We start from the raw sequence: 46,664 nt of genomic DNA on the forward strand, positions 1-46,664 counted from the left end.
CGCGAGGGCCGCGCGCCGGACGACCGCCTTCGCCGCCTCGTCCTCCGGCGCCTCGCGCAGCACGACGCTCGCCTGCTCGATCGCCTCGCCGTGCCGGCCGGCGTCGGCGAGCAGCTCGGCGTAGCGGACCCGGAGGGTCCGGTCGTCGGGGAGCGCCTGGACGGCGGCCTCGAGTGCGGACAGCGGATCGGTCATGCGTTCCCCCTGGTCGTCCCGGTGCTGCGCCCATCGTACGTGCGTCGACGGGCCCGCCCGCGAGGCGGGGCCGCACCGTGCCTCCAGGCCGCTAAGCTGGACGGGACTTTCCGCAAGACGCAAGGAGCACCGTGTCCGGGCATTCCAAGTGGGCAACGACCAAGCACAAGAAGGCCGTCATCGACCAGCGACGCGCCAAGTCGTTCGCGAAGCTCATCAAGAACATCGAGGTCGCGGCCAAGATGGGCGGCGCCGACCTCTCCGGCAACCCGACCCTCGTCGACGCCGTGCAGAAGGCCAAGAAGACCTCGGTCCCCAACGACAACATCGACCGCGCCATCAAGCGCGGTGCCGGCCTGACCGGTGAGACGATCGAGTACACGACCATCATGTACGAGGGCTACGGCCCGAACGGCGTCGCGATGCTCATCGAGTGCCTCACGGACAACAAGAACCGTGCCGCTGCCGAGGTCCGCACCGCGATGTCGCGGAACGGCGGGACCATGGCCGACCCGGGCAGCGTCGCCTACAACTTCTCCCGCAAGGGCGTCATCTCCGTCACCAAGACCGACGGCCTCGACGAGGACACCGTCATGACGGCGGTGCTGGACGCCGGCGTCGAGGACGTCATCGACCAGGGCGGCGGCTTCGAGGTCATCACCGAGGCGACCGACCTCGTCGCGGCCCGCACCGCGCTGCAGGACGCCGGGATCGACTACGACTCCGCCGACGCCGAGTTCGTCCCCGGCCTCAAGGTGCCGGTCGACGCCGACACGGCGCGCAAGGTGTTCCGCCTGATCGACGCGCTCGAGGACAGCGACGACGTGCAGAACGTCTACTCGAACTTCGACATCCCCGCGGACGTCCAGGCCGAGCTCGACGAGGACGAGGACTAGCCCGATGCTGCGCGTGCTCGGGGTCGACCCCGGGCTCACGCGGTGCGGCGTCGGCATCGTCGAGGTCGCATCGAACCGGCGCGCCCGGCTCGTCCACGTGACGGTCGTGCGCACCCCGGCGGACATGGCACTCGAGCAGCGGCTGCTCCGCATCGCCGACGGCATCGCCGCCGAGATCGACGAGCACCGTCCCGACGCCGTCGCGGTCGAGCGGGTGTTCGCGCAGGCGAACGTCCGGACGGTCATGGGCACGGCGCAGGCCGCCGGCCTCGCCCTGCACGCCGCGGCGGCACGGGGGCTGCCGGTCGGGCTGCACACCCCGTCCGAGGTGAAGGCCGCCGTGACCGGGTACGGCAACGCGGACAAGCGCCAGGTGCAGACGATGATCGCGCGCGTGCTCGGCCTCGACGAGGCCCCCAAGCCCGCCGACGCCGCGGACGCGCTCGCCCTGGCGGTGTGCCACGCCTGGAGGCTCGGGTCACCCGACACGGTCGGCACGCGTGCCACGAACCTCACCCCGGCACAGCGTGCGTGGCGGGACGCACAGGGCGGCACGGTGGACTCGCCGCTGGCACGCGCCGCGGCCGCGGCCGCGGCCGCCGGTCGCTCGCAGCGTGGCTCGTCGGCATCGTCGGCGGCCGGCCGTAGGCTCGGGGCATGATCGCGAGTCTCCGGGGCACCTGCATCGACATCGCCGGCTCCGGCGTGGTGATCGAGGTCGGGGGAGTGGGCTACGCCGTCACGGTGACCCCGGCGCACGCGCTGACGATGCGCCACGGGTCCGAGGTCTTCGTCCGGACCGCGATGATCGTGCGCGAGGACGAGCACCTCCTCTTCGGCTTCGAGTCCACCGACGCGCTCCAGGTGTTCGACCTCCTCCGCAGCGTGTCCGGCGTCGGCCCGAAGTCGGCGATGGGCGTCCTCGCCCACATGGACCCGGCCCAGGTCGCGAACGCCGTCGCACACGACGACGACGGCGCCTTCCGCAAGGTCTCCGGCATCGGCCCGAAGACCGCCAAGCTCATCATCGTCGCCCTCTCCGGCAAGCTCGCCGCGTTCGAGCAGGCCCCCGTCGTGGCGGCCCGCGGCGGCACCGCGCACCCGGCCGCGACCGACGTCGTCGCCGCCCTCGTCAGCCTCGGCTGGCGCGAGGACGCCGCGCAGCGTGCGGTCGACGAGACCATCGCGTCCGAGCCGGGCGTCGCCTCGATGGGCACCCAGGCACTGCTCCGCGCCGCCCTCGGGGCGCTCCGCCCCGCCGGTGCCGGCCGGTGAGCGGGATCACCGCCGCGGGCGCCGAGTCACAAGAGGAACTCGCGTTCGAGGGGGCCCTCCGCCCGAAGTCCCTCGACGAGTTCGTCGGGCAGCGGAAGGTCCGGGGGCAGCTCGACCTGCTCCTCAAGGCGGCGGCACTGCAGGACCGGACGCCCGACCACATCCTGATGGCCGGCCCTCCCGGACTCGGCAAGACGACCCTCGCGATGATCGTCGCGCACGAGTCCGGTCGGCCCCTGCGGATGTCGAGTGGCCCGGCGATCCAGCACGCCGGTGACCTCGCCGCGGTGCTGTCGTCCCTCGTCCCCGGCGAGGTCCTGTTCATCGACGAGATCCACCGGATGGCCCGCTCGGCAGAGGAGATGCTCTACCTCGCGATGGAGGACTTCCGCATCGACGTGATGGTCGGCAAGGGGGCCGGCGCCACGAGCATCCCGCTCGACCTCGCGCCGTTCACCCTCGTCGGCGCCACCACCCGTGCCGGCCTCCTGCCGAACCCGCTGCGCGACCGCTTCGGGTTCACCGCCCACCTCGAGTTCTACGAGAAGGACGAGCTCGAGCAGGTCCTCATCCGGGCGGCGCACCTGCTCGAACTCGACATCGACCGGTCCGCCCTGCGCGAGATCGCCGGGCGCTCCCGGGGCACACCGCGCATCGCGAACCGCCTGCTCCGACGTGTCCGCGACTACGCCCTCGTGCACCGCACCACCGACGGCATGGCCGCCGTGCAGGGCGCCCTCGACCTCTACGACGTCGACGAACTCGGACTCGACCGTCTCGACCGTGCCGTGGTCGAAACGATGCTGACGCGCTTCGACGGCGGTCCCGTCGGCCTGAACACCCTCGCGGTGTCCGTCGGGGAAGAGTCCGAGACCATCGAGTCGGTCGTCGAACCGTTCCTCGTCCGGGTCGGCCTCGTCACCCGCAGCCCCCGCGGCCGGATCGCCACCCCGCAGGCCTGGCGGCACTTCGACATGACACCCGGGCAGACCGGCCTCGCACAGCCCGGACTGTTCGACGACGACGCCGACTGACGTCCCCGTCCGCGGTCTCGGTGACATGCCACGCACAGACGTGTGCCCTAGACTGCTACGGCCCGAAACCGAGCAACCAGAGAAGGCAACGCATCATGGGTCAAGAAGTCATCCTCATCGTCATCGTCGTGGCGTTCGCGGCCTTCATGTTCTACAACAGCCGGAAGCGCAAGAAGCAGCAGGGCGAGCTCGCCACCAAGATGGTGCCGGGCGCGAAGGTCATGCTGTCCTTCGGTCTGTACGGCACGCTCCTGTCGGTCGACGACGAGAAGGTCACGGCCGACGTCGAGATCGCTCCCGGAACGGTCGTCACCGTCCACCGCCAGACCCTCTCGCGTGTCGTCGACGACACCGCGTCGGACATCACCACCACGGCCACGCCCGAGGACGAGCCGGCAGCGCCGAAGCCCGTCGCCGAGCTCAACGGGGAGCCGATCTACGGCGAGCGTGTCGAGTCCACGGACGCCGACACCGACGCTGCGAAGCGCAAGACCGAAGACTGACTCCTCGGCCGCCGGGTCCACCGACCCGGCGGCGACACCTGCCGCCGGTCAACCGCCGTCGGTCCTGACAGAAAGACGAGACGACCGGTGGCACGATCGACACCCGTCAAGAAGGCGATCCGCTCGCTGACCTGGTTGGTGATCCTCATGGCGGTCCTCGCGGGGTTGAACACCGCCGCGTCGGTCCTCGCCGGGAACACCAAGGACGACAGCGGCAAGTGGTTCGAAGGGGCCAGCTGGGTCCCGGAACTCGCCCTCGACCTCCAGGGCGGCACGCAGCTGACGCTCGCGGCGCAGAACACCGAGGGCGGCTCGGTGACGAGCCAGCAGCTCAACCAGGCCGTGAACATCATCCGGCAGCGCATCAACGCGACCGGTGTCTCGGAGTCGCAGATCAACACCCAGGGGACGAACAACATCGTCGTCTCCATCCCGGGCAAGCCGGACAAGGCGACGATCGACCGCATCGAGGCGGCGGCGAAGCTCACGTTCCGCCCGGTCCTCTACACCGAGGCGGCGACGAACACCGCGGTGGGCGGCAGTGGATCCTCGTCGGCCTCCGCGACGCCGTACTCCCCGCCGGCATCGCTCGCCGCGACGCCGAGCGCCAAGCCGACCAACGGCAGCGACCTGAACTGGGTCACGCCGGCGCTGCAGGACCTGTACACGAACTACAACTGCAACGCTCCGGACGACGTCACGACGGCGCCGGACGACGAGCCCCTCGTCACGTGTGACCAGGACGGTGCCGCGAAGTACATCCTCGGCCCGGTCGAGGTGTCCGGCTCGGGCATCAGCAACGCCACCTCCGGCCTCGCGACCGACTCGCAGGGCACGTCGACCGGCCAGTGGGCCGTCAACCTGACGTTCAAGGGCAAGAGCTCGGACGACTTCCGTGACGTCACCAGCCGGCTCGTGAAGCTGCAGCCGCCGCAGAACCAGTTCGCGATCGTCCTCGACGGCTCCGTCATCACGGCGCCGGCGTCGAACGCGGCCATCACGAACGGCAAGGCGCAGATCACCGGCTCGTTCACGGCCGACTCCGCGAAGACCCTCGCCGACCAGTTGAAGTACGGCGCGCTGCCGATCAACTTCCAGGTCCAGTCGAACGAGAACATCTCCGCGACGCTCGGTACCGCGCAGCTCGTCGGTGGCCTCGTGGCGGGTCTTATCGGTCTGATCCTGGTCATCATCTACTCGGTCATCCAGTACCGCGCGCTCGCGTTCGTCACGGTCCTCTCGCTCGGTGTGGCCGCGGCGCTGACGTACCTCGTGATCGCGATCATGTCCTGGCGCGTCGACTACCGCCTGTCGTTGGCGGGTGTGGCGGGTCTGATCGTCGCGATCGGCATCACGGCCGACTCGTTCATCGTGTACTTCGAACGCATCAGGGACGAACTCCGTGACGGCCGGGGCCTCGAGAGTGCCGTCGAGTCCGGGTGGAAGCGTGCCCTGCGCACGATCCTGGCGTCCGACTCGATCAACTTCCTCGCCGCCGTGGTGCTCTACATCCTCGCGGTGAGCGACGTGAAGGGCTTCGCGTTCACGCTGCTCCTCACCACCCTGATCGACGTCGTCGTGGTCGTGATGTTCACGCACCCGATGATGCAGCTCATCGCCCGCAGCCGCTTCTTCGGCGAGGGACACCGGTTCAGCGGGCTCGATCCCGCGGCCCTCGGCGCCGTCTACCGCGGTCGCGCGCAGTTCCGCGCGCCGGTCGTCGACGGCAGGCGTCAGCGCAGCGCCGGTGAGGCGCAGCGTCGACAGACGATCGCAGAGCGGAAGGCCGCGCAGGCCTCCGGCGAGAACGGCACGACGCCGGACGGGAAGGACGACTGATGGCCAGCTTCAGCCAGTTCGGCAGCGACCTCTACACGGGGAAGCGCTCGTACGACATCGTCGGCCGACGCAAGACCTGGTACGTCATCGCGATCGTCGCGATCGTGGTCTCGCTGGCGGTCCCGTGGCTGCGTGGCGGGTACCAGCTCGGCATCGAGTTCACCGGCGGGTCCGAGTTCACGCTCTCCGACGTCAAGACGCTCGACCAGAACCTCGCCACCGAGACCGTCGAGTCGATCGTCCCCGACGGCGTCCCGCGTGTCTCGCAGCTCGGTACGCACGGCATCCGCGTACAGACCGGCCAGCTCACCGACCGTGAGACCTCCGAGGTCCAGGACGCCCTGGCGAAGGCCTACGACGTCCCGGACAGCCAGGTCGCCGCGACCTTCATCGGTGCGACCTGGGGCGCGGACGTGCTCAACCAGGCGATCCGCGGCCTCGTGATCTTCCTCGCCCTCGCGGCGGTGTTCATGGCGCTGTACTTCCGCACCTGGAAGATGTCGGTGTCCGCGATGGTGGCGCTCCTCCACGACCTCCTCATCACGGCGGGTGTGTACGGCATCGTCGGGCTCGAGGTCACGCCCGCGGCGGTGATCGGCTTCCTGACCATCCTCGGCTACTCGCTGTACGACACCGTGGTGGTGTTCGACAAGGTCCGCGAGAACACGAGCCAGGAGTCCCACCGCACCTTCGTGCAGTCGGTGAACCTCGCGGTCAACCAGACGCTCGTGCGGTCGATCAACACCTCGGTCGTCGCTCTGCTGCCGGTCGGCGCGATCCTCTTCATCGGGTCGTACATCCTGGGCGCCGGAACGCTCCGCGACATCTCGCTCGCGCTGTTCATCGGCATCATCGTCGGCACCTACTCGACGATCTTCATCGCGTCGCCGATGTACGCGCACCTGCGTGAGAACGAGCCGAAGATCAAGCAGGCCGACGCCAAGAAGCAGGCCGCTGCCGCCAAGCGTCAGCGCGAGGTCGACGCGACGGCGGGCGTCTGATGCCGGCGGAGATCGTCGACATCGACGTCGCCGAGGCCCGTCGGCGGATCGACGCCGGTGCGCGCCTCTTCGACGTGCGCGAACAGGGGGAGTGGGACGAGGTCCACGCTCCCGAGGCGACCCTCGTGCCGATGTCCGAGTTGGTCGACCGGTGGAAGGAGATCGACGGCGGGGACGAGCCCGCGATCATCGTCTGCCACTCCGGCGGACGCTCCGCACGGGTCGTGGCGGCACTCGAGCAGTCCGGGGTCCCCGCGGTGAACCTCGTCGGCGGCATGGTCGCGTGGGAGCAGTCGGGCGCCCCCGTGGTGCGCGACGCCCAGGGCGAACCGCGTCACGAGCACTGACCGGACACGCGTAGTCTTGTCGGATCGAGCTCGGACGGGCATCCCGGGAGGCGCAGCATGACGGACACGCGTGAGTCCACGCCGCAGGACGCCTCTGCGCCCCGGGCAGGGCAGGACACCGGCTCCGCGAGCCGCCCCGGCTCCGCACCCCGGCCGACGAGTCCGCTCGGGCCGAACACGACCGGCAACCTCGGTTCGCTCCGGTCGCTGCTGCCGCGGCTGTTCTCGCGCGCCCAGCCCGCCGGTGCCGTCGACACCCTGATCCGCACCGTCCGGTCGCACCACCCCAAGGCCGACGTGACGCTCATCGAGCGCGCTTACTCGGTCGCGGAACGCGCGCACGACGGGCAGAAGCGCAAGTCGGGCGAGCCCTACATCACGCACCCGGTCGCGGTGGCGCAGATCCTCGCCGACCTCGGGATCGGGCCGATCACCATCGCCGCGGCGCTCCTGCACGACACCGTCGAGGACACCGACTACCAGCTCGACCAGCTGCGCGAGGACTTCGGCGACGAGATCGCGATGCTCGTCGACGGCGTCACGAAGCTCGACAAGGTCAAGTACGGTGACAGCGCCCAGGCCGAGACCGTCCGCAAGATGGTCATCGCGATGTCGAAGGACATCCGCGTCCTGGTCATCAAGCTCGCCGACCGGCTGCACAACGCCCGCACGTGGGGCTTCGTCGAGTCGACCTCCGCCACGCGCAAGGCGAAGGAGACCCTCGAGATCTACGCGCCGCTCGCGCACCGGCTCGGTATCCAGATGATCAAGCTGGAGCTCGAGGACCTCTCGTTCGCGGTGCTCCACCCCAAGCTGTACGTCGAGATCGACAGCCTGGTGAAGGAACGTCAGCCGAAGCGCGAGCAGTTCGTCCAGAACGTCATCGGCACGCTCAAGAAGGACCTCAAGGCCGCCAAGGTCCGCGGCGAGGTCATGGGCCGCCCGAAGCAGTACTACTCGATCTACCAGAAGATGATCGTCCGCGGGCGCGAGTTCGACGAGATCTACGACCTGGTCGGCATCCGCGTCCTCGTCCCGACCGTGCGCGACTGCTACGCGATGCTCGGTTCCGTGCACGCGCGGTGGACGCCGCTGCCCGGTCGGTTCAAGGACTACATCGCGACGCCGAAGTTCAACCTGTACCAGTCGCTGCACACCACCGTCCTGGGTCCGCAGGGCCGTGCGGTCGAGATCCAGATCCGCACGCACGAGATGCACCAGCGGGCCGAGTTCGGTGTCGCCGCCCACTGGAAGTACAAGCAGCGCGCGGCCGGCCGTGACGTCGACACCTCGTCGGCGACCGACCAGGACATGGCGTGGCTGGCGCACATCACCGACTGGCAGGCCGAGACGAGCGACCCGGGTGAGTTCCTCGACTCGCTCCGGTACGAGATCGGTGCGAAGGAGACCTACGTCTTCACGCCCCAGGGCAAGGTCATCGGGCTGCCGTCCGGTGCGACCCCCGTCGACTTCGCGTACGCCGTGCACACCGAGATCGGCCACCGCACGATGGGCGCCAAGGTCAACGGGCGTCTCGTGCCCCTCGAGAGCGCCCTGTCGAGCGGCGACGTCGTCGAGATCTTCACGTCGAAGAACCCCGACTCCGGTCCCAGCCAGGACTGGCTCACCTTCGTCCGGAGCCCCCGTGCCCGGAACAAGATCAAGCAGTGGTTCACCAAGGAACGCCGCGAAGAGGCGATCGAGCAGGGCCGTGACGCGATCGCGCGGGCGATGCGGAAGCAGAACCTCCCGCTCCAGCGCATCATGAGCCAGGACTCGATCTCCGAGGTCGCGTCGTCGATGCGCTACGACGACATCTCCGCGCTGTACGCGGCCGTCGGCGAGGGGCACGTCTCCACGCAGTCGGTGATCGAGAAGGTCCTCGGGAACGTCCAGACCGAGACCGAGACGGAAGAGCCGGAGCTCAGCTTCCCGCGCCAGGTCACGAGCCGGCAGCTGCGCAACAGCGACAGCGGCGTCCTCGTGCGCGGCGCGCCGGACATCCTCGTCAAGCTCGCGAAGTGCTGCACGCCGGTCCCGGGCGACCAGATCGTCGGGTTCATCACCCGCGGCCAGGGCGTCTCGGTGCACCAGGCCTCGTGCACGAACGTCAAGTCGCTCATGAACGAGCCCGACCGGATGATCGAGGTCGAGTGGGCGCCGTCCTCGAAGTCGGTGTTCCTCGTGCAGATCCAGATCGAGGCGCTCGATCGGTCGGGGCTCCTCAGCGACGTGACCCGGGTGCTGACGGACCACCACGTGAACATCCTGTCCGCGACGGTCTCGACGTCCTCCGACCGGCTCGCGCTGAGCCGCTTCGTGTTCGAGATGGGCGACACGACCCACCTGGACCGTGTGCTCAACGCGGTGCGACGGATCGACGCGGTCTACGACGTCTACCGGGTCAGCGCGGGCTGACCGGACCCCGGTCGACCAGGCCGGGTCAGGGCGGGCTGACCGGACCCCCGGTCGGCCAGACCGGGTCAGCGCGGGCTGACCGGACCCCCGGTCGGCCAGACCGGGTCAGCGCGGGCTGACCGGACCCCCGGCAGCGTCGAGCACGGCCCGCAACCGCCGCTCCGCCTGCCGGGCCATCGGGATCGTCCCGAGCGTCGCGAGGGACCCGGCGACCGCGTCGACCGACACCGCACCGATCGCCAGGAGCCCGGCCACGGCCGCGGCGTCCGACGGGTCGAACCCACCGGGCCGGTCCCCGGGGCTGCGCAGCAGGTCGACGACCGTGCGCAGCGGTGTGGTGACGCGGAGGCCACCGAGCACGACGACGTCCTCGTCCGTGATCACGACCTCGCGGACGCGCAGCGCGCCGTCGACGTGCACGCGGACCCGGAGCGGGACACAGGCCTCGAGCGGGGCCGGTGCACGCGAGACGGCACCCCAGACCCACGCGGCCGTCCGGGTGCTCGCGATGAGGCGCGCGTCACGGAGCGACCACGCCGCGGCTGCCGCCCGGAGCGCCGGGGTCTGCGGTTCGGCGGGGGAGGCCCAGCACGCCCCGACGGCCACGAGCTCGCCGGCGAGGACCGCTGCGCGCAGCTCGGCCGCGGGCCAGTCGTCACTCGTCAGCAGCCGGGTTCGGGACACCCGGACATCCTGCCCGACGCGCACGGCGCGTCGACGCGCCCTGTGGAGAGCGACGGACGTGCGGCCGCGAGGTGACCACCTGTGGGCCAGGAGGCGCGGGTCGGCCCCGCACCGCGCCTCCCGTCCGTCAGCACGTGCCGTCGAGAGCCGACGTCGTCAGCGCAGCACGTCGGCCCGGTGCACCAGCGCTGCGGCGCCGATGAGGGGACCGTCCTGCGACAGCCCCGTCGGGACGATCCGCACCTTGGTCACGAAGCCGAACTCGACGCGCTCCGCCACCGCCTCGCGCGCGTACTCGAAGAGGTCGGGCGTGACGTGCGAGAACCCGCCGCCGATGGCCACGACCTCGAGGTCGACGAGGCTCGTGGCCGCCGCGATGGCCTGTCCGAGGGCGCGACCGCTGCGCTTGACGGCCGCGACGGCGATCTCGTCGCCCGCCGCGTAGGCTGCCGAGAGCTCCTCGCCGGTGCTGCCCGTGAACCCCTGCCGCTGCGCCCACGCGACGGTCTTCGGGCCGCTGGCGATCGCCTCGAGGCAGCCGGTGCCGCCACACGCGCAGTGGTCGTCGAAGCCGCCGCACTCGACGTGGCCGATGTGTCCGGCGTTGCCCGTCGGGCCGCTGACGGTCCGGCCGTGCAGGATCAGGCCGCCGCCGACGCCGGTGGACACGATCATGCCCATCACGTGGTCGGAGCCCTGCGCCGCGCCGACCCAGTGCTCGGCGAGCGTGATCGCCAGGCCGTCCATGCGGAGCGTGACCGGCACGCCGGCGGGGACGTGCGCGGCGACGCGGTCCCGGAGCGGGTACCCGCGCCAGACCGGCATGTTGAGCGGGGAGACGAGTCCGTGCTCCTCGTCGACCGGACCGGCCGAGCCGATGCCGACACCGACGAGCGTGGCGTCCGTCGGCAGCGCGGCGAGGGCGGCCGTCACGACCTCGTCGACCGCGGCCTGCAGCTCGTCGGACGTCCGGCCGGGCCCGGTCGGGCTGCGGAACCGCGTGGCGGGGAGGACGACGCCGGCGTCGGTGACGAGGGCCGCCTCGACCTTCGTGCCGCCGAGGTCGACGGCGAGGGCGAGGGGGGTGGACTGGGTCGTGGACATGCGCGCTCCGATGTGGCGGTCTGGAGGCGCGGTGCCGGTCCCGCACGCGTCGTCGCGTCCGGTGGGCGCCGGCCCCTGGTGGTGGGTCGGGTGGTGCTGGAGGTCGCGGGGGCTCGCGCCCCGGACCGTCAGTAGGACGTGGTGTCGTCGCCGACGGCCGACGCGGTGCCGGTCTCGGCGCGGTGCGCGACCTCGTCGAGGATGCGTGCCGAGGCGCTCGTGCCGATGCGGTCCGCGCCGGCCTCTACCATCTCGAGCAGCGTGTCGAGCCCGCGGACGCCGCCGGAGGCCTTCACGCCGGTGTCAGGGCCGACCGTGGCGCGCATGAGGGCGATGTGCTCCGCGGTGGCGCCGCCGCCGGCGAACCCGGTGGAGGTCTTCACGAAGGCGGCACCGGCGGACCGTGCGGCACGCGATGCGGCGACGATCTCGTCGTCGGTGAGGAAGGCGGTCTCGAGGATGACCTTGACGACGGTGCTGCCCGCGGCGTCGACCACGGCGCGGACGTCGGCCTCGACGCGCTCCCAGTCGCCGGACTTCGCGGCGCCGATGTTCTGCACCATGTCGAGCTCGAACGCACCGTCGGCGAGGGCCTGCAGCGACTCGGCGACCTTGGCCGCGGTGGACGTGGTGCCGTGCGGGAACCCGATGACCGTGCCGACGCCGACCCCGGTGCCGGTCAGGCGCTCGACGGCGTGCGCGACGTCGCTCGGGCGGACGCACACGCTGAACACGCGGTACGCGGCGGCCTCGTCGAGCTGGGCGTCGACGTCCGAACGCGTGAGTTCGGGCTTGAGGATCGCGTGGTCGATGAGACCACGGACGGCATCGGCGGTGACGGAGAACGCTGCTTTGTCCACCCGGCAAGCCTACCCGGAGCCGAGCCGCGTACCGTGCCCCGCATGCGCGTCCTCGTCACCGGGGCCACCGGCTACATCGGCGGTCGTCTCGTCCCACGTCTCCTCGAAGCCGGTCACACGGTCCGCGTCTTCGTCCGCACGCCCCGGAAGCTGCAGGACGTCCCCTGGCACGACGACGTCGAGATCACCGCCGGCGACCTGCAGGACGCCGACGCCGTGCGCCGGGCCGTCGCCGACATCGAGGCCGTCTACTACCTCGCCCACGCGATGGGGGCGGACGGCGACTTCGAGCGGGCCGAGCGGGACGCTGCCGAGACCATGGCGCGCGAGGCCTCGGCCGCCGGCGTGCGGCGGTTCGTGTACCTCGGCGGCCTGCACCCCGACGGCGAGCTCTCGAAGCACCTCCGCAGCCGCAAGGAGGTCGGGGACGTCCTGCTCCACTCCGGCGTCCCGACGATCGCGTACCAGGCCGGCGTGGTGATCGGGTCCGGCAGCACCTCGTTCGAGATGATCCGCCACGTCACCGACGTCCTGCCGTGGATGCCGGCGCCGCGGTGGGTCCGGAACCGCATCCAGCCGATCGCCGTCCGTGACGTCCTCTACTACCTCGTCAAGGCGCTCGACATCCCCGCCGACGTGAACCGCACGTTCGACATCGGCGGCCCGGACGTCCTCCGCTACGGGCAGATGCTCAACGGGTACGCGGTGGAGGCGAAGCTCCCGCAGCGCCCGATCTCGCCGCTGCCCGTCCTCACCCCGGGGCTCGCGGCGCACTGGTTCAACATCGTGACGCCGATCCCGCGGAAGCTCGCCAAGCCGATCATCGAGTCGCTCCAGTTCGAGTGCGTCCAGCGCGAGCACGACATCGACGACGTGGTGCCGCGGCCGGAGGGCGGGCTGACCGGGTACCGCCGCGCGGTCCGTCTCGCCCTGAGCCGCATGCGCACCGGCGAGGTCGAGACCAGCTGGCGGAACGCGACACTCGCGGCCACCCCCGCGGACCCGCTGCCGAGTGACCCGGACTGGGCCGGCCACACCGTCTACGTCGACGACCGCAAGCGCCACTCGGCCGCATCGGCGGACGACGTCTGGCGGGTCGTCGAGTCGATCGGCGGCGAGAACGGGTGGTACTCGTTCCCGCTCGCCTGGGTGGCCCGCGGGTGGATGGACAAGCTCGCCGGGGGAGTCGGCCTGAACCGCGGTCGCCGCGACCAGAAGCGCCTCGAGCAGGGCGACGCCCTCGACTGGTGGCGCGTGGAGCGGCTCGAACGCGGGCGCTACCTGCGACTGCGCGCCGAGTTCAAGTCCCCGGGCCGCGCCTGGCTCGAGATGACCGTGACCCCCGCGGACGACGGCGGCAGTGACTACCGGCAGCGGGCGATCTACTTCCCCCAGGGGCTCGCTGGCCGCCTGTACTGGTACTCGATCCTGCCGTTCCACGGCGTGATCTTCCCCGGGATGGTCGAGCGCATCACGGCGGCCGCCGAGCGGGAGTCCGAGCACACCGAGTCGACGGGGCGGAACTGGACCCAGCAGAATGGGAACCCGGAACCCGCACACGAGGAGGCAGCATGACCGAGGAACGCACGAGCGTCCTGTTCCTGGGCGACAGCATCACCGAGCAGGGGTCGTGGGACGCCTGGCTGCCCGACGAGCGGACCGTCAACCAGGGCATCGGCGGTGACACGACCGACGGGGTCCTCGCACGCCTGGACGCCGTCGTGGCCGAGCAGCCCGAGGTCATCGTCCTGCTCATCGGCACGAACGACTTCGGCAACCACCGCAAGAGCGTCGAGCACGTCGTCCGCGGGGTCGAGTCCGTGCTCGTGACCCTCCGCCGCGAGCTCCCGGGCGTCCGCCTGCTCCTCGTCTCCATCCTGCCGCGGCAGGCGGAGTACACGGCGAAGATCGAGGAGGCGAACCGGCACCTCCGCCAGTTCGTCGCCACCTGCCACGCCCAGTACCTCGACGCGTGGCCGGCCCTCGCCGACGGCGACCACCTCGACGACCGGTTCACCGACGACGGCCTGCACCTCACCGAGGACGGCTACCGGGCCTACGTCGCCGAGCTCGTGCCCGCGCTCGAACGGGTGCGCGAGCTCCCGCCGATGTCCCGGTCCATCCAGGCGATCGACCTCGACGGGGCCACCGCCTGATGGCAGGACGGAAGGGCCGGCCACCGGCCGGATCGTCGCTGCACGGCGTGCCGGTGGGCGGGGCGGAGCCGACGCGGTCGGGCTCGGCGTCCGGCGGGAGAGCAGGACGCGAGCTGCCGCCGTTCACCCGGCCCGCCCTCGCCCCGTCGCTGATCGCGGCGATCGTGCTCCTCGCCTGCGTCGCGATCGTCGACTCGTCCGGCTTCGTGTTCGCCCGCTGGGGCGTCACCGTGCTCAGCCTCATCGTCCTCGTCTTCGCCGTGCGGGGGCGGACGTGGTGGGCGGCGCTCCTGATGGCCGCGATCGCCGTCTGCTGGAACCCGCTCGCGGTCGTGCCGATCCCCGGCGAGGTGTGGGCGGCGCTGCAGCTCGTCGCGGCCGCACTGTTCATCGTCGTCGGCATCGTCGTGAAGGTGCCGCGCGAGGCGGAGGCGAGCAGCGCCTCCAGGCCCTAGCCCGGGCGACCGACGAGCGGACCGAGCGTCCGCGCGGACGGTAGGATGAGTCGCCGGGCAAACGGGTCCGGCGCACTGATCCGAAGGGTGTGGATGAGCAACGAGACCGAGCCGGTGACCGAGAGTCCTCTGCTGAACCCTCGACCGTCCTCCGGCGGTCTCGAACGTCCCGACGTCGTCGTGCGGAAGGGACGCCTGACGCTCGTCAACGGGCACCTGACGCCGCAGCAGTCGATGATCGAGGACCTCCTGTTCCTCGACGACGCCCTCACCGCCGGTGACGTCGACCACCTGCTCATCCGCGGCAACGACCAGCGGCCGGTGATCGCCCTCGACGAGCGCGACCGGCAGCGGGCGGAGAGCGCCGTGATGGCCGCCGCCGCGAACGAGCCCTTCTACGCGAAGCCCCCGGGGAAGCCCGCGGTGCTCGTCATCGACGACGGCCTCGGGTCCGTCGACGAGCCCGTCCTGCGCGTGTTCCGGCCGCGTCTCGAGCCGCTCGGACGCCTGCGCTACGGCGCCGAGACGAGCGTGCAGCTCGAGTTCTGGCGAGTCACCGACACCGAGGTCCTCGCGCCCGTCGAGAACGCCCTGATGCGCCGCAGCCTGCCCGTCGACGAGTTCGTGCTCGTCGACATCGAGCGGTACGGCCGCACCTGGCGCACGGTCGAGCACATGTTCGACGACCACGTGTCCGACATCCGGTTCCCGATCGACATCGTGTTCTCGTGGGTCGACGGCAACGCCATCGAGTACCAGCGGGCACGACAGGCAGCGCAGTCCGGTGCGGTCCTGGGCGAGGGCGACGACGCCCCCGCCCGCTTCCGCCAGATCGACGAGCTGAAGTACGCGCTCCGGTCGGTGCACACGTTCGCGCCGTGGATCCGGCAGATCTACATCGCCACGGACTCCCCGGCGCCCGCCTGGCTCGCCGACCACCCCAAGGTGCGCATCGTCCGCTCCGAGGAGTTCTTCGCCGACCCCTCCGTCCTGCCGACGCACAACTCGCAGGCCGTCGAGTCGCAGCTGCACCACATCCCGGGCATCAGCGAGCACTTCATCTACTCGAACGACGACATGTTCTTCGGCCGCCTGGTCGACCCCTCGGTGTTCTTCAGCCCGGGCTCGGTGACGAAGTTCATCCTCGCGACGACGCGGATCGGGCTCGGGTCGAACAACCCGGCACGCAGCGGGTTCGAGAACTCCGCCCGGGTCAACCGCCGACTCCTGCAGCAGCGGTTCGGTGCGGTGACGACCCGGCACCTCGAGCACGCGCCGACCCCGCTGCGCGCCTCGATCATGACCGAGATGGAGCACGAGTTCGCCGACGAGTTCGCGGCCACCGCGGCCTCACGGTTCCGTGCTGCCGAGAACATCTCGGTGACGAACTCGCTGTACCACTACTACTCGCTGCTCACCGGCCGGGCGATCGTGCAGGAGAACGCCGAGGTGCGGTACATCGACACGACGATGCAATCCGGTCTGCGGGCGCTCGGCGACCTGCTCAAGAAGCGGAACGCGGACTTCTTCTGCCTGAACGACGGGAGCTTCCCCGAGGTCAGCGACGAGGAGCGGACGCAGCGGGTGACGGACTTCCTCGAGAAGTACTTCCCGTTCCCGGCGCCGTGGGAGCGCCCCGCGGGCTGAGGCCGGGCGCGCGGGCGAGGGCCCCGCGCCGGCGCATGGTGAGCAGGAATGGTCGGGTCCACAGCGCGGACCCGACCATTCCTGCTCACGAAGTGCGGCGGCCTACCGGTGGACGGGGGAGACCGGCACGGAGTCGAGCGTGAACACCGGGATGCTCGACGTCACCGGCGCGGGCTCCGCAGCCGCCGGGATCGTCACGCCGGCCGCAGCGAGCCGAGCCTCGGTCTGGGCGGACGACACCGGCTCACCGACCGTGGCGTAGTGCCCGATCGGCACGACCGAGTGCACCACGTTGTGGCCGTAGACGTGCACGAGGTTGAACGACTGCGCGCCGTCCTGCCCTCGGGTACCGCCCTGGTACTCGGTGAGGTCCTGCGTGTAGCACGTGGCGCTCGCGACCGACACCGGGATGCCCGCGAAGACGGCGCTCGTCGAGTAGTGCAGGTGGCCGGCGATGATGGCGATGACGTCACTGCCTTCGACGACCTCGGCCAGGGCGTCCTGGTCGCGGAGCTCGACGAGGACGGCGAGGTCCTGCACGCTCGGCACCGGCGGGTGGTGCATCGCCAGGATGGTGCCGTGCGGCGCCTGCTCCGACAGGACCTCGGCCAGCCAGTCGAGCTGCTCGGGGGAGACCTCGCCGTGGTGAGCGCCGGGCACGCTCGTGTCGAGGGTGATCACCCGGAGGCCGTTCACGTCGTAGACGAAGTCGACCGGACGATCGGTCGGCTGGAGCCCGAACAGCTCCTGCCGGAAGGCGCCGCGCTCGTCGTGGTTGCCCATCGCCCAGATGACCTGTGCGCCGATCCGCCGCGCGGCCGGCTCGACGATGTCGCGGATGCGGGCGTACGCGCCGGGTTCGCCCTTGTCGGCGACGTCGCCCGTGACGACGATGGCCTCGGGACGCGTCCCCGACGACTCGATGTCGGCGATGATCTGGCCGAGCCGCGCAGCTGAGTCGACGTCACCGTAGAGGTCGCCGTCACCCGCCACGAGATGGGTGTCGCTGAGGTGGAGCAGGAAGTGGTTCGGCCTGGGGTGTTCGGCCGTCCGGCTGTCCATCGGGGTCTCATTCCGTTGGTCGGGTGCGTGGTGCAACACAGTGCCACACCGTCCTGGACGAGTCCAGCACGTGTCGGTGAATCGAACGTGAACGCGGCACGGCGTGTTCCCGCACGCACGACGAAACCCCCGCCACCGAGGTGACGGGGGTTCCGGTGCGCGGGGTGCCTAGTGCTTCGACTCGACCGCGGGCGCTTCGTGTCCGGCTTCGAGGTCCGGGCCGTGGTGCGCAGCATGCGCAGCCTCGAGCTCGGCCTTGGACACCGGGGTGATCCGGTCCTCGAAGAAGAAGCGCGACATGCTGGCGCGGGCCTTCTGCAGGCTCGAGATCTTGCCTCGGGCGTTCGGACGGATCATGAGCGGCTTGTACTCGTTGAACTGCAGGAGCTTCCAACGCTCGTACTCGTCGAGCTGCTCGTGCACCTCGATGTACTCGCCGTGGGGGAGTCGCACGATGCGTCCGGACTCGTACCCGTGCAGGACGATCTCGCGGTCCTTCTTCTGCAGGGCGAGGCACACGCGCTTCGTGATCCAGAAGGCGACGAACGGGCCGAGGACCGTCGTGGCCTGGATCACGTGGATGACGTGGTCGATCGACACGTAGAAGTGGGTCGCGATGATGTCCGACGACGCGGCGGCCCAGAGGCTCGCGTAGAGCGTGATGCCGGCGGCACCGAACGCCGTGCGGGTCGGGGCGTTGCGCGGGCGGTCGAGGATGTGGTGCTCACGCTTGTCGCCGGTGACCCACCCCTCGATGAAGGGGTAGATGAAGATGGCGAGGATGAGGAACACCAGCACCGCGATCGGCACGAGGATGTTGAACGACACCGTGTAGCCGAACCACACGACCTCCCAGTGCGGCGGCACCAGACGGAGCGCGCCGTCGGCGAAGCCGATGTACCAGTCGGGCTGGGTACCGGCGGACACCGGGGAGGGGTCGTACGGGCCGTAGTTCCAGATCGGGTTGATCGTGAACAGCGACGCGATGAGGGCGAGGATGCCCGCGACGATGAAGAAGAACCCACCGGCCTTCGCCGCGAACGCCGGGAGGATCGGCACGCCGACGACGTTCTCGTTCGTCTTGCCGGGGCCGGCGAACTGCGTGTGCTTGTTGATGACGACCAGCACGAGGTGGACGCCGAGCACCGCGACGAGGATCGCCGGGAGCAGCAGGATGTGCAGCGTGTAGAGGCGGCCGACGATGTCGGTACCCGGGAACTCGCCACCGAAGAGCAGGTAGGCGATCCAGACGCCGATGACCGGCACACCCTCGATCATGCCGACGATGATGCGCAGACCGTTGCCGGAGAGCAGGTCGTCGGGGAGCGAGTAGCCCGTGAAGCCCTCGGCCATGGCCAGGACCCACAGGATGAAGCCGAACACCCAGTTGAGCTCACGCGGCTTGCGGAAGGCACCGGTGAAGAACACGCGGGCCATGTGCAGCATGATCGAGGCCACGAACAGCAGGGCCGCCCAGTGGTGGATCTGCCGGACGAAGAGCCCGCCGCGGATGTCGAACGAGATGTTGAGCGTCGACTGCAGTGCGGTCGACATCTCGATGCCCTTCAGCGGGACGTACGAGCCGTGGTAGACCACCTCGGCCATGGACGCCTGGAAGAAGAACGTGAGGAAGGTACCGGACAGCAGGACGACGACGAAGCTGTACAGCGCCACCTCGCCGAGCATGAAGCTCCAGTGGTCGGGGAAGATCTTGCGCCCGACCTCCTTCACGAGGCCCGAGATGCTCGTGCGCTCGTCGATGTAGTTGGCGACCCCGCCGATGATGCGGGATCCGCGCTCCGGTGCCGGCTTGGTGGTCGACGACGCGGGTGCGTTGGTGGTCGTGCTGCTCATCAGCGTTCACGCTCCCAGAAGGACGGGCCGACGGGCTCGTGGAAGTCGCTCTGCGCAACCAGGTAGCCGTCGTCGTCGATCGCGATCGGAAGTTGGGGGAGGGGGCGTGCCGCCGGCCCGAAGATGACCTCGCAGTTGTTCGAGACATCGAAGGTCGACTGGTGGCACGGGCAGAGCAGGTGGTGCGTCTGCTGTTCGTACAGGGCGACCGGGCATCCGACGTGGGTGCAGATCTTCGAGTACGCGACGATGCCGTCGTAGCCCCAGTTCTCGTGGCCCTTGGAGGGGTTGAGGTCCTTGGGGTCGAGGCGCATGAGGAGGACGGAGGCCTTGGCCTTCTCCTCGAGCATGTCCTCCTTGTCGAGCATGCCGTCCGGGATGACGTGGAACACCGAACCGATGGTCACGTCGGACGCCTTGATCGGCAGACCCGTCGGGTCCTTCGTCAGGCGCGTGCCCTTCGCCCACATGGTGTGGCGGAGGAGTTCGTTCGGGTCGGCCGCGGGCGCGAGGTCGCGCACGAGGACGATGCCCGGGAGGGGGAAGGCCGCCAGGGCGCCGATCATCGAGTTGCGGATCAGCTTGCGACGGCTGAAGCCGGACTCCTTGTCGGCGAGCTGGAACGCCTCGACCGCCTTGGCACGGGTCGCGTCGGTGCCGCGGGTGCCGTGGCGGAGCTCGGTGATCTCGCGGTCCACCACGAGCGACTTCGACCAGTACACGGCGCCGAGGCCCAGCGCGAGGAGGGCGAGGGCGATCGAGAGGCCGAGCCAGAGGTTGGCGGTCCGGACGGTCCCGAAGTCGTCGGAGTCGATCGGGAAGGCGACGTAGGCCGCGATCGCGAGGACACTTCCCACGATCGACAGGTAGAAGAACGTGGCGACCTGACGCTCGGCCAGGCGCTGCTTCTTCGGGTCGACGTCGGTGCGGCGTGCGCGGTGCGGCGGCTCGCCCGGGTTCTCGAACGGGTCCGTCGGCAGGACCGCGATCCCGGCCGAGGTGGTGGTCGTGCCGTGCTTCTCGACAGCCGAGGACGAGTTCAGTGCCTCGTCGTCGTGCTCTGCCATGGTGTTCCCTTCAGTGTCGTTCGACACGGACGATCAGTTGGACTTCGCGGTCAGCCAGACGGTCATCGCGACGACCGCGCCGAGTCCGAAGATCCAGATGAACAGACCCTCTGCCACCGGGCCGAGGGAGCCGAGTGCGAACCCGCCGGGCGACTTGTTGTCCTGCACGTACTTGAGGTACGTGATGATGTCGGCCTTCTGCTCGGGGGTGAGGTTCAGGTCGTTGAACACCGGCATGTTCTGCGGGCCAGTGACCATGGCCTCGTAGATGTGCTTGCCGGACACCGACTGCAGGTTCGGCGCGTACTTGCCCTCGGTCAGGGCACCACCGGCGCCGGCCACGTTGTGGCACATGGCGCAGTTGATGCGGAAGAGCTCCGCACCTTCGGCGGCGTCGCCGTCCTCGCCGTTGGTCAGGCTCTCGGAGGGGACCGCCGGGCCGGGGCCGAGCGACGCGACGTACTCGGCGAGTGCGTCGATCTGCTCGTCCGTGAACTGCGCGGGCTTCTCTTCGGCCTGGGGACCCTGGGCGGCCATCGGCATGCGGCCGGTGCCGACCTGGAAGTCGACCGACGCGGCACCGACACCGATGAGGGACGGACCCTCACTGGTGCCCTGCGCGGAGAGGCCGTGGCAGGTGGCGCAGTTCGAGGCGAAGAGCTTCTGGCCCTCGTTCACCTTCGACTGACTCGAGGCCGCCACGGTGCTCGTGCTGTCGTCGGCGTTCGCCGTGGAGCTGAACAGCGCGTACGCACCGCCGGTGGTCATGAGACCGACGACGATGAGCGACACGGTCGCCATCGGTGAACGGCGGCCCTTCTTGGACTTGGTTCTGTTGAACATGCGGTGGGGGCTATCCAGTTCCTACTTGAGAAGGTAGATGACGGCGAAGAGGCCGATCCAGACGACGTCGACGAAGTGCCAGTAGTACGACACGACGATCGCGGTGGTCGCTTCCTTGTGACCGAAGTTCTTGGCGGCGAACCCGCGGCCGAGCGTCAGCAGGAAGGCGATGAGGCCACCCGTGACGTGCAGACCGTGGAACCCGGTGGTCATGTAGAAGGCCGAACCGTAGGCGCTGGAGGAGAGCGTCACGCCCTCGTGCCAGAGGTTCGCGTACTCGAAGATCTGGCCGCAGACGAAGATCGCGCCCATGCAGTACGTGACGAAGAACCACTCCGTCATGCCCCAGTCCTTGGGGTTCCAGCTCGTCCGGTGCACCTGGAAGCGCTCGGCCGCGAAGACCGCGAACTGGCAGGCGAAGCTGGACAGCACCAGGATGATCGTGTTCACCGAGGCGAAGGGCACCTCGAGCTTGGCGGTCTCGGTCGCCCAGAGTTCGGGCGAGGTGCTGCGCAACGTGAAGTAGATCGCGAACAGGCCGGCGAAGAACATGACCTCGCTGCCCAGCCACACGATCGTCCCCACGGCAACGGCGTTCGGCCTGTTCAGGACCGGACCGCTGGCGGATCTGGAGAGAGGGGTGCTAGTCACAGACTCCATTATGGCCGAAACCACGGACAGTGTTTTCGCAGCCAACTGGCGGGTCTCTCGAATTCACTACGATCAGAGCATGCTCGACGCTCTCACCTGGCCTGCCGTGATCAGCGCGCTCATGGCGCGCGAAGACCTGACGATCAGCCAGTCCACATGGGCCATGCAGGAGATCGTGGCAGGTCGGGCCACCCCGGCGCAGATCGCCGCCTTCGTCGTGGCCCTCCGTGCCAAGGGCGAGACCGTCGACGAGGTCGTCGGTTTCCGCGACGCGATCCTCGACGCGGCCGTCCCGCTCGACGTCGACCCGATGGCGCTCGACATCGTGGGCACCGGCGGCGACGTCGTCGGCACGGTGAACGTCTCGACGATGAGCGCGATCGTGATCGCCGCCGCGGGTGTCCCCGTCGTGAAGCACGGCAACAAGGCGAGCTCCTCGAAGTCCGGGTCGAGCGACGTCCTCGCCGCACTCGGACTCGACCTGACGATGGACGCCGCGCGTGTCGCGGACACGTTCCGGCGTGTCGGACTGACCTTCGCGTTCGCGAGCGCCTTCCACCCCGGGTTCGCGCACGCCGGACCCGTCCGCCGCGAGATCGGCGTCCCGACGGTGTTCAACTTCCTCGGTCCGCTCGTCAACCCCGCACGGTGCGAGGCGAACGCCGTGGGCGTGGCGCAGCTCGAGCTCGTCCCGATCATCACGGGCGTGTTCCAGACCCGCGGGGCGACCGCACTCGTGTTCCGCGGCGACGACGGCCTCGACGAGCTGACGACGACCGGGCACAGCCACATCTGGGAGGTCACCGGCGGCCGCGTCACCGAGCACGACCTCGACCCGCGCGACCTCGGGATCGCCCGGGCCCGGATCGAGGACCTGCTCGGCGGCGACCCGGAGCACAACGCCGCCGTGGTGCACCGCGTCCTCGCGGGGGAGACCGGTCCGGTGCGCGACATCGTCCTGCTCAACGCCGCCGCCGGCCTGGTGTCCTTCCGCCTGGCGGAGGACCCGGCCGAGGTCGACCGCCCGATCCTGCAGCGCTTCCGCGAGCAGCTGGTCGTCGCGGCCGACGCGATCGACTCGGGCGCCGCCGCGCGCAAGCTGGCCGACTGGGTGGGCGCGACGCCCGTCGCGTGAGCGCAGACGCAACACAGCGGAGGCGCGCTGCCGGTCCGTGGGACCGGCACCGCGCCTCCAGGCGGTCACCTCAGGACAGGACTACTGGACGTCCTCGTCGACCCAGTCGAACGTCTTCGTGACGGCCTTCTTCCAGAGGCGCAGGGTGCGCTCGCGCTCGGCTTCGTCGAGCTGCGGCTCCCAGCGCTTGTCCTCCTGCCAGTTGGCACGGAGCTCGTCGAGGTTCGCCCAGAACCCGACCGCGAGCCCGGCCGCGTAGGCCGCGCCGAGCGCCGTCGTCTCCGCGACGACCGGACGGACCACCGGCACGTTCAGGATGTCCGCCTGGAACTGCATGAGCGCGTCGTTGGCGGTCATGCCGCCGTCGACCTTGAGCTCGGTGAGGTCCACACCGGAGTCCGCGTTGACGGCGTCGAGGACCTCGCGGGTCTGCAGCGCCGTCGCCTCGAGGGCGGCACGGGCGATGTGGCCCTTGTTCACGTAGCGGGTGAGGCCGACGATGGCACCGCGGGCATCCGGACGCCAGTACGGCGCGAAGAGCCCCGAGAACGCCGGGACGAAGTACACGCCGCCGTTGTCCTCGACGGTCTTGGCGAGGGCCTCGACCTCCGGGGCGCTGCCGATCAGGCCGAGGTTGTCGCGGAGCCACTGGATCAGCGAGCCCGTGACGGCGATCGACCCCTCGAGCGCGTAGTGCGTCTCCTGGTCGCCGAGCTTGTAGCCGACGGTCGTGAGCAGCCCGTTCTCCGAGCGGACGATCTCCGTGCCCGTGTTGAAGATGAGGAAGTTGCCCGTGCCGTAGGTGTTCTTCGACTCGCCCTGGTCGAAGGCCGCCTGGCCGAACGTCGCGGCCTGCTGGTCGCCGAGGATGCCGGCGATCGGGACCTCGCGGAGGAGGTTCGAGGACTCGACGTGGCCGTAGACCTCGGAGGAGCTGACGATCTCGGGGAGCATCGACTTCGGCACGCCGAAGTCGGCGAGGATGTCGTCGCGCCACTCGAGCGTCTCGAGGTCCATGAACAGCGTGCGGGACGCGTTCGTGACGTCCGTCTTGTGGACGCCGCCGTCGACGCCACCGGTCAAGTTCCAGAGGACCCAGGTGTCGGTGGTGCCGAAGAGCAGGTCGCCCGCCTCGGCCTTCTCGCGCGCACCCTCGACGTTCTCGAGGATCCAGACGATCTTGGTGCCGGCGAAGTATGTCGCCAGCGGCAGACCGACGACCGACTTGTAGCGGTCGGTGTCGCCGTCGGCGAGCTTGTCGACGATCGACTGCGTGCGGGTGTCCTGCCAGACGATCGCGTTGTAGACCGGCTTGCCGGTGTTCTTGTCCCAGACCACCGCGGTCTCGCGCTGGTTGGTGATGCCGACCGCCGCGACGTCGTGGCGGGTGATGTCGGCGCGTGACAGCGCCTGGCCGATGACCTCACGGGTGTTGTCCCAGATCTCCGACGGGTCGTGCTCGACCCACCCGGCACGCGGGAAGATCTGCTCGTGCTCCTTCTGTCCGACGGACACGATCGAGCCGGAGTGGTCGAAGACGATCGCTCGGGTGGAGGTCGTGCCCTGGTCGATGGCGACGATGTAGTCGGCCATTGGTGCTCCTAACGGTCTTGCTCGGGTGGGTGTGGTGAGGGTGGATCAGGCGAGGGGCAGGAGTGCGTACGACAGCCCGGCTGCGAGGGCACCACCGACGAGGGGGCCGACGACCGGCACCCAGGCGTAGGCCCAGTCGCTCGAGCCCTTGCCCTTGATCGGCAGGAAGGCGTGCGCGATACGGGGGCCGAGGTCACGGGCAGGGTTGATCGCGTAGCCGGTCGGGCCACCGAGGCTGACACCGATCGCGATCACGAGGAAGGCGACCGGGATGGCGCCGAGCTCGGCCGGGGTCTTGCCGTTGGTGAAGGCGATGACCACGAAGACGAGCACGAAGGTGCCGATGATCTCGGTGACGAGGTTCCAGCCGTACGTGCGGATCGCCGGGCCGGTGGAGAAGACGCCGAGCTTCGCGGCCGCGTCGGGTTCCTCGTCGAAGTGCTGCTTGTAGGCCAGCCAGACGATGACCGCACCGATGATCGCGCCGATCAGCTGGGCGAGCCAGTAGAGGAACATCTCACCGATGGTGATGTTGCCCAGGATGGCCCGCGCGAGGCTCACCGCGGGGTTGAGCTGGCCGCCGGACTTGTACGACACGGTGACACCGGCGAAGACCGCGAAGCCCCAACCGATCGTCACCATGAGGAAGCCGGCTCCGAAGCCCTTGGACTTCGTCAGCGAGACAGCGGCGACGACGCCGCCACCCAGGATGATGAGCATCGCCGTACCGACGAGCTCGGAGAGGAAATTGACGCCGATGCCGTCCATCGGTGACCTCCAGTGCGTGAGGGTGGGGGTCCGGTGGTACAGCGCCGGCACTCCCCGTTGAGTGATTGGGGCCGAGCATACTGACGGGCATCGGCGGATGGCGATGCATTCGTGAGGGAAGTGCGCGATTGTGCACGAACGTGCATGCACGGTGTGCGCCCGCGCATCCGAGGCCGGTGGCCCGCCCCCGGGTCGGTGCACGAACGTGCACACGGGGGGAACGCTCGCCCGGGGCGGCGATGTAGATTGAGGGCACTCCGGTCGACGACGGCGGTGCTGCCTCGCGATCGCCCGCACTCCGTGGAGGTCAGCATGAAGAAGCTCATCAACGATCCGCAGGCCGTGGTCGACGAGACCGTGCGCGGGTTCGCCCGTGCCCACGCCGGCCACGTCGTGCTGGTCGAGGACCCGATCCACATCCACCGCGCGGACGCCCCGGTGTCCGGCAAGGTCGGGATCGTCAGCGGCGGGGGCAGCGGACACGAGCCGCTGCACGCCGGGTTCGTCGGGTACGGCATGCTCGACGCCGCGGTGCCGGGGCCGGTGTTCACGAGTCCCACACCGGACCCGATCGTCGCCGCGACGAAGGCCGTCGACGGGGGAGCCGGCGTGCTCCACATCGTGAAGAACTACACCGGCGACGTCCTCAACTTCGAGACCGCCGCCGAACTCGCCGGCATGGACGACGTCCGGGTCGAGTCCGTCGTGGTGGACGACGACGTCGCCGTGCAGGACTCGCTCTACACGGCCGGCCGACGCGGGGTCGCCGGCACCGTCGTCGTCGAGAAGTGCGCGGGCGCCGCAGCCGAGCGGGGGGACGACCTCGACTCCGTCGCCGCCGTCGCCCGGCACGTGAACGACGTCACGCGCTCGATGGGGCTCGCGCTCGCCTCCGGCACCGTCCCGCACGCCGGCGAGCCGTCGTTCACCCTCGCCGACGACGAGGTCGAGCTCGGCATCGGCATCCACGGCGAGCCCGGCCGCGAACGCATCCCGATGGCCCCGGCCGACGAGCTCGTGGACCGCGTGCTCGAACCGATCCTCACCGACCTCGCCGCTCCCGCCGGGTCGAAGCTGCTGCTCCTCGTGAACGGCATGGGCGGCACGCCCCTCTCCGAGCTCTACATCGCCTACCGACGCGCCGCCGAGGTCCTCACCGACCGCGGGTTCGACGTCACGCGTAGCCTGGTCGGCGACTACGTGACATCCCTCGAGATGCAGGGGTTCTCGCTCACTGTCACGGTGCTCGACGACGAACTCACCGCCCTCTGGGACGCACCGGTGGAGACCCCGGCACTGCGCTGGGGACGCTGAACCCACCGCACCACGACCCGGCCCGTGAACGGAGCCGGACGCAGGAAGGAACACGAATTGGCGCTCGACACCGCATGGGCCATCGACTGGGTCCGACGCACCGCCGCGACGATCGACGAGCACCGGGCCGAGCTCGTCACGCTCGACCGTGAGATCGGCGACGGCGACCACGGTGAGAACCTCGACCGCGGCTTCCGTGCCGTGCTCGAGGCCGTGGACGCCGGTTCGTTCGACACCCCCGGAGCCGTGCTCAAGGTCGTCGCGACGAAGCTCATCTCGACGGTCGGCGGTGCCGCGGGTCCGCTGTTCGGGACCGCGTACCTCAAGGCCGCACAGGCCGCCGGGGACGCCGCGGAGCTCGACGCCGACACGCTCGTCCAGGTGCTGACCGCTGCCCGTGACGGCATCGTGTCCCGGGGCAAGGCGGCCGTCGGCGACAAGACCATGGTCGACGCCTGGTCGCCCGCGGTCGACGCCGCCGGTGCCGCGGCCGCCGCCGGGGACAGCCCGGAGCAGGTGCTGGCCGCAGCCGCCGACGCGGCCGTCATCGGCGCGGAGTCGACCGACCCGCTGGTCGCCCACAAGGGCCGCGCGAGCTACCTCGGCGAACGTGCCGTCGGGCACCGCGACCCGGGCGCGCAGTCCACCGTGTACATCCTCCGCGCGGCCGTGGACGCCGCGTGACCGTCGGGATCCTGATCGTCTCGCACAGCGCGGCGATCGCGACCGGCACCGTCCAGCTCGCTCGGCAGATGGCGGCGGACGTCCCGCTCGTGGCCGCTGGTGGCACCGACGACGGCGGCATCGGCACCTCGTTCGAGGCCATCACGGCCGGCATCGAGGAACTCGGCGACGCCGAGGCAGTGGTCGTCCTGTGCGACCTCGGCTCCGCCTACCTGACCACCGACACGGCGCTCGACTTCCTCGACGACGACGTCCGGGCGCGCGTGCACGTCTCGCAGGCCCCGCTGGTCGAGGGCGCGGTCGCCGCGGCCGTCGCCGCACAGACCGGTGGCGACGTCGACGCGGTCCTGGCCGCTGCCGCGTCTGCCGCAGGCTCCGAGGCGGACGCGAGTCGTGCCTCCAGTCCGTCCGGCGGCGGGCCAGGAGGCGCGGCGCCGGTCTCCGGGACCGGCTCCGTCGACGACGTGGCCGCGTCCGAGACGGTGGAACTCGTCAACGAGAGCGGCCTGCACGCCCGGCCGGCCGCGGAGTTCGTGAAGACGGCCGCCAAGTTCGACGCCGAGGTCCGGGTCAACGGGGTGGACGCGAAGAGCCTGCTCGCGATCATGGCGCTCGCACTGCCCAGGGGGGCAACGGTGACCATCGAGGGGACCGGAGCCGACGCGCAGGACGCGGTCGACGCGCTCGTGGCCCTCGTGCGGTCCGGCTTCGGCGAGTAGGGCGCTGCGCCTCCTGCGGGTCAGGTGATCGAGACGGTGCCGGCGAGGTCGAGGTCGGACGGTCCGCCGGTGACCCCGGCGTCGGCGAGCAGCGTGGCGCCGAACACCGCGCTCCAGAACGTCCGCGCGTCGCGTCCGACGCCGCTCCGGCTCGTCCAGCCGTGTTCGGTGACGACCCGCTCGAGGTAGCGCTCCGACTGCCGGAACAGCACCTGCAGGAGCAGTCGCACCCGGTCGCGCTGCGCGGCGTCGTCGCCCGCGCTCGCGAGGGCCCGCACGACGAGCGGCGTCGACGGCATCGCGAGGGCGGTGCGGGCGAGGACCTGCCGGAACGCCACGGCGCTCGTGGCGCGACGCCCGGCTGCCTGCAACCGGGTCGTGTCGCGCAGGAACAGCGCGAACGCGGCGTCGAGCACCAGTCGGTCCTTCGATCCGTAGTGGTGCGTGATCTGGTTCGGGTAGACGCCCGCGGCCCGGGCGATCTCGCTCACGGTCACCGTCCGGTGCTCGGTCGGGCCGCCGGTGCCGCTGAGCAGTCCGGCGGTCGCGGCGAGGATCCGCGCCCGGGTGGCTGCCCCGCGCGGGGTGCCCGGAGCGTCGCTCGTGGTTGCCATGCCGGAATTGTACGTGGTACAACTCAACTTGTTCAATGTACAAGAAGGAGCCTCCCGTGCACATCTCCATCACCGGCTACGGAGCGGTCTCGCCGTTCGGCCACGGCGTCGACACGCTCTGGGACGCCCTGGTCGCCGGCCGCTCCGGCGTGCACGACCTCGACCGGACCGGCACGCACTGGGACCAGGTCCCGATCCGGGTCGGCGCAGCCGCCGCACTCGACGCGGACGGAGCACTCGGGCGGGTCCGGGCGAACCGGCTCGACCGCAGCCAGCAGCTCGCGCTCGTCGCGGCAGAGGAGGCCTGGGCGGACGCCGGTGCCCCGACGGTCGAGGGGGACCGGCTCGCCGTCGTCGTCGGCACCGGGATCGGGGGAGTGGAGACGCTCCTCGACGCCCACGACGTGCTCGGCACCGCTGGCGCCCGTCGCGTGTCGCCCCGCACCGTCCCGATGCTCATGGCGAACGCCGCCGCGGCGCAGATCAGCATCGCGTTCGGTGCACGGGCCGGGGCGTACACGACCGTGTCCGCCTGCGCCTCCGGGGCCGAGGCGATCGCGACGGCCGCGCGGTTGATCGTCACGGGGGAGGCCGACGTCGTCATCGCCGGTGGCACCGAGGCGGCCGTGACGCCGGTGACCATGGCGTCCTTCGCGCAGTCGCAGGCCCTCGCGAGGCCCGGCGACGACGACCCGACGACGCTCTCCCGCCCCTTCGACGCATCGCGCCGCGGGTTCGTGCTCGGCGAGGGTGCCGGGTTCGTCGTGCTCGAGCGGGCCGACCACGCCGCTGCCCGCACCCAGCGCTCGCACGGGACCCTCGCCGGATGGGGCATCACCTCGGACGCGTTCCACATCACCGCACCCCTGGCGGACGGGTCCGAGCAGGAGCGGGCGATGACCGCGGCGATCCGGATGGCCGGGCTGACGGGTACCGACATCGACCACGTCAACGCACACGCGACCGGCACCCCGGTCGGCGACGTCGGCGAGGCCGCTGCGATCGCTCGCGCGGTCGGCACCGGGGCTGTGGTGACCGCGCCGAAGGGCGCCATCGGGCACATGTTCGGGGCAGCCGGGGCCGTCGAGTCGATCCTCGCCGTGCGGGCGATCGAGACGGGGCTCGTGCCGGCGACGCTGAACCTGGAGCACCTCGACCCGGCGGTCGGGCTGGACGTGGTCGCCGGGGCCGCGCGGGAGGTGCCGATCCGGACGGCGCTGAACAACTCGTTCGGCTTCGGTGGGCAGAACGCGTCGCTGGTGTTCACCGCGGCGTGACCCGGCCGCGAGACGGCGGACCCCTCCCGCCTTGACCAGGATACGGCCGGACCCGGGGCTTGCCGCAAGACCCCCGTCGTGCCCCACAATCGACCCTCGTGTCAACGCCGTACCCCGTCTTCGACCTCCCCGAACGCCTCGCCGACAAGGCCGATCCGGCCCTGATCGCCGACGACGAGCGGCACTTCGCCGCGATCGCCGCCACCCTCGACGCCTCGACCACGACGCTCACCCGACGCCTCGACGAGCTCCGCCGGACCCGAGCGGGCGGCGGGGAGTACACGGTGGAGCGCGATGCCGAGGTGCGCCGGGTCACCCGCGAGCTCACGGCACTCCGGCGGTACGGGCTCGACCTGTGCATCGGGAGGATGGTGTTCGCCGACCGCCCACAGCCGGTCTACGTCGGCCGCTCGGGGCTCACCGACGACGACCTCGAGCGGCTGCTCGTCGACTGGCGCTCGGCGACCGCGGAACCGTTCTTCGCGGCGTCGCACGGTGATCCTCGTGGCCTGGTGAGCCGGCGACGCTACCGCTGGCAGCGCGGTCGGATCGTCGACTACTGGGACGAGGCCTTCACCGACGAGGGCCTGCTGCACACCGCGGCCCTGGACGACCAGTCGGCGTTCGTCGCGAGTCTCGGCACCAGCCGCAGCCCGCGGATGCGGGACGTGCTCGGGACGATCCAGTCCGACCAGGACGCCGTGATCCGCGCGGACTCCGCCGGAGCACTCGTGGTGGACGGCGGCCCGGGGACCGGCAAGACCGTCGTCGCGCTGCACCGGGCGGCGTACCTGCTCTACGCCGACCCTCGCGTGTCCCCGCGGCACGGGGGTGTGCTGTTCGTCGGGCCGACGCACGGGCACCTCGACTACGTCGGGGACGTGCTGCCGGCACTCGGCGAGGACGGGGTGCACCTCGCGACCGTGACGGACCTGGTGCCCGAGGGCGCCGACGTCCCCGACGAGGCCGATCCGGACGTCGCGGCGATCAAGGCGGGTGCGGCGCTGACCCGGGCGGTCGAGCGTGCGGTCCGCGGGTACGAGCAGCCGCCGGAGCGCACGGTCGTCGTCGAGACGGACTGGGCGGACGTGCCGATCACGCCCGACGACTGGGCCGACGCGTTCGACGCGGCGGACCCGGGCGACCCGCACAACGCCGCACGCTCCGACGTCTGGGACGCGCTGCTCGAGATCGTGACCACCCGCCTGGCGGGAGCGGCCCCACCCAGGGCGATCCGCGCCTCCGTGGACGACAGCGACGTCCTGCGTGACGCGTTTCGCCGGGCGTGGCCCGTGCTCGACCCGGACGGTGTGGTCGCGGACCTGCTCGCGGTGCCCGAGCACCTGGCGCGGTGCGCGCCCGACCTCACCGCAGCCGATCGCGCACGCCTGCACCGCCCGGACGCCCGCGCGTGGACCCGGTCCGACCTGCCCGTGCTCGACGCCGCCCGTCGGCGCATCGGTGACCCGGCCGCTCCGGCCCGGGAGCGTCGTGCTGCGGCCGCCAGGGCCGCCGAACGCGAGCGGATGGACCGGGTGATCGAGGACCTCGTCGCGGCCGACGATTCCGAGCTGCAGCTCATGAGCATGCTGCGCGGTGCGGACGCACGGAACAGCCTCGACGACGACGCGGTGACGGCGGCACCGGACGCCGATGCCCTGGCGGGACCGTTCGCGCACGTCGTCGTCGACGAGGCCCAGGAGCTGACGGACGCGGAGTGGCTGATGCTGCTGCGGCGCTGCCCGAGCCGGAGTCTCACGGTCGTGGGGGACCGGACCCAGGCGAGGGAGCCGTTCGCCGAGTCGTGGGAGGACCGGCTCGCCCGGATCGGGCTCAGGGACGTCCGGACCGCGCGTCTCCGGATCAACTACCGCACGCCGTCCGAGGTGATGGCGGTCGCCGAACCCGTCATCCGCGCAGCCGTGCCGGACGCGAACGTGCCGACCTCGATCCGCGACTCCGGCGTGCCGGTGCAGTACGGGTCCGCGGACGAGCGGGACGTGGTCCTGGACAGGTGGGCCGCGGCGAGCGCCGACGGGATCGCGTGCGTGGTCGGCGACGCCGGGTACGCGGGGACGGACCGGATCCGTTCCCTGTCCCCGGAGGCGACGAAGGGTCTCGAGTTCGACCTCGTCGTCCTGGTGGACCCGGAGCGGTGGCGCCCGGTCGACCGCTACGTGGCGATGACCCGGGCGACCCAACGACTGGTCGTGCTCAGCTCGGCGTGAGTTCCTGCAGGCCGGTGACGCGCAGGAGGTCGAGCTTCGCGGCGTCCTCGGTGCCGGGTACCGCCGTGTAGACGACGATGCGGAGGTCCCCGCCCGGCACGCTCAGGACGTCGCAGTCGATCTCGATCGGGCCGACGGGGGAGTGCACGCGCTTGCGGCTCGCCCGGTGCTCGGCGACGCGTCCGGTGTCCCAGCGGCGCTCGAACTCGGGGGACTCGCGACGGAGGCGTGCCACGAGCTCGGCGAGGTCCCGGTCGGCGGGGTACCGTCCGACGGCGGCGCGGAGGTCGGCGGCGAGGTCGCTGGAGAACTCCTCCTGGTGCTCGTCGTCCCATTCGACCTCGTCGTGGCCGTGCATGAAGTGTCGCCACACGAGGTTCCTGTCGATGCCCGTGTACCGGGAGGGGTCACCGGTGAGCGCTGCCCAGAGGTCGTTCCACAGGACGATGTCGTGCGCGGCGGTGAACACGGCGAGGGGGACGTCGCCGAGGCGGTCGACGATGCGCTGCACGCCCGGGGTGACGTGCCGGGGGACGACCCGGCGCGACGGCGGCGCGGACCCTGCGACGCGGCAGAGGTGGTCGCGTTCCTCCTCGGAGAGACGGAGCGCGGTGGCGAGTGCGCCGAGCAACTGCGGCGACGGGTTCGTCGCGCGTCCCTGTTCGAGGCGGACGACGTAGTCGACGCTCACGCCGGCGAGCGCAGCGAGCTCCTCGCGACGGAGACCCGGCGTCCGTCGACCGGGCCCGGCCGGCAGGCCGACCGCTTCGGGACGGACCCGGTCGCGCCAGGAACGCAGCACACTCGCGAACTCGCTCATGCCCACCATCCTCGACCCGCGCCTCCCGGCCTGCCTGGTACTGGTGGTCCCACTGTCAAGCGGTGCCTGGGGGACCCGGCCACGCAGGCGGAGGCTTGGCGCATGACAACGACACTCATCACCGGAGCCAACCGCAGTCTCGGGCTCGAGACCGTCCGTCGCCTCGTCGACGCCCGGCACACCGTGTACGCCGGCATGCGCGATCCGGCCACGGGGGACGCGGCGCGTGCCCTCGGCGCGCACGTCGTCCAGCTGGACGTCACCGACCAGTCCTCGGTCGAGCGCGCGGTCGCCGGACTGCCCGGACTCGACGTGCTGGTGAACAACGCGGGCATCCTCGGGACGTCGTTCGGGGTCGACGACCTCGACGCCGCTGCGATCGGAGCCGTGCTCGACACGAACGTGACCGGCGTCGTGCGCGTGACGCAGGCGGCGCTGCCGCTGCTGCGGGAGTCGGCGAACCCGGTCATCGTGAACGTGGCCTCGGGTGTGGGCTTCCCGCGGTGGCTGACGACTCCGGGGCGGGACGAGTACCCGGTGCCGGCGGTGCCGTACGCGGCGTCGAAGGCGGCACTCATCGCCCTGACCGTGCAGTACGCGAAGAACCTGCCCGGGTTCCGGGTGAACGCGAGCGACCCCGGGTACACGGCGACGGAGTTCAACGGCTTCGGCGGGCACCAGACCGTGACCGAGGGGACGGACGCCACGGTGGCGCTGGCGACGCTCGGCGCGGACGGTCCCACGGGGGAGTTCCACGACCGCGACGGGCGCGTCGCGTACTGAGGGGGGCGGGGCGGGCGGGGCGGGCGCCGCGGGGCGGCCCGCGGCCGCTTCGTGAGCAGAAGATGTCGGGTCGGACGGATCGACCCGACACCTTCTGCTCACCAAGCGCGTCCGCACCGCGCGCGGGACGGCCTGGAGGCACGGCTCGCGTCCGACGGACGAGCTCGCTCCGTCCCGTGACCGGGTCGCAGAGCCCCCGCCAGCGCGTTCCCGTCTGTCAGGATGGCCGGATGCGCGCAGTCCAGTACGACGAGTTCGGTTCCGTCCCCGCGGTCGTCGAGGTCCCGGACCCGGTCGCCCCGATCGACGGGGTGGTCGTCCGGGTCGCCGCGACCGGGGTCTGCCGGAGCGACTGGCACGCGTGGAAGGGGCACGACGACTCGGTGCACCTGCCGCACGTGCCCGGGCACGAGTTCGCCGGCGTGGTGTCGTCCGCCGGCCCCGACGTCCGCGGGTTCGCCGTGGGGGACCGGGTCACCGCGCCGTTCGTCTTCGCATGCGGCGAGTGCGAGCAGTGCCTGGACGGTGCGACGCAGGTGTGCATCCGGCAGCAGCAGCCCGGCTTCACGCTGCCCGGTTCGTACGCCGAGGCCGTGGTGGTCCCGCACGCGGACGTCAACCTCGTCGCGCTGCCGGACGCCGTCGGGTTCGCCGAGGCCGCCGGACTCGGATGCCGCTTCGGGACCGCGTACCACGCACTGCACGCCCGGGGACGGGTGGCCGCCGGCGAGTGGGTGGCCGTCTTCGGCTGCGGGGGAGTCGGACTGTCGACCGTCATCGTCGCGGTCGCCGCCGGAGCGGAGGTCGTCGCGGTGGACGTCTCGCCCGCCGCGCTCGCACGTGCAGAAGCCCTCGGTGCGGTTCCGGTGCCGATGGACGACGCGGTCGGGGAGGCCGTCCGGACCGTCACGGGCGGCGGAGCCCACGTGTCCGTGGACGCCTTCGGCAGCCGCGCCACGTCCGTCGCCGCGGTCGCCGCACTCCGGCCTCGGGGTCGGCACGTCCAGGTCGGGCTGCTGCTCGACGACGAGGCCGTGCCGGCGATCCCGATGGGCCGCGTCATCGGCGACGAGCTCGAGCTGCTCGGCAGTCACGGGATCTCGGTGGGGGAGTACGCGGCGATGCTCGACGACGTCGTCGCGGGGCGACTCCGCCCGTCCGAGTCGATCGGTCGGACGATCGGGTTCGACGAGCTTCCCGAGGCGATCCTCGCGATGGACCGGCCGGCGACGTCGGCGGGCATGACGGTCGCGGTGTTCTGAGCGCCGGAGACCGCCCTCAGCGCTTCGGTCGGTACACGTCCGCCTTCGCGCCGCCGTCGAACACCGTCGAGCTGATCAGCGTCAGGTCGAGTTCGTCCTGCAGCCCCGAGAAGATCCCGTCACCCGCCCCAAGGACCACCGGCAGGACCACCAGGCGGTACTCGTCGACGAGGCCCGCGGCCACGAGGCTCCGGCAGAAGTCCGTCCCGCCCTGTGCGAGGACGTCGGCGCCGTCCTCGGCCCGCAGCCGGTCGACCTCCGCCACGAGGTCGCCGTGCGCCACCCGGGCACCGGTCCAGGTCGCCGCCGCGGGGGAGTCGGCCCCACCCGTGTCGACCGTGGCAGGATCGAACGCACGCTGGCGGGTGAAGATGACCTTCGGGACGGTGTTCATCGCACCGGCGACGGGTGTCGTCGCGTTCGCCCAGAAGCCAGCGATGGACTCGAACGTCCGACGACCGAACGCGTGCACACCGGCGCCGGACACGGTGTCGAGCACCCACGCGGCCGAGTCCGGACTCGCGGCGCGGAACATCCAGTCGGACTCGGCACGTGCACCTGCGACGAAACCGTCGAGGGACATCGACATCTTGAGGACGAGCTTCCGCATCGGACACCGCCGCTTCCGAGCACCGCTCGGCGCTCATGACGGCGATGTTAGAGGGGAGTGGCGTCGACCACCAGAGCGCGGCCGCAGCGCGGCCCGACGGATCTGAGTTGACATAATATTCATTATCGGCGCGCAGCGAGTGGGGCCAGGAGGCGCGGATCACCGCAGCCGGTCCGCTCACGCCAGCCGCGCCTCCCGTCCCTCGTGCAGCAGCGACGGCCGTCATCCGTGCGGCATCGACCGCTTCGGTCGCGCGGCGCGCGACGTCATCCCCAGGACCGATGACTTCCTCCGTGGTGTCAGTGACCATCGATATCATGCATATCAGTTCGGTAGCGATCTCCAGGAGGCAGGCATGACACCGTCGCGCCCACAGCTCGTCGTCCACGACGACGCCGTCCGCGCGAACACCGCCGTGTTCGCCGACCGGACGGACGGCGGCGTCATGGCCGTCCTCAAGGCCGACGGGTTCGGCCACGGGGCGATCGCCCGGTCGGTCCTCGCCGCCGGAGCGACGTCGATCGGCGTGACCACCATCGACGAAGCGATCGCCGTCCGGGCAACCGTGACGGACGCGCCGGTGCTCAGCTGGCTCAACCCGGTCGACGCGGACTTCGACGGTGCGCTGCTCGCCGACGTCGACATCGCCGTCCCGAGCGCCGAGCTGCTCAGTGCCGTCAGCCGTGCAGCAGTCCGGACCGGACGCCGTGCCCGGGTCCACCTGCACGTCGACGTCGGGATGGCCCGCGACGGTGCCGATCCCGGCTCGTGGCCGTCGCTGTGCACCGCCGCACGCGAGCTCGAGCGGCTCGGCACGGTCCGGGTCGTCGGGGTGATGGGCCACATGTCCTGCGCCGACCAGCCCGACGACCCGCAGAACACGCGCGAACGGCTGCTGTTCGACAACGCCGTCCGCACCGCCCGGCGTCGCGGACTGTCCGGCTTCGTCACGCACCTCGCCGCCACGGCAGCGACCGTCACCGGGGTCGGCGGCCGCCATGGTCTGCACCGCATCGGTGCGGGGCTCTTCGGGATCGACCCCTCCCGGACCTCGACGGACCTGCAACCGACGCTCTCCCTGACGGCTCCGGTCGTCGGTTCCCGGGTGATCGGCCCCGGAGCCGGCGTCGGCTACGGCCTCGACCACGTCGTCGACCGTCGGACCACCCTGGCGCTGCTGCCCCTGGGCTACGGCGACGGACTCCCCCGTGCGGCGTCCGAGCGGGCCGAGGTCCAGGTGCGCGGACGCCGTCGACCGCTCGTCGGCCGGTTCTCGATGGACATGGTCGTCGTGGACACCGGCGACGACCGGCTGGAGCTCGGCGAGACCGTCACGTTCTTCGGGCGCGGCCTCGACGGCGAGCCAACCGTCCACGACTGGGCGGACTGGGCCGACACCATCGAGCACGAGATCGTCACCCGGATCGGCACGCGCGCCGCCCGGGTCCACCGCACCGTCACCACCCCGGAGGCCACCGTTGCCTGATCGCCACGACTCCCACACCCCCACGGCGCCGACGCGAATCGCGGTCGTCGGTGGCGGCGCGAACGACGAGCACGAGGTCTCGCTCGCATCCGCGGCCGCGGTCACGCGAGCCGTCCGGGCCCTCGGCTCCGACGCGGTCCCCCTGACGATCGACCGGACGGGCGGCTGGCGGCACACGGACGGTGCCGCGCTGTCCCCCGCGGACGCCGTTGCCGTGCTGACGTCGTGCCGCGCGGCGTTCCCGGTGCTCCACGGTGTCCACGGTGAGGACGGCGCGGTCGCCGGCTTCCTCACGATGATCGGCGTACCGGTGGTCGGCTCCCCCGTCCGCGCCGGCGCACTCGGCATGGACAAGTGGGTCACGAAGACCGTGGCCGAAGCCGTCGGCGTCCGCACGGCGCCGGGTGTGCTGATCCGCGCTGGAGACGAGATCGGCCCGGTGCCCCTGCGGCCGCCCTTCGTCGTGAAGCCGACGACCGGTGGGTCGAGCAACGGCGTGACGGTGGTCCGGATGCCCGACGCGTACGCGGCTGCCGTGGCAGATGCCCGGGCTGCAGGCACCGACGTGCTCGCCGAGGCGTTCGTCACCGGGCGCGAGATCGACATCGCCGTGTTCCGCGACGACACCGGGGCGCTCCGCACCGGCGCGACGCTGGAGATCGGCGTCGCCGACGGAGACCTGTTCGGGCGCACCGAGAAGTACGACGGGACCGCACGGTTCACGGTGCCGGCGGCACTGACAGCCACCGACGAGGCAGCGATCGACCACGCAGCCCGAATCCTCTACGACACGCTCGGGTGCTCTGGCGTCGCGCGGTTCGACTTCTTCCTCACCGATGACGGCGTCGTGCTGAACGAGGTGAACACCGCACCGGGGTTCACCGAGCAGTCGCAGGTGCCCCGGATGTTCGCGGCGGTCGGGTTGGACTACGTCGAGCTCGTTCGCGCCCTGGTGCAGGCGGCGGAACGGGCCGTCTGACCGGTGAACCGTGCCGCCGTGCGATCAGGACTGCGGATCGACGCTCGTCGGGACGTCGTCGGCGTCGATCTCGAGCGAGGCGTGTTCGCCGCCCTGCTCCTCGAGGTTCTTCTGGTCCGTGTCCGGCTGCTCCGGCTCCTCGCTGTGGGTGGTCTCCTCGGCAGGGTCAGGCTGGCTGTAGCTCATGTGGCGGAAGCTACGCGGGCCGACCTGGGCGCGCGTCCGGCGGTCCGGAACACGCGTGGCGTGGTCCAGGAGGAACGGTGCGGGCCCGACTCGCGCCTCCCGTCCGCCGTGGCGTCGCGACGTGGGACGGGGGTGCGACGCGCGGACGCCGAATGCCGGCGAGGCGGATCGGCATCGCTGCCGACCCGCCTCGCTGGCGGACCGCCGTGCGCCGACTCGGGATGGTGATCCCCGGTGAGACGCCAGCGGCGATGTGGACTCAGGCCTGGGACAGCACGACCGCGGTGAGGATGTAGCCGACGATGCCGATGACGATCGCGATGGCCGACAGGATGATGCCGCCGAGGACGATCCCCCGACCGGACGCGCGTCGGCGAGCCAGGATGCCGAGGACGAGCCCGATGATGCCGGCGATCACGCCGATGATCGCGAGGAAGATGCCACCGACGACACCGATGATGCCGAGGACGAGGCTCGCGATGGCGAGTCCGCCACCCGTGCCGGCCGGTGCTGCACCGGGCGTGTTCGCTGCGGGGTAGTTCGGTCCACCGGTCTGGTCGGCCATGAGGTCTCCTTCGTCGTGGACGCTCGTCATGCGACCGGGTAGCCGCGGGCGTGGTGGCCCAAGCATGAGCGTCAGTCAGGACGGTAGACCGTTCGGCCAGCTGGTGTTCAGGTACTCCGCCCGGACCTGTCCCCCGCCTCAGGCTCCGACGTAGGCCGCCAGGTGCTCCCCCGTGATCGTCGACCGAGCGGCGACGAGCTCGGCCGGCGTGCCCTCGAACACCACACGACCGCCGTCGTGGCCGGCGCCGGGCCCGAGGTCGATGAGCCAGTCGGCATGTGCCATCACGGCCTGGTGGTGCTCGATCACGACGACCGTACGCCCGGCCTCGACCATGCCGTCCAGCAGCCCGAGCAGCTGTTGGACGTCCGCCAGGTGCAGCCCGGTCGTCGGCTCGTCGAGGACGATCACTCCGCCGGGGTCGCCGAGGTGCGTCGCGAGCTTGAGGCGCTGCCGCTCGCCGCCGGACAGGGTCGTCAGCGGCTGCCCGATCGTCAGGTACCCGAGTCCGACGTCGACGAGCCGGGCGAGGATCGCGTGCGCCGCAGGGATCCTCGACTCCCCCGTCGCGAAGAACGCCGCAGCGTCGGCCACGGGCATCGCGAGGACCTCGCTGATGTCCTTCCCCCCGAGCCGGTACTCGAGCACCGACTGGTCGAATCGCTTCCCGCCGCACTCGGCGCACGGGGTCGCGATGCCGGCCATCATGCCGAGGTCCGTGTAGATGACCCCCGCGCCGTTGCACGCCGGACACGCACCCTCGGAGTTGGCGCTGAACAGGGCGGGCTTCACACCGTTGGCCTTCGCGAAGGCCTTGCGGATCGGCTCCAGCAGCCCCGTGTACGTCGCCGGGTTGCTCCGCCGGGAGCCGCGGATCGCGCCCTGGTCGATCGCGACGACACCGTCGCGCGGTGACAGCGACCCGTGGATGAGCGTGCTCTTGCCGGAGCCGGCGACACCCGTCACGACCGTGAGCACCCCGGTCGGCACGTCGACGTCCACACCCTGCAGGTTGTGCGCGTCGGCGCCGCGGATCTCGAGGACGCCGGTGCGTTCGCGCACGACGTCCTTCACCGACACCCGGTCGTCGAGGTGGCGACCGGTGACCGTGTCGCTCGTACGGAGTCCGCCGACCGGCCCCTCGTAGCAGAGCGCCCCGCCGTTCGTCCCCGCACCCGGCCCGAGGTCGACGACGTGGTCCGCGATCGCGATGACCTCGGGCTTGTGCTCGACGACGAGCACCGTGTTGCCCTTGTCGCGGAGGCGGAGCAGGAGCCCGTTCATCCGCTCGATGTCGTGGGGGTGCAACCCGGTGCTCGGTTCGTCGAAGACGTAGGTGACGTCGCTCAAGGACGACCCGAGGTGCTTCACCATCTTGACGCGCTGCCCCTCTCCCCCGGACAGGGTCCCCGTGGGGCGGTCGAGCGAGAGGTACCCGAGGCCGATCTCGACGAAGGAGTCGACCGCGTCCCGCAGGCCGTCGAGCAAGGGCCCGACGGTCGGTTCGTCGATCCCCCGCAGCCAGGCGGCGAGGTCGGTGATCTGCATCGCGCAGACGTCCGCGATGCTCTTGCCGGCGATCGTCGACGACCGTGCGACGTCGTTCAGCCGGGTGCCACCGCAGGCCGGACAGGTGGTGAAGGTGACCGCGCGGTCGACGAAGGCCCGGATGTGGGGCTGCATCGCTTCGCGGTCCTTCTGCAGGAACGAACGCCGCACGCGCGGGACGAGCCCCTCGTACGTCATGTTGATGCCGGCGATCTTCTGCTTCGTCGGTTCGCGGTACAGGAAGTCCTGGCGTTCGGCGTCCGTGAAGTCACGGATCGGCGTGTCCTTGTCGAAGTACCCGGACTCGGCGAACATCCGGACGTTCCAGCCGTCCGTGCCGTACCCGGGGATCGTGATCGCCCCGTCCGACAGGGACTTCGTGTCGTCGAACAGCTGCGTGAGGTCGATGTCGGTGACCGTGCCGCGGCCTTCGCAGTCGGCGCACATGCCGCCGAGCCGTGAGAACGAGACCTTCTCCGCCTTGGCGTCCTTGCCCTTCTGCACGGTGATGGCACCACCGGCCGTGACCGTCGCGAGGTTGAAGGAGAACGCGTTCGGGCCACCGATGTGGGGCGTCCCGAGGCGGCTGAACAGCACGCGGAGCATGGCGTTGGCGTCCGTCACGGTGCCCACGGTCGAGCGGGGATCGGCGCCGATGCGTTCCTGGTCGACGACGATCGCCGTGGTGAGGCCGTCGAGCACGTCGACGTCGGGGCGTGCGAGCGACGGCATGAACCCCTGCAGGAACGCGCTGTACGTCTCGTTGATCATGCGCTGCGACTCCGCCGCGATGGTCGCGAACACCAGTGAGCTCTTGCCCGACCCGGACACGCCGGTGAAGACGGTCAGGCGACGCTTCGGGAGCTCGACGTCGACGTCGCGCAGGTTGTTCTCACGTGCACCACGCACCCGGATGCGGTCGTGGGTGTCAGCGGCGTGCTCGGCACTCGGTTCCATGCCCCATAGGGTAGCGGTGACGTGTGACGTTCCACAGGACGGTTCCGCACCGGAACGAGCCGGCGCGTCAGGACGGCGCGTGGGTGCGGACGAGACCAGGGAGCTCGGCGGGCTCGAACGGCTCGTCGGTGGCGTCGAGCTCGTCGGCCGTCCACCAGCGCGACTGCAGGATGTCCACGCGCTCGTCGTCGGTCCACTCGGCGTCCGACAGCGTGAAACCGGGCGTCCGGACGACGTAGAACTCCGCGTGGCCGCGGTCGTGGTCGGCCAGGTCCCACTCGACGGTGAAGTCCCACGACCACACCGGCTCGCCCGGGTCGTCGATGACGATGCCGGTCTCCTCGCGCAGTTCGCGGATCGCGGCGTCGCGGTGGTCCTCGCCGGGGTCGACACCGCCGCCGGGTGTGATCCAGCGGTGCGCTCCGTCCGACGACGGGGAGTTGGTGTCCATCAGGAACACCCGACCGTCGGGGTCGAGCAGGATGATCCGGGAGGTGCGGCGCAGGCCGGGCTTCGCAGTCACCCGTCCGACGTTAGCCGACGAAGCCGCTGACGTCGCCGACGAGCTTGGTGTGGTCGGCGGGGATCGGCTCGATCGCGGCCGCGGCGATCTCGGCGGCGAACTCGGAGACGCTGTAGAGCTTGCCGACCTCGGCACGGCGGCCCTCGATCGCGCCCGGGTTCAGGCGGTTGAGGAGCGTGGCGGTGATCGTGCCCTCGATCATGTCGCCGGAGACGACCACGAACTCGATGCCCGCCGCGTCGAGCTGCGGCACGAGCTCGCGGAGGGCGAGCTCGCCGGCCCGCTTGCTCTTGGCGACCGGCACGTACTCGTCCATCGTCTCGGCGGTCTCGACGAAGTGGGCCTGGTGGCTCGTGACGAACACGACGCGCGATCCGGCGGGCATGTGCGGCACGGCGGTCTGCAGCATGTCCACCTGCGCGTCGCGGTTCAGGCGCAGCGCGTAGTCCTCGCCCAGGCCGGACTCCATGCCACCGGAGGCGTTGAGCACGAGCAGGTCGATGCCGCCCCACTCCTGCACGACGGTGTCGACCATCGCCTGGACGGAGTCGTGGTCGGTCAGGTCCGCACCGACGGCGAGTGCCGACCCGCCCGCGGCGACGATCTTCTCGGCGATCTGCTCGGCACGCTTGGCCTTGTTGCGGTAGTTCACGACGACCTTGGCGCCGGCCTCGGCCAGGTACCCGACGGTGTCGGCGCCGATGCCGCGGGACGACCCCGTGACGAGGGCGCGCTTGTCGGCGAGGGATCCGGGGGCGAGGGGGTTGCTCACAGTCGTGTTCTCCAGGTCTGGTTCGGCGGGTCGGCCGCCGACGAGCCTACCAACCACCGCGCGGGCACAGCACGGACTTGATATGTTGAACGGAGTTGGACCGGCCGTCGCGACGCAGCGAGCAGCCGCGCGCGACCGAGGGAGGGAGATCGCGTGAACGGGATCGATTGGATCCAGACCGTCATCTGGATCGGACTGGTGCTCCTGCTGGGCGTGGTCGAGATATTCACGCTCGACTTCATCTTCATCATGCTCGCGGCCGGTGCCGCCGGCGGGCTGGTCGCCGCACTGCTCGGCGCACCGTGGTGGCTGTCGGCCATCATCGCCGCGGGCGTCGCCCTGCTGTTGCTGTCGGTCGTCCGGCCGCGGCTCTTGACGGCACTCGGTCGGAACGCCGACCCGCACCGCACCAACGTCGAGGGACTCATCGGGCTGCCGGGCACGGTCGCCGTCGCCTTCACCGCGTCCGCCCCCGGCCAGGTCCGCCTGGCCAACGGCGAGACCTGGAGCGCCCGCATCTCCGCCGACGCCACAGACCGAACACCTCCGCTCGGGACCCCCGTGGTCGTCGAGTCCATCGAGGGGTCGACGGCTGTCGTCCGCCTCGGAGAAAGGGCCACCTCGTGACCATCTCAGCCGGGACGATCGCACTGCTCGTCCTCATCCTCGTCGTCGTCATCTTCGTGATCGTCGTCCTGTCCCGCGCGATCCGCATCGTGCCGCAGGCGACCGCGGGGATCGTCGAACGCCTCGGGAAGTACCACAAGACCCTCAACCCCGGGTTGAACCTGCTGGTGCCGTTCATCGACCGACTCCGGCCGCTGCTCGACATGCGCGAGCAGGTCGTGTCCTTCCCGCCGCAGCCCGTCATCACCGAGGACAACCTGGTGGTCTCGATCGACACGGTCGTCTACTTCCAGGTCACCGACGCCCGCGCCGCCACCTACGAGATCGCCAACTACCTCGGCGCGGTCGAGCAGCTCACGACCACCACGCTCCGCAACGTCGTCGGTGGCCTCAACCTCGAAGAGGCCCTGACCAGCCGCGACAACATCAACGGCCAGCTCCGCGTCGTGCTCGACGAGGCGACCGGCAAGTGGGGCATCCGCGTCGGCCGCGTCGAGCTCAAGGCGATCGAGCCGCCCGTGTCGATCCAGGACGCCATGGAGCAGCAGCTGCGTGCCGAGCGCAGCCGTCGTGCCGCCATCCTGCAGGCCGAGGGGACGAAGCAGTCCCAGATCCTCGAGGCCGAGGGGCAGCGGCAGGCCGCCATCCTCGCGGCCGAGGGTGACGCGAAGGCCCAGGTCCTCCGTGCCGAGGGTGAAGCGCAGGCGATCGCCACGGTGTTCGACGCCATCCACACCGGCGACCCGGACGACAAGCTCCTGTCGTACCAGTACCTGCAGACCCTGCCGAAGATCGCCGAGGGCACCGCGAACAAGCTCTGGATGATCCCGAGCGAGTTCACCGAGGCACTGTCCGGCATCGCGAAGGGCTTCACCGCCGGGCGCACCGGCAGCGGACCGATCGCCGGCGGCGGTGCCGGGAGCGACTTCCTGTCGCGGATCTCCAAGCTCGCGAACGAGAGCCTGGCGAACAGCGCGGCCGCCGATGCCGCGGCCGGTTCGGTCCCCCGCCCGGACGCCACGGCGGCGGACATCGTCCCCGAGTCCGAGCTCGACCAGCGTCTCGCCGAGTCGAACAAGAGCGTCGACGCGCACCTCGCGGCGTCGGACGAGGCCGCGGCCGACGAGCTCCGCGACGCAGCGAAGGACGAGCACCACGGGAGCGCGACCGACGCCGGCCCCGACGCCTCCGGGCACCGCACGAGCGACGGCTCCGGCCGCCGCTGACAGCCACCACGACGACGACGCCCGCCCCGGGAGACCGGGGCGGGCGTCGTCGTCGTGTGCGGGTCAGGCGCCGCGCCGTGCGCGCAGGAACTGCAGTCGCTCCTGCAGGAGCTCCTCGAGCTCTTCACGCGAGCGTCGCTCGAGCAGCATGTCCCAGTGGGTCCTGGGGGCCTTGACGTCCTCTTCTGCGACCTCGACGGGGATGCCGTCGTCACCGAGGAGTCGTCCTTCGCGACCGGAGCGGGGCTCCGACCACGTCTGGGGGACGTCTGCATCCGCCGAGAAGACGATGTCGAACGTCTCCCCCGATTCCGTCTGGTAGACCGCACGCTTGCGGTCCGAGAGCTCGACGCCCTCTTCGCTCTGGAGACTCTGACTCCCGAGCCGCATGCCGCGGAGACTCCGATCAGCCATGTGTGTGCTCCTCTCGCTCGTCTGCCCTCCACAACACTGTCCCACGCGCCTGCACTCCCGGACCGGCGCATTCACAGTCCTCTCCCAGTGCGGGACCGAGGCCTGCTTGCTTAGGCGCGGCGAGCAGTGCCGCGGCGGCCCCAGGGCGCGCAGGCGAGCAGCGTGAGGAGCCCGCCGAGCGAGAGCAGGAGCGCGATCGATCCGGACGCGAGGGTCGCCGGGGTGGTGGTCGTCCCGAGCGGCACGTCCGTGATCATCGACGTCGCGGTGTACGCCGGCACCCGGTCGATCGTCCGTCCGGTCGGGTCGATGACCTGCGACGCCCCGACGGTGGAGATGTTCACGAGCGACCGACCGGTCTCGATCGCCCGCATCCGAGCGATCTCGAGCTGCTGCAGGTTCTCGTCGGTGCCGTCGAAGTCAGCGTTGTTCGTCTGCGCCAGGATGACCTGCGCTCCCCCGCGCGCCATGTCGGTGGCGAGTCCGTCGTCGACGATGTCGAAGCAGATCGCGATGCCCGCCCGGACGCCGGCGACCGACAGCACGTTCGGCTTCGTCCCCGGGGTGTAGTCGCGCTGCAGCAGCCCGATGAGCGACGGCGCGAGCTTGGAGAAGAACCAGCGGTCCGGGACGTACTCGCCGAAGGGCACCGGGCGCTTCTTGTCGTAGGACGACTGCCAGCCGTCCTTCGTCCACACGAACGAGGTGTTGTGCAGGACCCCCGAGGACGTCTGCGTGATGGCGCCGGCGACGATCGGCGCCCCGACAGAGTCGACGACCTGGTCGAGAGCCGACGCGATCACCGGCTGCTGGCGCGGATCGAACTCGGCGGAGCCCTCGGGCCAGACCACGAGGTCGACCCCCTTCGCCTCGACGTCGGTCGCCGCGACCTGCGCGCTCAGCACCGCGCCCGGCGCCGCCCGGTCGAAGTACCCGGCGGGGCCGTCGCCCTGCACCGACTCGATCCGGATCGTGCCGTCGGTGGCGGTCGGCCACGCGGGCACGGCGAGCACGGCGGCGACGAGCAGTCCCGCCGTCGCGACGCGGACGGGCACCCGGACGGCCCGGCCGGGACCGCGGGGCACGACCAGGGCGAGCGACACGACGACCGCGACGCAGTACACGACGACGAACGTCACACCGAGCACGCCCACGTAGGCGGCCAGGTGCGTGAACGGGCCCTGCGACTGCGAGAGGCCGACCCGCCCCCACGCGAAGCCACCGTAGGGCCAGCTCCCCGAGAACCACTCGCGTCCGGTCCAGAGCGCGGCGACGACGGCCGGGAGGCCCCACACGCGTCCGGCGGTGGACGGCACGACACGCGCCACCCAGCGGTACGCGAGGGCGATCGCGACGCTGCCGAGGGCGAAGAACGCGGCTTCGAACAGCGCGAGCGCGAACCACGGGACCGGTCCGAGGTAGCGGCCGGCCCACGAGATCGCGGGGATCCAGAAGGCCGCGCCGAAGACGTACCCGAGCCAGGCCGCGCGCCGAGCACGCTGGCCCATCGCGGCGAGCAGCATGCACGCGAGTGCCGGGTAGGCGAGGAACCACCAGCCCGGCGACGGGAAGGCGAGTGCGAACAGCACGCCCCCGATGACGGCGAGCGGGAACGCCTGCGCGAGCGGCAGGGCCGCGAAGTCGGACCGGCGGCCCGCCGGAGGGCGCACGGCGGAGCCGCGA

Annotated in this window: 46 protein-coding genes; 25 read left to right on the plus strand and 21 right to left on the minus strand. The window is 70.9% G+C overall.

Annotation, left to right across the window (positions count from 1 at the left end):
- Positions 1–195, minus strand: a 195-nt coding sequence (locus HWD93_RS11665) for a tetratricopeptide repeat protein (protein WP_261646911.1), incomplete at its 3' end; no start/stop codon positions are given.
- A 131-nt stretch (positions 196–326) separates the two neighbouring features.
- Between HWD93_RS11665 and HWD93_RS11670 the strand changes: the two genes are divergently transcribed.
- From HWD93_RS11670 to HWD93_RS11710, 9 genes are all read left to right on the plus strand, one after another.
- Positions 327–1,091, plus strand: coding sequence for a YebC/PmpR family DNA-binding transcriptional regulator (locus HWD93_RS11670; protein WP_070418971.1), 765 nt, complete (start codon positions 327–329; stop codon positions 1,089–1,091).
- 7 nt (positions 1,092–1,098) lie between these two features.
- On the plus strand, positions 1,099–1,752 hold the full coding sequence (gene ruvC, locus HWD93_RS11675; RefSeq protein ID WP_261646932.1) for a crossover junction endodeoxyribonuclease RuvC: 654 nt from the start codon (positions 1,099–1,101) through the stop codon (positions 1,750–1,752).
- Positions 1,749–2,366, plus strand: coding sequence for a Holliday junction branch migration protein RuvA (gene ruvA / locus HWD93_RS11680; protein WP_261646912.1), 618 nt, complete (start codon positions 1,749–1,751; stop codon positions 2,364–2,366). The genes ruvC and ruvA overlap by 4 nt, the downstream gene beginning before the upstream one ends.
- Positions 2,363–3,400: a Holliday junction branch migration DNA helicase RuvB gene (gene ruvB / locus HWD93_RS11685; protein WP_071294678.1), complete on the plus strand. Its 1,038-nt coding sequence runs from the start codon at positions 2,363–2,365 to the stop codon at positions 3,398–3,400. Before ruvA ends, ruvB begins: the two co-directional genes overlap by 4 nt.
- Positions 3,401–3,495: 95 nt before the next feature.
- On the plus strand, positions 3,496–3,903 hold the full coding sequence (gene yajC, locus HWD93_RS11690; protein ID WP_070418975.1) for a preprotein translocase subunit YajC: 408 nt from the start codon (positions 3,496–3,498) through the stop codon (positions 3,901–3,903).
- Between the two features lie 87 nt (positions 3,904–3,990).
- Positions 3,991–5,742, plus strand: coding sequence for a protein translocase subunit SecD (gene secD, locus HWD93_RS11695; RefSeq protein WP_071294679.1), 1,752 nt, complete (start codon positions 3,991–3,993; stop codon positions 5,740–5,742).
- On the plus strand, positions 5,742–6,743 hold the full coding sequence (secF, locus tag HWD93_RS11700) for a protein translocase subunit SecF (protein ID WP_261646913.1): 1,002 nt from the start codon (positions 5,742–5,744) through the stop codon (positions 6,741–6,743). The genes secD and secF overlap by 1 nt, the downstream gene beginning before the upstream one ends.
- Entirely contained in the window at positions 6,743–7,090 is a 348-nt protein-coding gene (locus HWD93_RS11705; RefSeq protein ID WP_261646914.1) for a rhodanese-like domain-containing protein, read from the plus strand. The genes secF and HWD93_RS11705 overlap by 1 nt, the downstream gene beginning before the upstream one ends.
- 57 nt (positions 7,091–7,147) lie before the next feature.
- Positions 7,148–9,508 (plus strand): bifunctional (p)ppGpp synthetase/guanosine-3',5'-bis(diphosphate) 3'-pyrophosphohydrolase, encoded by a 2,361-nt coding sequence (locus tag HWD93_RS11710; protein ID WP_261646915.1) that lies wholly within the window; start codon positions 7,148–7,150, stop codon positions 9,506–9,508.
- A 105-nt stretch (positions 9,509–9,613) separates the two neighbouring features.
- Here the strand turns inward: HWD93_RS11710 and HWD93_RS11715 are convergent, their stop codons facing one another.
- The 3 genes from HWD93_RS11715 to deoC all read right to left on the minus strand — a co-directional run bounded on the left by HWD93_RS11715 (position 9,614) and on the right by deoC (position 12,156).
- A complete protein-coding gene (locus HWD93_RS11715; RefSeq protein WP_261646916.1) occupies positions 9,614–10,192 on the minus strand; it encodes a type IV toxin-antitoxin system AbiEi family antitoxin in 579 nt (192 codons plus the stop codon).
- Positions 10,193–10,348: 156 nt separating this feature from the next.
- Positions 10,349–11,296 carry an ROK family protein gene (locus HWD93_RS11720; RefSeq protein ID WP_070419594.1) on the minus strand — a complete coding sequence of 316 codons (948 nt, stop codon included), beginning with the start codon at positions 11,294–11,296 and terminating at the stop codon, positions 10,349–10,351.
- 128 nt (positions 11,297–11,424) lie between these two features.
- Positions 11,425–12,156, minus strand: coding sequence for a deoxyribose-phosphate aldolase (gene deoC, locus HWD93_RS11725; RefSeq protein WP_071294682.1), 732 nt, complete (start codon positions 12,154–12,156; stop codon positions 11,425–11,427).
- Positions 12,157–12,198: 42 nt separating this feature from the next.
- On the opposite strand from deoC, the gene HWD93_RS11730 reads away from it, so the two are divergent.
- The 4 genes from HWD93_RS11730 (at position 12,199) to HWD93_RS11745 (ending at position 16,414) form a co-directional block, all read left to right on the plus strand.
- Entirely contained in the window at positions 12,199–13,731 is a 1,533-nt protein-coding gene (locus tag HWD93_RS11730) for an SDR family oxidoreductase (RefSeq protein ID WP_070418981.1), read from the plus strand.
- Positions 13,728–14,312 carry a GDSL-type esterase/lipase family protein gene (locus HWD93_RS11735; protein ID WP_071294684.1) on the plus strand — a complete coding sequence of 195 codons (585 nt, stop codon included), beginning with the start codon at positions 13,728–13,730 and terminating at the stop codon, positions 14,310–14,312. The genes HWD93_RS11730 and HWD93_RS11735 overlap by 4 nt, the downstream gene beginning before the upstream one ends.
- Positions 14,312–14,767, plus strand: coding sequence for a DUF6804 family protein (locus tag HWD93_RS11740; protein WP_229085945.1), 456 nt, complete (start codon positions 14,312–14,314; stop codon positions 14,765–14,767). Before HWD93_RS11735 ends, HWD93_RS11740 begins: the two co-directional genes overlap by 1 nt.
- A gap of 93 nt (positions 14,768–14,860) precedes the next feature.
- Positions 14,861–16,414, plus strand: a complete 1,554-nt coding sequence (locus tag HWD93_RS11745) for a stealth conserved region 3 domain-containing protein (RefSeq protein ID WP_071294685.1) — start codon at positions 14,861–14,863, stop codon at positions 16,412–16,414.
- Positions 16,415–16,516: 102 nt separating this feature from the next.
- Here the strand turns inward: HWD93_RS11745 and HWD93_RS11750 are convergent, their stop codons facing one another.
- The 5 genes from HWD93_RS11750 to HWD93_RS11770 all read right to left on the minus strand — a co-directional run bounded on the left by HWD93_RS11750 (position 16,517) and on the right by HWD93_RS11770 (position 21,900).
- Entirely contained in the window at positions 16,517–17,476 is a 960-nt protein-coding gene (locus HWD93_RS11750) for a phosphodiesterase (protein WP_071294686.1), read from the minus strand.
- Positions 17,477–17,644: 168 nt separating this feature from the next.
- A complete protein-coding gene (locus HWD93_RS11755; RefSeq protein WP_070418986.1) occupies positions 17,645–19,330 on the minus strand; it encodes a cytochrome bc complex cytochrome b subunit in 1,686 nt (561 codons plus the stop codon).
- Entirely contained in the window at positions 19,330–20,397 is a 1,068-nt protein-coding gene (locus HWD93_RS11760; protein WP_070418987.1) for a ubiquinol-cytochrome c reductase iron-sulfur subunit, read from the minus strand. The genes HWD93_RS11755 and HWD93_RS11760 overlap by 1 nt, the downstream gene beginning before the upstream one ends.
- Positions 20,398–20,430: 33 nt before the next feature.
- Complete coding sequence (locus HWD93_RS11765) at positions 20,431–21,240, minus strand: cytochrome c (RefSeq protein WP_071294687.1); 810 nt, start codon at positions 21,238–21,240, stop codon at positions 20,431–20,433.
- Positions 21,241–21,261: 21 nt separating this feature from the next.
- Positions 21,262–21,900: a heme-copper oxidase subunit III gene (locus HWD93_RS11770; RefSeq protein ID WP_031260857.1), complete on the minus strand. Its 639-nt coding sequence runs from the start codon at positions 21,898–21,900 to the stop codon at positions 21,262–21,264.
- 70 nt (positions 21,901–21,970) lie between these two features.
- Here HWD93_RS11770 and trpD point away from each other — a divergent pair, with 70 nt between their 5' ends.
- Positions 21,971–23,026 (plus strand): anthranilate phosphoribosyltransferase, encoded by a 1,056-nt coding sequence (trpD, locus tag HWD93_RS11775; protein WP_070418989.1) that lies wholly within the window; start codon positions 21,971–21,973, stop codon positions 23,024–23,026.
- Between the two features lie 81 nt (positions 23,027–23,107).
- Here trpD and glpK read toward each other — a convergent pair whose 3' ends face one another.
- On the minus strand, positions 23,108–24,619 hold the full coding sequence (glpK, locus tag HWD93_RS11780) for a glycerol kinase GlpK (RefSeq protein WP_070418990.1): 1,512 nt from the start codon (positions 24,617–24,619) through the stop codon (positions 23,108–23,110).
- Between the two features lie 45 nt (positions 24,620–24,664).
- Positions 24,665–25,387: an MIP/aquaporin family protein gene (locus tag HWD93_RS11785; protein ID WP_261646917.1), complete on the minus strand. Its 723-nt coding sequence runs from the start codon at positions 25,385–25,387 to the stop codon at positions 24,665–24,667.
- Positions 25,388–25,699: 312 nt separating this feature from the next.
- Between HWD93_RS11785 and dhaK the strand changes: the two genes are divergently transcribed.
- Genes dhaK through dhaM form a run of 3 tightly spaced genes read left to right on the plus strand, consistent with a single transcriptional unit; the run spans position 25,700 to position 28,104 of the window.
- Complete coding sequence (gene dhaK / locus HWD93_RS11790; protein ID WP_261646918.1) at positions 25,700–26,701, plus strand: dihydroxyacetone kinase subunit DhaK; 1,002 nt, start codon at positions 25,700–25,702, stop codon at positions 26,699–26,701.
- 57 nt (positions 26,702–26,758) lie between these two features.
- Positions 26,759–27,385 (plus strand): dihydroxyacetone kinase subunit DhaL, encoded by a 627-nt coding sequence (dhaL, locus tag HWD93_RS11795; RefSeq protein WP_261646919.1) that lies wholly within the window; start codon positions 26,759–26,761, stop codon positions 27,383–27,385.
- Positions 27,382–28,104: a dihydroxyacetone kinase phosphoryl donor subunit DhaM gene (dhaM, locus tag HWD93_RS11800; protein ID WP_261646920.1), complete on the plus strand. Its 723-nt coding sequence runs from the start codon at positions 27,382–27,384 to the stop codon at positions 28,102–28,104. Before dhaL ends, dhaM begins: the two co-directional genes overlap by 4 nt.
- Positions 28,105–28,124: 20 nt before the next feature.
- Here dhaM and HWD93_RS11805 read toward each other — a convergent pair whose 3' ends face one another.
- Positions 28,125–28,718 (minus strand): TetR/AcrR family transcriptional regulator C-terminal domain-containing protein, encoded by a 594-nt coding sequence (locus HWD93_RS11805; protein ID WP_261646921.1) that lies wholly within the window; start codon positions 28,716–28,718, stop codon positions 28,125–28,127.
- Between the two features lie 56 nt (positions 28,719–28,774).
- Between HWD93_RS11805 and HWD93_RS11810 the strand changes: the two genes are divergently transcribed.
- A complete protein-coding gene (locus tag HWD93_RS11810; protein ID WP_261646922.1) occupies positions 28,775–29,995 on the plus strand; it encodes a beta-ketoacyl-[acyl-carrier-protein] synthase family protein in 1,221 nt (406 codons plus the stop codon).
- Positions 29,996–30,093: 98 nt separating this feature from the next.
- A complete protein-coding gene (gene helR, locus HWD93_RS11815) occupies positions 30,094–32,223 on the plus strand; it encodes an RNA polymerase recycling motor ATPase HelR (RefSeq protein ID WP_261646923.1) in 2,130 nt (709 codons plus the stop codon).
- Here helR and HWD93_RS11820 read toward each other — a convergent pair.
- Positions 32,210–33,043: a helix-turn-helix transcriptional regulator gene (locus HWD93_RS11820; protein WP_261646924.1), complete on the minus strand. Its 834-nt coding sequence runs from the start codon at positions 33,041–33,043 to the stop codon at positions 32,210–32,212. The two genes, helR and HWD93_RS11820, sit on opposite strands and share 14 nt — an antisense overlap.
- Positions 33,044–33,145: 102 nt before the next feature.
- On the opposite strand from HWD93_RS11820, the gene HWD93_RS11825 reads away from it, so the two are divergent.
- Both HWD93_RS11825 and HWD93_RS11830 read left to right on the plus strand, forming a co-directional pair.
- Positions 33,146–33,826 carry an SDR family NAD(P)-dependent oxidoreductase gene (locus HWD93_RS11825; RefSeq protein ID WP_261646925.1) on the plus strand — a complete coding sequence of 227 codons (681 nt, stop codon included), beginning with the start codon at positions 33,146–33,148 and terminating at the stop codon, positions 33,824–33,826.
- Positions 33,827–34,056: 230 nt separating this feature from the next.
- Positions 34,057–35,088 (plus strand): alcohol dehydrogenase catalytic domain-containing protein, encoded by a 1,032-nt coding sequence (locus HWD93_RS11830; protein WP_261646926.1) that lies wholly within the window; start codon positions 34,057–34,059, stop codon positions 35,086–35,088.
- A gap of 16 nt (positions 35,089–35,104) precedes the next feature.
- Here the strand turns inward: HWD93_RS11830 and HWD93_RS11835 are convergent, their stop codons facing one another.
- A complete protein-coding gene (locus HWD93_RS11835; protein WP_261646927.1) occupies positions 35,105–35,698 on the minus strand; it encodes a dihydrofolate reductase family protein in 594 nt (197 codons plus the stop codon).
- Between the two features lie 355 nt (positions 35,699–36,053).
- Here HWD93_RS11835 and alr point away from each other — a divergent pair, with 355 nt between their 5' ends.
- Positions 36,054–37,184, plus strand: a complete 1,131-nt coding sequence (alr, locus tag HWD93_RS11840) for an alanine racemase (RefSeq protein ID WP_261646928.1) — start codon at positions 36,054–36,056, stop codon at positions 37,182–37,184.
- Positions 37,177–38,163 (plus strand): ATP-grasp domain-containing protein, encoded by a 987-nt coding sequence (locus tag HWD93_RS11845; protein ID WP_261646929.1) that lies wholly within the window; start codon positions 37,177–37,179, stop codon positions 38,161–38,163. Before alr ends, HWD93_RS11845 begins: the two co-directional genes overlap by 8 nt.
- 24 nt (positions 38,164–38,187) lie before the next feature.
- Here HWD93_RS11845 and HWD93_RS11850 read toward each other — a convergent pair whose 3' ends face one another.
- The 5 genes from HWD93_RS11850 to HWD93_RS11870 all read right to left on the minus strand — a co-directional run bounded on the left by HWD93_RS11850 (position 38,188) and on the right by HWD93_RS11870 (position 42,714).
- A complete protein-coding gene (locus HWD93_RS11850; protein WP_261646930.1) occupies positions 38,188–38,349 on the minus strand; it encodes a hypothetical protein in 162 nt (53 codons plus the stop codon).
- Between the two features lie 259 nt (positions 38,350–38,608).
- Entirely contained in the window at positions 38,609–38,914 is a 306-nt protein-coding gene (locus HWD93_RS11855; RefSeq protein WP_070419002.1) for a hypothetical protein, read from the minus strand.
- Between the two features lie 138 nt (positions 38,915–39,052).
- A complete protein-coding gene (locus HWD93_RS11860) occupies positions 39,053–41,419 on the minus strand; it encodes an excinuclease ABC subunit UvrA (protein ID WP_261646931.1) in 2,367 nt (788 codons plus the stop codon).
- A 67-nt stretch (positions 41,420–41,486) separates the two neighbouring features.
- Positions 41,487–41,942 carry an NUDIX hydrolase gene (locus HWD93_RS11865; protein ID WP_071294703.1) on the minus strand — a complete coding sequence of 152 codons (456 nt, stop codon included), beginning with the start codon at positions 41,940–41,942 and terminating at the stop codon, positions 41,487–41,489.
- A gap of 10 nt (positions 41,943–41,952) precedes the next feature.
- Positions 41,953–42,714 carry an SDR family oxidoreductase gene (locus HWD93_RS11870; protein ID WP_071294704.1) on the minus strand — a complete coding sequence of 254 codons (762 nt, stop codon included), beginning with the start codon at positions 42,712–42,714 and terminating at the stop codon, positions 41,953–41,955.
- 153 nt (positions 42,715–42,867) lie between these two features.
- Between HWD93_RS11870 and HWD93_RS11875 the strand changes: the two genes are divergently transcribed.
- A complete protein-coding gene (locus HWD93_RS11875; protein WP_254789583.1) occupies positions 42,868–43,341 on the plus strand; it encodes an NfeD family protein in 474 nt (157 codons plus the stop codon).
- On the plus strand, positions 43,338–44,567 hold the full coding sequence (locus HWD93_RS11880; RefSeq protein ID WP_071294705.1) for an SPFH domain-containing protein: 1,230 nt from the start codon (positions 43,338–43,340) through the stop codon (positions 44,565–44,567). Before HWD93_RS11875 ends, HWD93_RS11880 begins: the two co-directional genes overlap by 4 nt.
- Before the next feature lie 63 nt (positions 44,568–44,630).
- Here HWD93_RS11880 and HWD93_RS11885 read toward each other — a convergent pair whose 3' ends face one another.
- Both HWD93_RS11885 and lnt read right to left on the minus strand, forming a co-directional pair.
- Complete coding sequence (locus tag HWD93_RS11885; RefSeq protein ID WP_070419007.1) at positions 44,631–44,981, minus strand: RNA polymerase-binding protein RbpA; 351 nt, start codon at positions 44,979–44,981, stop codon at positions 44,631–44,633.
- A 110-nt stretch (positions 44,982–45,091) separates the two neighbouring features.
- On the minus strand, positions 45,092–46,651 hold the full coding sequence (gene lnt / locus HWD93_RS11890; protein WP_261646933.1) for an apolipoprotein N-acyltransferase: 1,560 nt from the start codon (positions 46,649–46,651) through the stop codon (positions 45,092–45,094).
- Positions 46,652–46,664 lie beyond the last annotated feature (13 nt).

It is taken from the genome of Curtobacterium sp. C2H10, from assembly GCF_025407985.1.
Taxonomy (GTDB): domain Bacteria; phylum Actinomycetota; class Actinomycetes; order Actinomycetales; family Microbacteriaceae; genus Curtobacterium.

What these genes read in the sequence shown, in the direction of transcription:
- HWD93_RS11760 (WP_070418987.1), bottom strand. Translation starts at nt 20,397, where the DNA reads ATGGCAGAGCACGACGACGAGGCACTGAACTCGTCCTCGGCTGTCGAG.
- HWD93_RS11730 (WP_070418981.1), top strand. Translation starts at nt 12,199, where the DNA reads ATGCGCGTCCTCGTCACCGGGGCCACCGGCTACATCGGCGGTCGTCTC.
- HWD93_RS11735 (WP_071294684.1), top strand. Translation starts at nt 13,728, where the DNA reads ATGACCGAGGAACGCACGAGCGTCCTGTTCCTGGGCGACAGCATCACC.
- yajC (WP_070418975.1), top strand. Translation starts at nt 3,496, where the DNA reads ATGGGTCAAGAAGTCATCCTCATCGTCATCGTCGTGGCGTTCGCGGCC.
- HWD93_RS11740 (WP_229085945.1), top strand. Translation starts at nt 14,312, where the DNA reads ATGGCAGGACGGAAGGGCCGGCCACCGGCCGGATCGTCGCTGCACGGC.
- HWD93_RS11750 (WP_071294686.1), bottom strand. Translation starts at nt 17,476, where the DNA reads ATGGACAGCCGGACGGCCGAACACCCCAGGCCGAACCACTTCCTGCTC.
- secF (WP_261646913.1), top strand. Translation starts at nt 5,742, where the DNA reads ATGGCCAGCTTCAGCCAGTTCGGCAGCGACCTCTACACGGGGAAGCGC.
- HWD93_RS11835 (WP_261646927.1), bottom strand. Translation starts at nt 35,698, where the DNA reads ATGCGGAAGCTCGTCCTCAAGATGTCGATGTCCCTCGACGGTTTCGTC.
- HWD93_RS11805 (WP_261646921.1), bottom strand. Translation starts at nt 28,718, where the DNA reads ATGGCAACCACGAGCGACGCTCCGGGCACCCCGCGCGGGGCAGCCACC.
- HWD93_RS11820 (WP_261646924.1), bottom strand. Translation starts at nt 33,043, where the DNA reads ATGAGCGAGTTCGCGAGTGTGCTGCGTTCCTGGCGCGACCGGGTCCGT.
- glpK (WP_070418990.1), bottom strand. Translation starts at nt 24,619, where the DNA reads ATGGCCGACTACATCGTCGCCATCGACCAGGGCACGACCTCCACCCGA.
- HWD93_RS11710 (WP_261646915.1), top strand. Translation starts at nt 7,148, where the DNA reads ATGACGGACACGCGTGAGTCCACGCCGCAGGACGCCTCTGCGCCCCGG.
- HWD93_RS11825 (WP_261646925.1), top strand. Translation starts at nt 33,146, where the DNA reads ATGACAACGACACTCATCACCGGAGCCAACCGCAGTCTCGGGCTCGAG.
- HWD93_RS11755 (WP_070418986.1), bottom strand. Translation starts at nt 19,330, where the DNA reads ATGAGCAGCACGACCACCAACGCACCCGCGTCGTCGACCACCAAGCCG.
- trpD (WP_070418989.1), top strand. Translation starts at nt 21,971, where the DNA reads ATGCTCGACGCTCTCACCTGGCCTGCCGTGATCAGCGCGCTCATGGCG.
- HWD93_RS11745 (WP_071294685.1), top strand. Translation starts at nt 14,861, where the DNA reads ATGAGCAACGAGACCGAGCCGGTGACCGAGAGTCCTCTGCTGAACCCT.
- HWD93_RS11860 (WP_261646931.1), bottom strand. Translation starts at nt 41,419, where the DNA reads ATGGAACCGAGTGCCGAGCACGCCGCTGACACCCACGACCGCATCCGG.
- HWD93_RS11705 (WP_261646914.1), top strand. Translation starts at nt 6,743, where the DNA reads ATGCCGGCGGAGATCGTCGACATCGACGTCGCCGAGGCCCGTCGGCGG.
- HWD93_RS11720 (WP_070419594.1), bottom strand. Translation starts at nt 11,296, where the DNA reads ATGTCCACGACCCAGTCCACCCCCCTCGCCCTCGCCGTCGACCTCGGC.
- dhaK (WP_261646918.1), top strand. Translation starts at nt 25,700, where the DNA reads ATGAAGAAGCTCATCAACGATCCGCAGGCCGTGGTCGACGAGACCGTG.
- HWD93_RS11855 (WP_070419002.1), bottom strand. Translation starts at nt 38,914, where the DNA reads ATGGCCGACCAGACCGGTGGACCGAACTACCCCGCAGCGAACACGCCC.
- HWD93_RS11850 (WP_261646930.1), bottom strand. Translation starts at nt 38,349, where the DNA reads ATGAGCTACAGCCAGCCTGACCCTGCCGAGGAGACCACCCACAGCGAG.
- HWD93_RS11885 (WP_070419007.1), bottom strand. Translation starts at nt 44,981, where the DNA reads ATGGCTGATCGGAGTCTCCGCGGCATGCGGCTCGGGAGTCAGAGTCTC.
- ruvA (WP_261646912.1), top strand. Translation starts at nt 1,749, where the DNA reads ATGATCGCGAGTCTCCGGGGCACCTGCATCGACATCGCCGGCTCCGGC.
- HWD93_RS11830 (WP_261646926.1), top strand. Translation starts at nt 34,057, where the DNA reads ATGCGCGCAGTCCAGTACGACGAGTTCGGTTCCGTCCCCGCGGTCGTC.
- alr (WP_261646928.1), top strand. Translation starts at nt 36,054, where the DNA reads ATGACACCGTCGCGCCCACAGCTCGTCGTCCACGACGACGCCGTCCGC.
- HWD93_RS11765 (WP_071294687.1), bottom strand. Translation starts at nt 21,240, where the DNA reads ATGTTCAACAGAACCAAGTCCAAGAAGGGCCGCCGTTCACCGATGGCG.
- HWD93_RS11785 (WP_261646917.1), bottom strand. Translation starts at nt 25,387, where the DNA reads ATGGACGGCATCGGCGTCAATTTCCTCTCCGAGCTCGTCGGTACGGCG.
- HWD93_RS11770 (WP_031260857.1), bottom strand. Translation starts at nt 21,900, where the DNA reads ATGGAGTCTGTGACTAGCACCCCTCTCTCCAGATCCGCCAGCGGTCCG.